Genomic DNA, 57,552 nt, shown 5'->3' with positions numbered 1-57,552 from the left:
CAAAACTAGGGTTTGAAAAAGTTGGAATAAAAAAGGATTGGATTTACTTCAACGGAGCTTTTAAAAATGAAATCTTGTTTCAAAAGATAAATAGCTAATGTATATAAAGAAAATTTTATTGGTTATCGTTATTGCTGGAATGTTGGTGGGTGGTGCATTTGCCTTTATGGTTTACAGGGCCTTCTTTGTGCCCAATACGCAATTTAACAATGAAGTAGCCTATGTGTTCATACCTTCAGATTCGGATTTCGATAAAGTTAAAGTGATTATAGAACCGCTTTTGAAGGATTTGAATACGTTTGAATCCGCAGCGGATAAAAAAGGCTATAGCACCAATATAAAAGCAGGAAAATATGCTATAAAAAAGGGGATGAGCAATAATGATATTGTCAATTCGCTGAGAAGTGGCAATATTCCCGTAAAGGTTGCATTTAACAACCAGGAGAACTTAGCGGATTTGGCGGGTAGGATATCGCTTCAGATCGAGGCCGATAGTACAGCTTTATTGAGTGTCTTTGGGGAGCTGGAATTTCTAAAAGCAAATGGGTTTAACGATAAAACGGCGCTGTCCATGTATATTCCTAATAGTTATGAATTTTTCTGGAATACTTCGGCGGAGGGCTTTAGGGAAAGGATGTTGAAGGAATACAAAAGGTTTTGGAACGAAGAACGCATGGCCAAATCGAAATCCTTGGGCCTAAACCCCTCTCAGGTGATTACATTGGCATCCATTGTACATAAAGAGACGGCAAAAGTAGATGAGCGGCCTAGGGTGGCGGGTGTATACCTAAACCGATTGGCTACCAGGATGCTTCTACAGGCCGATCCAACAGTTATTTATGCCATAAAATTACATACGGGGAATTTTGATACCATTATAAAAAGGGTGTTGTATAAGGATTTGGAATTGGATTCGCCCTATAATACCTATAAATATGCAGGTTTGCCTCCAGGACCAATTGCTATGCCCGATATTTCGGCCATAGATGCTGTTTTAAATCCAGAAAAACATGACTATTATTACTTTGTGGCCAATGTGGAAGATTTTGGTTATCACAAGTTTGCGAAGACATTGGCGCAGCATAACCGCAATAAAGAGCAGTACGTCCGGTGGATAAACAGTCAAAAGATAAACCGCTGAACCACTGACCCTTATTTCTGTGTCATTTATCCAATAATCATAACATTTTGTACAAAGTTGCGTTAAAATAGGTCTGTTTTTAAAAATCGGGCATATCTTTGTAAAGTGAAATTTAAGCAAACCCTTTTTGGTTGTTAGTCTTAAGAAAACAAATATATGAGAAAGTGGACAAGTTATTTGTTCCCCGTTATCATGATTTTTATTCTTGTTAGTTATGGGTTTAAGCCAGTTAAAATGGTGCTTCCCGAGGCTTTTAGAGTAAATGGACCTACAGAAGTTTTGTTTCCCAAACACAGAACTGTTTTAAAAACGACTATGGCTGCGCCACCCTTTTTAGGAACATCCTACAACGGGTTTAAAGAGGCTTTAGCCTTTAAGGAATCTCAAGGAAATTATTTTACCACCAATGCCTTAGGTTATCTAGGTAAATACCAATTTGGTATAGGTACCTTGGAGTTGTTAGGTGTTTACAACGCTACATTATTTCTTAACGATCCAATTTTGCAGGAAAGGGTATTTCATACCAATCTTTCTAGAAATAAATGGATTCTGAGAAGGGATATTAAACGTTTTGTTGGAGTGGTCATAAATGGTCAGGAGATTACGGAATCGGGTATATTGGCGGCTGCACATTTGGCAGGAGCAGGGAACGTAAAAAAATATTTGAGGTCTTATGGGGAATTAAATGTAGATGATGACTTTGGGTCATCTGTTTCCTATTATATCAGAAAATTCTCGGGATACGATATTTCCCATGTAACTCCCAAGAAAAATCCTAGAATATAAAGAATTTGTAATTATGAAAATGGAAGGACCCTAACATATTGTTAGGGTTTTTTTATGAGTGAATGATAAAAATAGTTGGTCTCTTATGAAGGTCAACAGAAATTCTTTGCCAATCCATCACTTTTTTGGTTGCGATATACTCTGTGGGCAATGTTATGTCGCAAGCAATGCAAACCAGGGTTTGAGGAGAAAGTGTTTTTATTAATTCGGCCAATAATTTATCGTTTCTGTAAGGGGTTTCAATAAAAATCTGTGATTGATCAAAATCTCTGGATAATTTTTCAAATTTCTTGATGCTCTTTTTTCTTTCTCCGGCTTCAATGGGCAAATAGCCGTTAAAAGCAAAACTTTGACCGTTAAGCCCGCTGGCCATTAAGGCCAATAAAATAGAGGAGGGGCCTACCAGTGGAACTACCTGTATTCCTTTTTGATGGGCAATACTCACGATATCTGCACCGGGATCTGCAATTCCTGGGCAACCTGCTTCCGATATAATGCCTACATTATAACCTTCAAAACAAGGGTCCAAAAAAGTGGGAAGAATTTCTGGTTCCGTAAATTTGTTAAGTACATTGATATGTAGACTTGGCTGCGACTTTTTGGAGCTGATCTTTTTTATAAAGTGTCTAGCCGTTTTTTCATTTTCAACTATGTAATGATCTATTTGTTCAATGGTCCTTTTGATGGATATGGGTAGAACTTCCAAGGGCTCGTTATCGCCCAAGGTTGTAGGGATTAAATATAATTTTCCAATATTGCCCATTGTTTGGTCCATAGGGATTAGATTATTTTTGAATTATGTCCTGTGCAATAAGGGTGCATGCCGCATCAATTAAATGAAATACTTCCTCAAAACCATTTTCACCCCCATAATAGGGGTCTGGAACTTCTTTGTTGGCTACATATGATCTATGAAGTAATAAATTGACTTTAGCAATCTCGTTTTCAGTTTCGGCCAGGGCAATTATGTTTTCGTAATTACTTCTGTCCATAGCGTAAATCAGATCGAATTCGTCAAAATCTTTGGCAGTGAATTGCCTGCATCGTTGCTGGCTAATGTCGATACCATATTTTTTGGCTATGGATATGGATCGATTATCCGGTTTTTTTCCAATATGATAACTGGCGGTACCCGCCGAATCGACCTGGATGGCTTCCTTGCCCAATTTGCTTTTTAAAATACCCTCGGCCAATGGTGACCTACATATATTCCCCAAACAGACCATAAGGACTTTGGTTCTCATGGCAATTGAGGTTTTAAGAAAACTTCTTGGTTAGGTCGTCTATGTATTTTCGGAACTGCTTGTCGGTCTCGGCAAGGTTATCTACGGTCTTACATGCGTGTAACACTGTAGCGTGGTCTCTTTTTCCAATCTGGGACCCTATACTTGCCAAGGAGGCTTTGGTGAATTTTTTTGCAAAGAACATTGCCAATTGTCTGGCCTGTACAATATGTCTTTTTCTTGTCTTTGATTGTAGTGTGGCAACATCCATTTCGAAATAGTCGGAGACTACCTTTTGGATGTAATCAATGGACACTTCCCTTTTGGTGTTTTTTACGAATTTCTCCACCACCAATTGGGCCAATTCCAGAGTGACTTCTTTTTTATTGAAGGAAGATTGGGCAATCAAGGAAATTATGGCTCCTTCCAATTCCCTGATATTGGTTTTTATATGCTTGGCAACATAGTCTATAATGTCGTCTGGCATTTCCACGCCATCCCGATACAATTTGTTTTTTAAAATCGATATCCTTGTTTCGTAATCAGGTGTTTGTAGCTCGGCAGATAAACCCCATTTAAAACGGGAAAGCAAACGCTGTTCTATGTCTTGCATATCAACAGGGGCTTTGTCCGAGGTTAGGATTACCTGTTTGCCGTTTTGATGCAAATGATTGAAAATATGGAAGAACACGTCCTGTGTTCCCGATTTTCCCGATAAAAATTGTACATCGTCAATAATGAGCACATCGATTAACTGATAGAAATGAATAAAATCGTTTCTAGTGTTTTTCTTGACCGATTCAATATATTGCTGGGTAAATTTTTCAGCAGAGATATATAATACTGTCCTTTCTGGATATTTGTCCTTTATTTCCACACCAATGGCATGGGCCAAATGTGTTTTTCCCAAACCTACACCGCCAAACACCAATAATGGATTAAAAGAGGTACCCCCAGGTTTGTTGGCAACGGCCATACCAGCCGATCTTGCTAGTCTGTTGGAGTCGCCTTCCAAGAAATTATCGAAATTATAACTCGGGTTTAATTGGGATTCAATCTTTATATTTCTGATCCCCGGTATTACAAATGGATTTTTTAATTCCGGATTTTTGGATTTTATGGCCACGTCCAATTCCTGTGGCTCTACATGGGATCTATTGGAGCTAGGTATTTTTTCTGTAAAAGGTTCCCGATTACCATAGGTGTTTTCCATTTTAATGATGTACACCAATTTAGCGGTCTCACCCAATTCTTTGGTAAGGGCTACTTTTAACAATTTAACATAGTGCTCTTCCAACCATTCATAAAAAAATTTACTCGGAACTTGAATGCTCAAGGCATTATCGGAAAGCTTAACAGGTTTAATTGGTTCGAACCAAGTTTTGAATGCCTGCGGTTGGATATTGTCTTTAATAAAGCCCAAACAATGGTTCCATACGGACGTTGCAGTAACACTCATTTTTAAAGTTTTCTTTTTTTGGTTAGTGTAAATTAAGGATGATATTCGGCCAGGTCAAGTGGGACTATCAAGTGGGCAAATATGTGAACAAATATTCTAAAAAAAAAATCCAAAGAGGTTGAATTTTCTCTTTTTTTTTCTCATGTTGTACCACATTATTTTCACACTTTTAAATATAAAGGTTTTACACGGAATAACATGGATTTTAATGAATTTTCTTTTAGGGTCAGGTATGGCGAAACAGATCAAATGGGCGTAGTTTATCACGGAAATTACGCGCAATATCTGGAGATGGGACGGGTTGAATGGTTAAGGTCTATGGGCATTTCCTACAAAAAGATGGAGGAAAACGGTATAATGTTGCCTGTAATTTCTTTAAACATATTATTTAAGAAATCGGCAGTATATGACGATCTTTTAACGGTTACAACTTATATCCGGAAACGGCCTATGGTTAGAATAGAATTTGACTATGAGATACGAAATGAAGAGAAAGAATTGTTAATAGAAGCGAACACGGTTTTGGCATTTATGGATATGAAAACCAATAAGCCCATAAAATGTCCAAATTATATTCTCGATAACTTAGACATCTAGTTTTTTAATTTTCACAGGATACATTGCTGTAAAAATATTTTCTGTAAGAAGGGCATCGTTTTGCCTAACGGAAATCTCAATTTTGCAGTCCATTTCCATTTTCTGGCTAACTATTTCCATTTGATGCTGCTTTAAGGTTCGCATAACCTTGTCCATTTCCGAATATTCAAAACAAAGCAAATATCGTTGTTGTAATGTTTTTTTTATTATTTCCGCCGAATCCAGTGCCATTTGTGCCGCTGTCCTATAAGCGGATATCAATCCGCCGACCCCTAGTTTTGTGCCGCCAAAGATACGGGCCACGGCCACTAGGACGTTGGTTACTCCAAAAGACTGTATTTGACCGTATATGGGCATTCCCGCGGAATTATTGGGTTCACCATCGTCATTGGCCCTGTAATTAATATCTTCAACTCCTAACTGCCAGGCGTAGCATACATGGTTGGCGGTATGGTGTTGTTTTCTGAGCTCTTCAATAATGGGTTTTACCTCGTCCTCATGCTGTATTGGATAGGCGTAACCAAAAAACTTGCTTTTGCGTTCTTTGAACAAAATTTCCTCCGAAGGTGCTTTCAAGGTTTTGTAAATGTCTAACTCCATATAGTTCTATTAAAAAAAAGCCACTAGCAAAATGCTAATAATCGCGAGTGTAATTCCCACCCAATTTTTGATGCTGATACGCTCTTTGAACAGAACAACCCCCAAAAGCGTAGAAAACATAACTATGGCTACATTGTTAATGGTGAAAACAGAGGCACTATTTAGGTTCTCGTGCTGCAGTGCGCGCAATAGGTAAAATATCGAAAAATAATTTAGAATGCCTAGGGTAATTCCTCCTAATATAGTTGTTATATTGGGCACCGTGCGTTTTTTTAAGGATTTGATCGTAATAAATATAAGCCCTGTAGTTGCGGCAGAACCAAAAACCACCGCAGAAAATAAGGGAAATTCCTCCTTTGGGACCAAGGTCTCCTCCAAATACTTAATGCTGGTATCTATTATTCCGGAACCAATAAAAACCAAGGTGGGCAGTATAATGATATTTTTCTTGAGGGGGATATCCTTTTCCTTAACAGATGCAAAGTATACGGCGGCCAAGGCCAATAGAATTCCTACTGATTTTAAGGCTCCCAGTTTTTCATTATATACCAACAAACCAAATATGACCGGTATTACCAGGGACATTTTAGTTGCAACCGAAGCCACCGAGACTCCACTTCTTTGTGAGGTGGCCGCCATAAGGTTAAATACAACTATGAACAATATTCCCAAAACCAATGTCCCAAGGAACCATGGTTTCGCTGGGATTTCGAACAATTCAATTTTTTTTTCGTAAAAAAACATTCCTACCGCAGAGGCTACTACATAGTTGATTATGATGGCGTAAAGAGTTTGAATCTTATAGGTGTCATACAATTTAAAAACCACAAAAATTAAGCTGGAAAACAGTATACTTAACGCAAGGTCCAACATGTTATAGTCTCTCCTTTAAATTAACCACATCTTCCTTGCCTACAATTAGATTCCAAGTGTTTATACCCAATTCCTTAGCTGCATCCGTATTTTCCTTGGTGTCATCAATAAAAAGTGTATCCTGGGGGTCCAATCTATTTTGCTCCAGAACAAATTGGAATATTTCGTGGTTCGGTTTTCTCAATTGTATTTCGTGTGATAAATAGAACTGTTCAAACGAACTTTTAAACCGTTCAAAACTTTCATTGCCCATAATCTTGATTACATGTGGAATGTGAAGGGCATTGGTATTGCTCAAAAGAAATAATCTATAGCTGTTCTCCTTTGCCAAGTTTTCCAAAAAGTTGAGGCGATATTCTGGAAAATCCAACAACATGGAATTCCAAATATCGGTAATTGCTTGAGGGCTAAGGTGTAGAAAATCAGGTTGTAGTCTTTCTACAAATTCTTGCGGACTAATTTTGCCAACTTCAAAGTCTTCGTTAATAGTATGGTATTTAGGTAAAAATTCTTGGATGCCGTTATCTTGCAGTGCCCTAAAAACTACCTGTTTATCAAGGTTGATGAAGATGTCCCCAAAATCGAATATGATGTTTTTAATCATGTTTTAAGAGAGTTAATATGTCTGATTCTATTTGCGTTTCACTTTCAAGAAACCCATGGATCCTTGGAGATTCCAAGCCTTCCCTAAATTGACTCTTGCCCTTGAAGATTCTAGCCTCGTCCCATAATTCGGAGTCTATAAAGCTTTGTAGTGTTTTGGCGCCTCCTTCAATGATGACACTTATAATATCATGCTTATGTAGGATGTCGCAAATTTGGGTTACCAAATTATTTTCAAAATCAATAACCTCATATATAATTCCCTTATGTGGATTTTCAGGCTTTTGGGCGGTAATGATGATGGTTTTTACGCTTCCATCCAAAACGTGGTGTTTATTGTCGATTTTCAACTCCCTGTCCAAAACAATTCGAATTGGATTCCTTCCTTTCCAATGACGAACGTTTAACTTTGGATTATCGACCAATACTGTGTTGGTCCCTACCAAAATGGCCTGTTCCTGACTGCGCCATTGGTGGACCAGTTGTTGGGAATAAGGATTGCTGATCCAATAAGGTTCAGGATTGTTATTTCTTTTATCTTGGGCGGGAGCTATGAAGCCATCTGCCGTTTCTGCCCATTTCAAAATAATATATGGTCTTTTTTTGGTATGGGAGGTTAGGAACCGTTTATGGTGTTCCATACATTCTTTTTCCAGGACAACCACAGTGACATTGCAGCCTGCAGCTTTTAATTTTTCAATGCCCTTTCCGGCAACTTTTTCATGTGGATCCAAAAGGCCTATAACAACATTCGGAATTTGATGCTTAATGATTAGGTCTGCACATGGAGGCGTTTTTCCAAAATGGGAACATGGTTCCAGGGTAACATATATGGCAGCTTTCTTTAAAAGCACCTTGTCCTTTACGGAATTTATAGCGTTTACCTCGGCATGGGAACCACCATAGGGACTGGTGTAACCCTCTCCTATAATTTTGCCTTCATGTACAATAACACTGCCCACCATCGGGTTGGGAAAGGTAGTTCCCAGGCCATTTTTGGCGAGCTGTATGCATCTTGAAATATATTTTTCGTGTATCTTCACTTCGTAAAAATAGAACAATATAAGTAGATTATTGGTAATCATATGTTAGTCACTATCATAAGGGAAATTCAGCCCAAAGACAATGAGAATGTTGCCAGGGTAATAAGAAAAGTTTTGGAGGACCTGGGTGTTCCTAAAGTGGGTACCGCCTATGCGGATAAGGCCTTGGATCATATGTTCGAAAACTATGACGTACCAAAGGCCGATTATTTTGTGGTGGAGGATAACGGTAAGATTATTGGTTGCGCCGGAATTGCCCAGTTGGAGAATTACGATGGCAACATCTGTGAATTACAGAAGATGTATTTTCTAGAAGAGGCCAGGGGAAGGGGATTGGGAATTAAAATGATCAATATATGCTTGGACAGAGCTACTGAATATGGCTACGAACACTGTTATTTGGAAACCATGCCCTATATGGAAGACGCCCAAAAATTATATTTAAAGTCCGGGTTTCATTATATCAAAGCGCCAATGGGAAATACCGGTCATTATTCATGTCCGGTTTGGATGCTTAAAAGTTTATAGACACAGTTTAGATCATTATGGATCCTTTTTAGGTACATAATGATTACAATGTTTGCCAAAAATTTAGAATGTTATTAAAAGAAATTAAGAACATTTACCATATAGAGCTGGATCCCCTTTTTCCAAAAGAAGAGGTGGATAGTTTTTTTTACTTGGTAATAGATCATTATTTGGGTTTGGAAAGATTTGTTTTGGCCTTGCAACCTAATCTTGTGGTGTCCAAGGAAAATGAGGATCCTTTGTTTTATGCATTGAGCCAATTAAAACAAGAACGTCCTATTCAACACATTTTAGGGAAGGCCCATTTTTGCGAACTGGAGTTTCGTGTAGATGAAAACGTTTTGATACCTAGGCCCGAAACGGAGGAATTGGTTTATTGGATTATAAATGAGGTTCAAAAAGGGGGGGCTCGGGAAGAAGTGAAAATACTGGATATTGGGACAGGAAGTGGTTGTATTGCCATCTCCCTGGCCAAAAACTTGCCCAATGCCAAAGTATATGCCCTGGATATTTCAAAAAAAGCATTGCAGATGGCCGGGCAGAACGCCATGGATAATGAAGTGGATATAGTCTTTCTGGAAGCGGATATTTTATCTATTATGGGTTTTAAAGATAAATTTGATGTAATAGTGTCCAACCCTCCCTATGTCAGGGAATTGGAAAAATTGGAAATGAAAAATAATGTCGTGGAGCACGAACCCGGTTTGGCTCTTTTTGTTTCAGATGAGGATCCATTGATTTTCTACAAAAAAATAACAAGCTTTGCTTTAGGCCATCTAAAGAAAAGCGGGATCCTGTTTTTTGAGATAAATCAATATCTTGGCGAAGAAATGAAACAACTTCTGAGAGCGGAAAATTTTAGCGAAATTGAGCTCAGAAAAGATATGTTTGGAAATGACAGAATGTTAAAAGGACAGCTCGACCCTAAACAAATAAGTTGAAATAGCAGACATAGCCATGGTCTCTTAAAGCCCAAGGAATTAAAAAAGTTATAGATCACTAATATTTTCCCAAGTGGAAAGTTCGATAAATATGGAAAGCATAGTTGTATTTTGTGGAAGCAGTGAGGGCAATGATCCAGAAATAGTGGAATGCGCCTATGAGTTGGGGGCAATTTTTGCAAAAGAGGGTATAACATTGGTCTATGGTGCCGCGAAAATTGGTATTATGGGAAGATTGGCCCAAGGAGCCCTGGACCATAAGGGCAGGGTTATAGGTGTTATCCCCGATTTTTTAAAATTAAAGGAAGTATTTCATAACGGACTTACCAAACTTATAATTACCGAAAATATGCATCAACGGAAATTAAGGATGCATGACCTCTCCGACGGAATCATTACACTTCCAGGGGGGTATGGTACTATGGAGGAGTTGTTCGAGATGATTACCTGGGCTCAACTTGGGCTGCACCAAAAACCAATTGGCCTTTTAAATATTAATGGGTTTTATGATGAATTGCTAGCTATGTTACGTACCATGGTAACTAAAGGATTTTTAAAGCAGGAATATTACGATATATTGTTGGTAGATAACTCTATTGACGGACTATTACATAAAATGAAAAATTACCAACCCTTGCCATTGCCAATATGGATTAAAAAGGATCAACTATAAATGGAAATCAAACAAAAAATTGAAAACCTTAGAACAGAGCTTCGGGAACATAATTATAATTATTATGTATTGGACAATGCAACGATCTCCGACTTTGAGTTTGATATGAAATTAAAGGAGCTGCAGGCTCTTGAGGCAAAGCATCCAGAATTTTATGATGCCAGTTCCCCGACCTTAAGGGTGGGAGGGACAATTACCAAAAATTTTGAAACGGTGGTACACGAGCATCGCATGTATTCTTTGGACAATTCATATTCCAAAGAAGACCTGGAAGATTGGGAAAAACGAATTCAAAAAATATTGGGCGATGCCCCGGTTGAATTTACCTGTGAACTCAAATATGATGGGGCTTCCATAAGTTTAACCTATGAAAATGGACAATTGGTAAAGGGGGTGACCCGTGGTGATGGATTTCAGGGGGATGATGTTACCAGTAATATAAAGACAATTAGATCGGTGCCCTTGCAATTAAAAGGGGATTATCCCCCTAAATTTGATATTCGCGGGGAAATTGTTTTGCCTTTTGAAGGCTTTGCCAAAATGAACCAAGAAAGGATAGAGAATGGGGAGGATCCTTATATGAATCCTAGAAACACCGCATCGGGCAGTTTAAAATTGCAGGACAGTGCCCTGGTCGCCGAACGGCCATTGGATTGCCTGTTGTACAGTATTGTTGGGGTAAATTTAAAATTGGAATCCCAATCCCAAATGTTGGAGAAAGCTAGGGATTGGGGGTTCAAAGTTCCAAAAGCTGCCAAACTATGTAAAAACACGGATGAGGTTTTGGAGTTTATAGATCACTGGGACAAACACAGGCACGAATTGCCCTATGAGACGGACGGGGTGGTCATTAAAGTGAATAGTATTCAACATCAGGAGGAGCTGGGGTACACGGCCAAATCCCCTCGCTGGGCCATGGCCTACAAATTCAAGGCAGAGCAGGTCTCTACCGTGTTAAATGAAATTACTTATCAAGTAGGGCGTACAGGGGCCATAACCCCCGTTGCAAATTTAGAACCAGTACTTTTGGCGGGTACTACTGTAAAAAGGGCATCCTTACACAATGCTGACCAAATAGAAAAGCTCGATATTCGGGAAGGGGATACCGTCTTTGTGGAAAAAGGAGGGGAAATAATCCCGAAAATAGTGGGGGTGGATTTTACTAAAAGACCTATATCTTCTGAGCCTACCCAATATATAGATCATTGTCCGGAATGTAATACCCTATTGGAACGTACTGAGGGTGATGCCAAACATTATTGCCCCAACGAGTATGGATGTCCTCCCCAGATTACGGGACGTATTCAACATTATATTTCGCGTAAGGCGATGGATATAGAGGGTCTTGGAGGGGAAACCGTTGAACTTCTCTTTAAGGAGGGTCTTATTGAAAGTTACGCGGATCTTTATTTACTTACCAAAGAGCAACTGATACCCTTGGAACGAATGGCTGAAAAGTCGGCCGAAAATCTTGTAAAAGGGGTTGCCGAATCGGTCAAAATTCCATTCGAAAGGGTACTATTTGCCTTAGGAATCAGATTTGTTGGAGAAACCGTAGCCAAGAAGCTGGCAAGAGCCTATAAAAATATAGATGGCCTTATGATGGCTACCGTAGAGGAATTAATGACGGTCGATGAAATTGGCCAACGTATTGCAGAAAGTGTGGTATCATTTTTTCGGAACGGAATCAATCTTGAAATTATTTCCAGATTAAGAGGGTACGGGGTACAATTTGAAGTCTCGGCCGATAAACTGGAGAATCAGACCGACTTGCTAAAGGGGCAGACCTTCGTGGTATCCGGGGTGTTTGAAAACTTGAGTAGGGATGAACTTAAAAAATTGATAGAGGACAACGGCGGAAAGGTTGGCTCTAGTATTTCTTCAAAAACTTCTTATCTTGTGGCAGGGGACAAAATGGGCCCCAGTAAAAGGACCAAGGCCGAAAGTCTGGGCGTCCCCATTATTTCGGAGACGGATTTCTTGAATATGCTATAGTTGTCACATCCACGGGAATAGAAAAAGAATAGAGCTGGAAGTAAAAAAAAATAAGGGCGTATGAGGGAAAAAGATATTTGTACTAAATTATAATTATGTATACCATACTACTTCTTCTACTCTGTATTGTATTCATAATTGTGGCCTCGACCCGATTTAAGCTTCACCCATTTTTGGCGTTGCTTGCCGCTAGTCTGTTATTCGGTATTTTTTCTGGACTCCCATTGGATGAGCTCATAAAAACTATTAATGATGGCTTTGGAAGCACCATCGGGGGCATTGGCATTATCATTATCGCAGGTTTAATTATAGGGACTTTTCTGGAAAAATCGGGCGGTGCCTATACCTTGGCGAACCTTGTCCTAAAGATTATTGGTCCCAAGCGCGTTCATATGGCCATGGGTTTTATTGGTTATTTTGTATCCATACCAGTATTTGCAGATAGCGGTTTTATTATCGTCTCCCCATTAAATAGGGCACTTACCAAAAAGGCAAAATTGTCCTTGGCGGGAACAACAGTGGCCTTGTCACTGGGCTTGATGGCTTCCCACACCATGGTACCCCCAACTCCGGGACCCATCGCTGCTGCTGGAATCTTAGGCGCCGATTTGGGTCAGGTTATCCTCTTCGGTCTAATGACCAGTATACCGGCCTTATTGGTCTGTATTTTGTTTGCTAAAAAAATAGGTTCAAGAATTTTCATTGATCCAGCACCAAAACTAACGGAGGAGCAGATCAATTCCCAGCTGGAAAACGCTCCATCGGTCTTTAAATCCTTTATTCCTATAGTCGTTCCCATCATTCTTATTGTGTTGAGGTCTTTTGCCGAATACCCCACTCTGCCTTTTGGGGAAGGAACATTTAAGTACGCTATAGGATTTGTGGGCAACCCAGTTGTAGCCCTATTGATAGGAATGGTATTGTCTTTTACCCTGCCCAAAAAATTGGATAGGGAAATGTTGAGCACCTCGGGTTGGATAGGGGAGGCACTTACTTCAGCAGCCATAATTATATTAATAACCGGGGCTGGTGGGGCCTTTGGAAAAGTTCTACAGACTTCGGACATTAGTTCCTTGCTGGAGAACAATATTTCCAACGGAAATTTAGGGATATGGCTTCCGTTCCTTATTGCTGCCGGCATCAAAACTGCCCAGGGCTCCTCTACGGTAGCCATAATTACAACAGCGTCCATTATTGCCCCTTTAATGCCGGCAATGGGTTTTGATACCGAGGTTTCAAAAGCTTTGGCTGTCATTGCTATTGGCGCTGGTGCATCCCTAGTGTCCCATGCCAACGATAGTTTTTTTTGGGTGGTTACCCAACTTAGCGATATGAAAGTAAATCAAGGATATAGGACACACAGTTTAGGGACTGCTATTTTGGGCTTTTCCGCAATGATCGTTTTAACCATAATCAGTTTAATAATCTAATTTTTAAAGAATGAAAGTTTATAAGACCAACCAAGGAGTTTTGATTGAAAATGACCATAAATTTTATCTTATCGATAAGGAATGGGATTCATTTATTAGCGATGATGCCATTTACGACAATACATTAAGTTTAATTTCCAAGCTTGATCCTATTGAAAATAGTGCAACCATATTGAACGGCAGTTTAATGCCCCCTGTGGGACGTCAAGAAATATGGGCATCCGGGGTAACCTATTACAAAAGTAGGGAGGCCCGCATTGAAGAATCCAAAGATGCCGGGGGAGGCGATTTTTACGACCGTGTCTATAATGCGGAAAGGCCGGAATTGTTTTTTAAAAGTACAGCTAGTAGGGCAGTAGGGCATAAGCAGGATGTTAGGATCAGAAAGGATTCCAAATGGAATGTTCCTGAGCCGGAATTGACCCTGGTGATAACCCCAAATGCCAAAATAATAGGCTATACCATTGGTAATGACATGAGTTCCAGGGATATTGAAGGGGAAAACCCATTATATCTTCCCCAGGCCAAGAGTTATGACGGGGCAGCTGCTGTGGGCCCGTGTATATGGTTGAGCAAGGAGCCTATTTCTATGGATGCCAAGATCAATATACAAATTGTTCGTAAAGGAAATACAGTGTTCGAGGGAGAGACCGAGGTAGGACAAATGAAGCGAAAACTTACCGATCTTGTTCACTATCTGTATCGTGAAATGTCCTTTCCTTTTGGAAGCCTTTTGATGACGGGAACAGGAGTGGTGCCTCCGGATTCTTTTACCTTGGATCATGGGGATGTTGTTAATATTACTATTGATTCAATAGGGACCCTGTCGAATACCGTAGCCTAATTGTACATATAAATTTAGAGTGATGTCCGTTCCAAAAAGTATTGAAGAGTTTAATGCAACCTTGTCGCAGCAATCGGCACCATCTTCTTGGCCTGAAGCTTTACGGGCTATGTGGTTTGATGCCAAGGGGGATTGGGAATCTTCCCATGATATTGCACAGGACCTGCATAATACCAATGGTAGCTGGATCCATGCCTATCTGCATCGAAAAGAAGGGGATAAGTTCAATGCCGGATATTGGTATAGGATGGCCGGAAAAAAATTCCCTGTTATAAATTTGGAGGAGGAACAACTACAATTGGTGGAGTATTTTTTAGACCAATAGAAGTAATGTTGCTTGTTTGGCGTTAAGGCCTGGTAGTGAATACAAAAGAAAAGCGGTCATGATAAATTTTCATGACCGCTTTTTATGTATTTAAAGTTCTATATCCTTACGCTTCTTCGCCAGAACGAGAAAAATAATAGGGGTTATGATCAATAATCGGAATATTCAGTAGGGTAGAAGAAACGCGTGACGTTTTTGGAAACGTTGTTCTGGTAATTGGGGTTCGATTTTATTTTGTTCCAAACCGGTGAATCTGAAAAGGATTTCCAATGGGCATCCCTACTGGCCTGATTTTCAAATGTGGTCAAGTACATAAGGTTCGGCATTGTTGCACCTGAAAGTACTTCACCATAGAATACGGCATTAAAGCCTAAACTATCGAAAAGACTTATTTCCCCACCTTTGTTGAACATGTCTACCTTGTTGATGTATTTGGCCTCTGTTGCCGACTCATAACTTCTTAATTCATAAACACGGTCCTTTCGGGGACCGCTTAATGGCGAAGGCTTCATCTTGGGCATATCCACAAAGGCTTTTAGAATAACTGATTCGACCCTGCTAAATGGAGGGTTTTTATAAGAGGCATCCAAAAAATCCTTGGCTGCCGCCATATAAACTTTATCCTTTTGAAGTTTGGTCTCCATGGTTTCTAAATCGCCAAGACCTTTCATTGGGATCAATAATTTTATGCTTCTAGGATTTAAGGAATCGATTGTTCTTGGTTTAAAGACACCCACGTTCTTGATATTGAGTTTTTTGAGAGCAGGCAGCAAGGCCTTGCTGAGGTATTGGTCTGTGGTATTTTCCTGTTCCTCGGTATCCAAGAGGTAGGTTTTTAGTTGGTAATATTCCCTCTGGTTGGCTTGGCCATAGGTGTTTATTGTTAATAGTAATAAAAGAACTGAAATATATGCAGCTTTGTACATTGGAATTGGTTTAAGATAAATATTAGATTTTTTTAATGCCTGTTAAGTTAGGGTTTTTGAAAACAACGTCATAGCTTTTTTAAAAAACAAACACTGTTGGCAATACCTTTATATTGTCCGTAATTGGGAATAGTAGCGTAACCATTTTTTTTTATAAAGGGCAATCGCCTCAGGCTGTCTAAGTCCTGTTTCCAAAATACAGGAACTGTAATTTTGTTCTGCGGCCCATATTTCAAGCTCTTTTAATATTTTTGAGGCAATTCCTTTACCGCGTTCCTGCGAGGCAACATACATTCTTTTTATTTCCATGGTATTGTCATTATAGGCCTTAATGGCGCCACAACCTATGGGTGCGTTATTCGAATAGGCCAAAACAACAAAGGACAGGTTTTCTATGCCATTGTATTGCGCATAGAAGCCGTGGTCATCTCCATCCCTCAACTTTAGATCGGCATCTAGAAGTTTGACCAGCGCTATAAAATCCAAATTTTTTGAATTGCTTCTTTTTAGGGTCGTCATGATAACTATATCTTGGTTTAGTGGAAGCAGAATTTACCATTGAACAGGCTAGGATATATGTTTCTTAAGTTTAATGATTACTGATTTGGAAGTAGGGGTATTGCTTTTATCGGCAGTGCTGTTTAAAGGCACTAGGATATTGGCCTCCGGAAAATAGGTGGCACAACATTTTTCAGGGATATTGTAAGGCAATACAATGAACTTTTGCGCTATCCTTTCCGTATCGTTGTGAAAATTATAAAGGTCCACCAGATCCCTTTCCTTTAGTTGGTATCTTTCAATATCCTTGGGGTGCATCAATATAACCCTTCGTTCATTGAATATGCCCCTGTAGCGATCATTCAGGCCGTAAATAGTGGTGTTGAACTGATCATGGCTCCTTATGGTCATCATTAAAAGCTCACCTTCGTCCAAGACGATGGCCTCACTATTGGATACACTGAAATTGGCCTTGCCACTTGTGGTATTATAGGAATTGTCCCTTGCCCCGTTGGGCAAATAAAAGCCGGAAGGCTGTCTTATCCTTTGGTTGTAGTTCTCAAATCCAGGAATACATTCTTCTATGCTGTCCCGGATATGGTCATAATGTTGCAAATATTTTTTCCAATCCACTTTGGAATTTTTTAGGGTGGCCAATGCCAATTGGCAAACAATAGCTGGTTCGCTTAACATCTGGGACGATATGGGTTTAAGACTCCCTTTAGAACTATGAACTACCCCCATGGAATTTTCAACACTTATAAACTGTAATTCGCCCTTGACAAGGTCTTTGTCCGTTCTTCCTAAACACGGTAGGATTAGGGCTTCTTTGCCGTGGATAAGATGACTGCGGTTTAGTTTGGTGGAAACCTGAACGGTCAGGTCACATTTTTGAAGCGCTTCGGCCGTAAACAGGGTATCTGGAGTGGCGGAAAGGAAATTACCGCCCATGGCAAAAAATACACTGGCCTTGCCGCCATGCATGGCTGTAATACTTTCCACCGTGTCAAATCCATGTTTGCGTGGTGGGTTGAAGTGGAATACTTTCTCCAGCTGGTCCAAAAATGATGCTGAGGGCTTTTCATAAATTCCCATGGTTCGGTCTCCCTGTACATTGCTGTGACCACGAACAGGACAGGTACCGGCCCCAGGTTTTCCTATACTTCCCTTTAATAATAAAAGGTTTACGACCTCCTTTATGGTGTTTACCGAATTCTTATGCTGGGTAAGGCCCATGGCCCAGCAAGCAATAATCTTATCGTTATTGCGCAGGATAGTGGCCACACTCTGCAGCGTTTGAAGGGGAATTCCACATTCTGCTATTAAATTATTTAGATCAAGTGTTCTAATGTGCGTTAAGTAATCTTCAAAACCTTGGGTTTTATCTTTTATAAAATCCAAATCGAAAACAGTTCCCGGATCTTTGTCCTCATCAACCAGCATAAGTTTTATCAATGCTTGAAGGAGCGCCATATCACCATTTATTTTTACCTGAAGGTATAGGTCCGTTAATTTCGATTTTATTCCCAAGGCTCCTTTTATTTCCTGGGGATTGTTGAAATTTAATAATCCGGTTTCAATGATCGGGTTTATTGAGATAATGGTAGCTCCATTTTCTTTGGCCTTTTTAAGGGCGCTCAGCATTCTAGGGTGATTGGTGCCCGGATTTTGACCTAGGATCAGAATTACCTCGGTCTTGTAAAAATCTTCCAGTTTTACAGAACCCTTGCCTATGCCCAAGGTATCTGTAAGGGCAACGCCACTGCTTTCATGGCACATATTGCTGCAGTCCGGCATATTGTTGGTGCCGTATTCCCTGACAAAAAGTTGGTAAAGGAAGGCTGCCTCGTTGCTTGTCCTTCCTGAGGTGTAAAATATAGCCTCGTCAGGACTTTTTAACCCATTTAGATGATCTGCTATTTTGGAGAAAGCCCCTTCCCAGCTTATTTCTTGATAATAATCGGAGCCTTCGGGCAAGTACATGGGCTGTGCCAACCTCCCTTTTTTTCCTATTTCGTAATCTGAAAGCATGGAAAGTTGGGAAACACTGTTTTCTAGGAAAAAGTCGGTATCCAGTTTTTTGGTAGTGGCCTCCTCAGCTATGGCCTTGGCACCATTTTCGCAATATTCGGCTATAGTGCTTCGCTCATCATCCGGATCTGGCCAGGCACAACCAGGACAATCAATTCCACCTTTTTGGTTGAGGTTTGCAAGTGCTTTTAATCCTCGACCGAGTCCCATTTCCCCAAATACATGTTTTGCAGAGGAGATAACCGCAGGAATACCAGCAGCCACTTTTTTGGGGCTTGTAGTTTTTAGACCGGTTAATTTTGCCGGTGAGGTAGGACTAGGATTTGATTTTTCAGGGTTGTTTGCCATTATTTTTTGGTTGTTGCCGCAGGGTTGGGGTAATTGTCGGATTGGTCCTCCACGCGCTCATCCAAACAAACAAAATCCTTTTCCAATAATAAACTAAGTACTTGGCCGTCGTTTAAAATCATTTTGTTTTCATAGCCTACCCGCTCGTTATCCGGCCATTTAATACTTTCATTCTTAGGTAGACATAAGGTAATGGTATCTCCTTGAAACTCCGCTTGGAGGCCGGTAATGTTTTCCTTGGCAGCAACGGCGTAGGTAAAATCCTTGCCATTAAAAGCGGTCTGTTCCTTGTAATAGCCTTCTTTCTTCAATGACGCAACTTCTGAACGGGTAAGTCTATAACGAACCGAATTTCCTTGTATCCTAATTTTCATTCAAACTATATTTTAATCCTTATTCTATATTCTATAAAGTTAGGTATTCGGCTATCGGTCTCAAAGTTTAGATTCCTAAATTTTAATACGTTTGGAGCCGGTGTAGATGTTATATCGGGTTTCGTTTAGAAAACCTATTAAGGTAATATCGTGCTCCAAGGCCATTTCTACGGCCAAGCTGGACGGGGCTCCCACGGCCATAATAAAGTGAATCCCTGCCATTGCTGCTTTTTGGATCAATTCGAAGCTGGCGCGACCGCTCAGAAACAATAAATGTTGGTCCAAGGGCATTAGGTCCTGAGCAAGTAAATGGCCAATAATTTTGTCCAAAGCGTTATGCCTCCCAACATCTTCGCGCATTGCAATTAGTTCGCCTTGAAAATTAAATAGCGCCGCTGCGTGTATCCCTCCAGTATTGTTAAAAATGTTCTGCTCTTGCTTAAGAATGCCGGGAAAGGATTTAATAAGATTTTTTTCGATCTGAAAATCCGCTAGGGAAGGGGGTAGGCGACAGATTGTTTTTATGGCTTCAATACTGGCTTTGCCGCAAACACCGCAACTACTGCTGGTGTAGAAATGCCGCTCCAGTTTACCAAGATCTATGTTTTCGGAATTAATTAGATGGACATTTATGCTATTTTCATCAAGAGTGACCCTTTTTATTTGATTGGAAGTGTGGATAATGCCCTCGGTGAACAGAAATCCAAGGGCTAGGTCCTGATCATGACCCGGGGTTCTCATAGTAATGGAGATGTTTTTATTGTTGAGGGGGAATTCCACTGTTAGAACGCTGATACTAATTTGCAGGGGTTCTTCAACCGCTAAGGCGTCCGTGTGTTCTACAAAATCATCTCCCAGTATTTTTATAATCTTTTTTGTAACTATAGATTTTCCTTTTTCTTGAATCATATTATGCGGTTATACCGTGATAGTCACTCCCTCTGCAATGTTTTGCTTGCCATCGTCGAAGTAAAAGTCGATTCGGCCTAGATTAATGCCGAAGCAGCCTACCTGGTTTACTAATATTTGTTCGTTTTTTCTATTGTTCACTATGGTGGGCCTGTCCAAAAATGTATGTGTATGGCCTCCTATAATCAAATCAATGTTCTCTGTTTTGGCCGCTAATTTTAGGTCATCGGGTTTTTGAGGGTTTTGATATTGATATCCTAAGTGGGAAAGACAAATAATTAAATCACATTTTTCCTCCTCCTTTAAGGTACGGCTTATGTCTTGGGCAATTTCTATGGGGTCTAGATAAACGGTCTCTTGGTACAACTTTTTGGTGACCAGCCCGGCCAGCTCTATTCCCAATCCAAAGACTCCGATCTTTATGTCATCTACAATATAAGTTTTATATGGCTTCACATGACCATCCATAAGGGTATTGGTAAAGTCATAATTGGCCGATAAAAAATCGAAAGAGGCATAGGGCAGTTGGGCATAAAGGCCATTTAGGCCGTTGTCAAAATCGTGATTTCCAATGGTAGCGGCATCATATTTTAACATGCTCATTAGTTTAAATTCCAATTCTCCCCCATAAAAATTGAAGTAGGGTGTCCCCTGAAAAATGTCGCCAGCATCAAATAATAGGGTATTCGGGTTTTCTTTTCGGATTTGATCAACCAAAGTTGCCCTTCTTGCCAAGCCGCCCAAATTGGGATAGACCGAATGGTTGGTAGGAAAGGGGTCTATATGGCTATGCACATCGTTCGTGTGCAAGATAGTAATGTGTTTTTTTGCAGAATTTCGGCAAGAATTCATCGATAGCCCTCCCATACCTATAAAAGTGGCGGAGGCTGCTGTTCCCGATATAAATTTTCTACGTTCCATAATTATTTGATTTGCATAAACCGGTCATCCGTAGCCGCAGTAAGAGTATCTATTTTTTTAAAATAATCGATCAAGGTATTTCTTATCAGATAATCTGAATCCGTCAAAGAAATATATTCTTTTAAAAAATCCATTTTATCACCACCGGTAATCAAATAATCTGAAGTGGCAACATAATAAGTCTTGTTTTCGTCAAAGGGTTTACCTTGAATGTTTACCGCCTGCAAACTTTTATTTTTATCCACGATTATCTGAATCCCTGCAATTGGGTGGGCAACGGTGGACTTTATTAGGAATGATACCATGGCCCTAATGGCCTTGCCATCCAATTCGGCAATAACCACCGAGTTTTCAAAGGGCATTACCTCGTAGGCCGTGCGTTCGGTAATGTTCCCTTTTGAAATTACGGATCGTATACTGCCAAAGTTAAGAAGTACAAAATCTATTTGTTTCCCGGTTCTGGCAGCAAAAACGGGGTTTACTTCCTGCATTACAATGTCTGCCATTAAATTGCCGGCGGGAGTATTCAGCGTACCATCTGTTTTGGATATAGCAGTTGGGGCATAGGCCAAAACACTGTCCAATACCTGGTTGATCCTATTGCGATATGGGGCGATGAGGTTTTCTACTGAATCTTTTGGACTGGAAGTGTAATTGATCTGAATCCTTTGTCCTTCAATGTTTCTTAGTTTAGGAACGGATTCCTTGCAACTAAGCGCGAGCATAATTGTTGCAATTATAACAAAATGTTTGTTTTTTAAATCCATATACTTCTTACCTTCGTATAATTATTGAGGTGATATTATTTACATTTACAATCTTGAAAATGTAAAAATACATGTTTTTAAAAACGCTTAAGGAAAAAATTAAATTTAGGGCCGGTAAAAAGTTTATACAACGGGGCTTGAACAGCCCTACTGAAACTATTAATCGGGCTAAAGGCATAAGTTCTGTTGGTTGTATTGTTGATTTGGACGAGTTTGAAAATGCCAATGCATTTTATGAGTTTGTGGATGAATTTTCCCTTAGGCCCAATTCTGTGAAAATAATTGGGTACAAGAAATATTATGACAAAAATTCCCCTTATTCAACCCCAGTTTTTTCCGATAAAGATTTGGGGTGGAAAGCGAATATTGAAAATAGCTATGCCTTGGAGTTTTTAAACAGGGAATACGACCTTTTGGTTAATTATTATACGGATGAAAAATTATTATTACAGTTAATGACGATAAAGACCAAAGCCAGGCTAAAGGTAGGTTTTGGTAGTGTGGATAAAAATTTAAATGATTTGATATTGAATACTCCCATCAAGGATTTCCAAACTTTTAAAAAGGAGTTGAGGAAATATTTAAGGGTTTTAAATGAGATTAAATAATGGAACAGTTAGTTGGAACAGGTGTTGCCCTGGTGACTCCTTTTAAGGAGGATTTTTCTATAGATACGATAGCTTTGGCAAAAATCGTAAACTATTGTGTGGATGGTGGAGTGGATTATTTGGTTGTTTTAGGAACTACTGGGGAGTCTGTTGTATTGACCAAAAAGGAAAAACAACTGGTTATAGATACCATTGTAGATGCCAACGCAGGAAGGCTACCATTGGTTTTGGGTGTGGGTAGTAACAACACTGCGGCCGTTGTTGAAGAACTGCAGGAAACTGATCTAAAGGATTTTGTAGCTGTTTTATCGGTTTCGCCATATTACAATAGACCTACGCAAGAGGGGATTTATCAGCATTTTAAAGCTATTTCCTTGGCCTCGCCCAAGCCCATTATCTTGTACAATGTACCTGGTAGAACTGGAAGTAATATGTTGCCCGAAACGGTATTGAGATTGGCTAATGACTTTAACAATATAATTGGTATTAAGGAGGCTTGTGGTGATATGGTTCAGATTATGCGTACCATTAAGGATAAACCTGCTGATTTTATGGTAATTTCTGGAGATGATTTTACCGCACTTTCCACAGTATTGGCTGGTGGTTCTGGGGTAATATCTGTTTTGGGACAGGGACTTCCTTCAGAATTTTCCCAAATGATGCGTTTTGGATTGGCTGGCAGAGTTAAGGAGGCCTTTGCATTGCACTATGCCTTGCAGGACGGTATGGATTTAATTTTCAAAGAAGGTAATCCCGCGGGTATCAAGGCATTGTTGGAAGCTGTTGGCCTGGGAACTGCAGTTGTAAGGTTGCCATTGGTAGAAGCCACTGCAACTTTAAAAAAGACCATTAAGAGTTTTTTGAACACCTTGCTGAAGACGGTCGTTTAGTAAAACACGACTATCTGGAATAGGATTTTTTACCAACAAAGTTAAAACTTGCATAAAAATGTTGTAGTTGGTAAAGAGGCGGGCTATTTTAGCGCGATAAAAATGTTTTTTATATCCGTTTAGAATCCTTAATTTTGCAAAATGTTTTTAAAAATGAAGCGTCTATTTTCCTTTTTATTAGTGGTCACCATCCTTAGCTCTTGTAGTGAGTACCAAAAGGTACTTAAAAATGAAGATGTTAAGGCCAAATACGATTTGGCGGAAAAATTTTATGATGCCGGTGATTTTAAAAGGGCGAACCGCTTGTTGGAACAGATTGCTCCAAAGTATATAGGCAAGCCTCAGGGAGAACGTGTTATGTACTTTCTTGCGGATTCTTATTTCCAGACCAAGGACTACAATATGGCAGGTTACCAGTTCGAAAGGTTCCTGAAATCTTATCCTAAAAGTGATAAGGCTGTAGAAGCAGGGTTTTACGGTGCTAAAAGTTATTATATGCTTTCCCCAAAATATTCTTTAGATCAAACAGATACCGACAAGGCCCTGATAAAATTGCAAAACTTCATCAATACCTACCAGGAATCCGAATTTCTAGTGGAGGCCAATATCATGGCAAGGGAATTGACGACCAAGAAAGAACGCAAATCCTATGAGATAGCAAAACAATTCAATACTATTGGGGAATTTGATTATACCTTTTTAACTCCCGCGGTTACCGCTTTTGACAACTTTATTTCAGACAACCCGGGTTCCGTTTATCGCGAAGATGCCCTATATTACAAGTTTGATGCGTCAACCAATTTAGCCCTGAACAGCTTCGATTATCTTAAAAAAAGTCGATTGAATGATGCCAAGGCGGCTTATGTGACTTTTAAAAAATATTTTCCGGAGTCCAAGTATCTTAAGGATGCCAATAAGACCTTGGAAAAAGTTGAAAAAGAATTAGAAATTTATTCCAAATAAAATACGATTTGATATGAATATGAACGATTTAAAAAACTCGAAGGCTCCTGTTTCCACGGTGACGATCAATAAAAATGATTTTGATGCCAAAACTGGAAATATCTATGAGGCAATTTCAATAACTGCTAAAAGAGCTGTTCAGATTAATTCTGAAATTAAAAAAGAGCTTTTGGAGAAGTTGGAAGAGTTTGCCACCTACAGTGATAGTTTGGAGGAAGTTTTTGAAAACAAGGAGCAGATCGAGGTTTCTAAATTCTACGAAAAACTGCCCAAGCCACATGCATTGGCGGTAAAGGAGTGGTTGGATGATAAGATTTATCACAGGAATACAGAGAAAGACGCTTAAAGGATGTTGGGCGGCAAGAATATACTTTTAGGCATTACTGGGGGTATAGCTGCTTATAAAACCACCTTTTTGGTTCGTTTACTTATTAAAGCTGGCGCTAACGTTAAAGTTGTTTTAACGGAAAGCGCCAGCTCTTTTGTTACCCCCTTAACCTTGGCTACCCTGTCCAAGAATGCCGTACTATCTTCATTTGTAGATGAGGAAAACGGAACTGTTTCCTGGAACAATCATGTGGAATTGGGACTTTGGGCAGATATAGTTCTAATTGCCCCGGCTACGGCCAATACCCTGTCCAAAATGGCCAACGGTACCTGTGATAATTTATTGATGGCCACTTATCTCTCGGCAAAATGCCCTGTTTACTTTGCTCCGGCGATGGACTTGGATATGTATAAACATCCATCCACTTCAGCTACCTTTAAAAAGTTATTGTCTTTTGGGAATGTAATGATTCCGGCTACATCAGGGGAGTTGGCCAGTGGATTGGTAGGGGAGGGCCGTATGGCCGAACCCGAGGATATTGTGGATTTTATCAATGATCATCTTGGCAAGGGGCTACCGCTATGTGGCAAGAAAGTATTGATAACGGCTGGCCCCACTTATGAGGCCATTGATCCGGTTAGGTTTATCGGAAATCACTCATCGGGTCTAATGGGCTACGAGTTGGCCAAAAATGCGGCTAATCTGGGGGCCAAGGTATTCTTGGTATCCGGGCCTTCCCATTTAAGCGTGCAACATACCCAGATAGATCTTGTTAAAGTAACTTCGGCCGATGAAATGTATAATGCAACTGTAGCTTTGTACCCAGAAATGGATATCGTTATTTGCGCTGCGGCGGTAGCTGATTACAGACCTAAATTAGTGGCCGAACAAAAAATAAAGAAAACTTCGGAGGAGTTTACCATTACTCTGGTAAAGAACAAGGATATCCTGTTTTCCTTGGGAGAAATGAAGAAGGAGCAGTTTCTGGTTGGTTTTGCGCTGGAGACCGAAAACGAGGTGGAAAACGCGATAGGAAAATTAAAACGGAAAAATTTGGACGCCATTGTCTTAAATTCCATGAACGATAGTGGTGCAGGTTTTGGAAAATTGACCAATAAAATATCGTTTATAGATAAGAATTTGGATATTAAAACGTTTGAGTTAAAAACCAAGGCAGAGGTGGCTTTGGATATTTTAAATGAAATCAAGAACAGGATCCATGCGTAATCTATTTTTAACTATAATTTGTTTTATAACTTCCATAGGCTTGGGAGCTCAGGAATTAAATTGCGTGGTTACCTTAAATTCGGATCAGGTAGGGCAGACCAATCAGCAAATTTTCAAGACCCTAGAGCGTTCCTTAAATGATTTTGTGAATAAGAACAGGTGGTCCAATCGGGTCTACAAGGAAAATGAAAGGGTGAATGCCCAAATGTTCATTACTATTACGGAGTATGAATCCAGTAGATTTAAAGGGAATATTCAGATTCAATCGTCAAGGCCTGTTTTTAACACCTCCTATGACAGCCCTATTTTCAATTACAAGGACAATCAGCTCAGTTTTGATTATATAGAGTTTCAGCCGTTGATCTTAAATGAAAACAATATTACTTCCAATTTGGTAGGGGTAATATCTTACTATACCTATATTATTCTTGGTTTGGATGCTGACACTTTTTCATTGGAAGGGGGCAGCGAATTTTATAAAAAAGCGCAACAAGTTGTTACTTTGGCCCAAAGTGCTGGTTATTCAGGATGGACCCAGACATCTGGGCAAAGAAGTAGGTTTGAGTTGGTGGACAACCTTCTGTCCAATTCATACCGGGAGTACAGAATAGCAATGTACAATTACCACAGAAAGGGTTTGGATGTTCTGGCCGATAATAATAGCACAGGGAAGCAGGTAGTTGCTGGTACCATGCGTTTACTGGAGACCTTGGGAGGTAGACATCCCAACGCTTTTTTAATTCAAACTTTTTTTGATGCAAAGTCGGAGGAAATACAAAACGTATTTTCCGACGGTCCCAAAGTGGATATTGTACAGCTTAAACAAACCTTGAACAAAATAGCCCCACTTTATTCTTCCACTTGGAGCGAAATAAAATTTTGATCCGACTCCCTGTTACAATGTTATTTGGTCCCACATCGGGATTTTGTGGATAGAAATTTTTTACCACACATTTTTTTCCAAAGCAATATAAATTATCTTTACGGCAATCTTAGATAATAAACTTTGCTGACAAATCTTTCCATAAAGAATTACGCATTAATAGACCATTTAAACGTTAAGTTTACCAATGGTTTTACGGTAATAACAGGTGAAACGGGTGCCGGTAAATCCATTTTGTTGGGTGGATTGTCCTTGGTATTGGGTAAAAGGGCCGACCTTTCCTCCTTAAGGGAAAAGGAGGATAAATGCATCGTAGAGGCGGAATTTGAAATATCCAAATACGGTTTGGAATCATTTTTCGGGGAAAATGACCTGGATTATGAGGCGAAGACCATCATTAGAAGGGAGATTTTGCCCAGCGGTAAATCCCGGGCTTTTATCAATGACTCCCCGGTTACCTTGGATATTTTATCCCAATTGGGAGATCAATTGATAGATGTGCACTCACAGCATCAAACTTTACGACTTGCGGATAATGATTTTCAATTAAAGGTTATAGATGCCCTGGCAGATAATGGACCAGTGTTGACGGCCTATTCATCAAAATTGCTGTTATATCAATCTACACAAAAGGAATTACAAAAACTTGTAGATTTTCAGAATAGTGCTACCAAAGAACACGAGTATAATAGTTTTCTGTTGCAGGAATTACTTTCAGCTCCTTTAAAAGAGGGCATATTGGAAGAATTGGAGGAGCAGTACGAACAGCTTAACAATGTGGAAATTATTCTGGAGCAATTGTCCCATGGGCAGCAGCTATTAAATGATGAGCAGATTGGGCTGGTAAACCTGCTTACGGAGCTGAAACAGGTATCCAATAAGTTGGCCAGTTTTGGGCACCATTATTCGGATATAAATGAACGAATAAAATCAGTGTTTATTGAGTTGGATGATATCTCCAACGAACTCAATATTCTAAATGATAAGGTAGATGCGGATCCACAATTGTTGGAGCAGGTAAATGCCAAACTTCAATTGCTTTATGATCTTCTAAAGAAACATAAGGTCCAGACTATTCCAGAATTGGTGGAAATAAGGAATGCCTTGGATGAAAAGGTAAGTGCAACCGAGAATGTTGTTGCCGATATAGATCGTAAAAAGAAGGAGTTGCATCAATTGGAAACTGCTTTGAACACTGAAGCTTCCAATATAAGTAAGAGAAGAAAGTTGGTTATTCCAAAGTTGAAACAGCAATTGGAGGAAACTTTGATCGACTTAGGGATGGCAAGTGCAACCTTTAAAATTGAAATTTCGCCCTCCAAAGAATTTAAACTCACAGGAAAGGACGATCTCAGCTTTTTGTTTTCTGCGAACAAGGGGTCTGCCTATGGTGACCTTAAGAAGGTGGCCTCTGGCGGTGAACTCTCAAGGATCATGTTGACCATTAAGGCTATTTTGGCAAGGTACGAACAGCTGCCTACCATGATGTTCGATGAGATAGATACTGGAGTATCTGGGGAGATTTCCAATAAAATGGGAGATATTATGAAGGGTATGAGCAATACTATGCAGATATTTTCTATCACCCACTTACCACAGGTGGCGGCCAAAGGTGTACATCATTTTAAGGTGTACAAGGAGGAAGAATTGATGGGGACCAATACTAAAATGAAAAGGCTTTCTTCGGAAGAAAGAGTGGTAGAACTGGCAGAAATGTTGGGAGGAAAAACCTTGTCCGATTCAGCTTTGGCACATGCCAGGCAGTTACTGGATTAACTTTTGGCTGAATGGATATGGAAATCTCGACTGCCATTTGGTGATGTTTGTAGACATTTTAATATGCAACAATATTAATCCTTTTGTGCCTATATCCTATAAAATATGATGTTCCGATAATAGGATGGCCAACTTTTCTAGCTTGTTCTTTCTGCGGTCTACCCACTAATTTTTAATATCTTTGACGATCTAAAATTCACAAAGAAAATAGACTATGTCGTTTAATTTACTAAAAGGAAAGAAGGGAATTATTTTTGGAGCATTGGATGCCAATTCCATAGCTTGGAAAACTGCAGAAACCATACATGCAGAAGGAGGAACCTTTGTCCTTACCAATGCACCCATAGCTATGCGCATGGGACAGATAGACGAACTTGCAAAAAAGACAGGTTCCAAGATTGTTCCTGCAGATGCCACAAGCGTAGAAGACTTGGATAATTTGGTAACGCAAGCCATGGAGATCCTAGGAGGGAAAATAGATTTTGTATTGCACGCTATTGGGATGTCCGTCAACGTGCGTAAAGGCCGGGACTATACGGATGAGAAATATGATTTTACCACCAAAGGCTGGGATGTATCCGCCCTATCTTTTCACAAAGTAATGCAGAGCCTGTACAAGGCAGATGCCATGAACGAATGGGGCAGCATCGTAGCTTTGACGTATATGGCCGCTCAGCGAACCTTTCCGGATTATAATGATATGGCCGACAATAAGGCGTATCTTGAATCGGTTGCCCGTAGTTTTGGATACTTTTTTGGCAAGGAGAAGAAGGTAAGGGTGAATACCATATCCCAATCTCCCACAGCTACAACTGCGGGACAAGGAGTTAAAGGGTTTAACAGTTTTATCTCCTATGCCGATAAGATGTCTCCTTTGGGAAATGCAACGGCTCAGGATTGTGCGGACTATACCGTTACCCTTTTTTCGGATTTGACCAAAAAGGTTACCATGCAGAATTTGTTTCATGACGGTGGTTTTTCCAACACAGGTGTTAGTCAGGAAATAATTGATAGTTTTTCCGATTAACCCTTTAGGTATAGCGGTAGCACACCTTTGAACTAACCTTATATTAGTGCAAATACCGCGGTTGCGTATTATTTAATTAGCTCAATGCAGTTGCAGCAAGGCTTAAGGTTAGGCGTATACGTTTGTTTCACGTCTTTAATTTATACCAAATCTCAATGGATTTATTCTTTTCTTTTATAGTACCGGTTTACAACAGACCCAATGAGATCAATGAATTGCTGGAAAGCCTTTCATTACAGGACTACGATAAATCTTTTGAGGTGGTTGTCGTGGAAGACGGTTCGTCCGAAAGTTCGGAGGAAATTGTGGAAAAGTATAAGGACAATTTGTCCATAACGTATTTAAAGAAGACAAACTCCGGTCCCGGTGATTCCCGAAATTATGGAATGAATCGTGCCCGCGGTAATTACTTTATTGTGCTGGATTCCGATTGTATAATTCCTAGCCAATATTTGTCGGTGGTGGAAAAATCTTTGACGCACAATTATGTGGATTGTTATGGGGGACCTGATGCAGCACATTCTTCTTTCACCAATGTACAGAAGGCTATTAATTATGCCATGACCTCTGTGTTCACCACTGGAGGAATACGGGGGAATAAGAGGGCTGTGGGCAAATTTCAACCAAGGAGCTTTAATATGGGAATATCTAAAACAGCGTTTGAAAAAACCCTTGGATATGGGAATATACATCCTGGAGAAGATCCGGACCTTACCTTTAGAATATGGGAAGCGGGATTTGAAACAAAATTGATAGAGGAGGCCTTTGTATATCATAAGCGGCGAATAGATTGGAATAAATTTTATACCCAGGTCAAGAAATTTGGAATGGTAAGGCCCATTTTAAATCATTGGCATCCGGACAGTGTCAAAATTACTTATTGGTTCCCTACCTTGTTCTGTTTCGGATTTGCTGGGGCTCTTGCCTTATTGGTTTTAGGGGTTTTATGGCCAATATCTATTTATGCCTTATATTTTGGTTTACTATTTGTGCATTCATTGGTGGTCAATAAAAATTTTAAGGTGGCCGCGCTATCATTGATAGCCGTGGTCATCCAATTTGTAGGATACGGTTTTGGGTTTTTAAAAAATTCGATTCTAATAGCGTTAAGTAATAAGAAACCGGAGGAGTTATTTCCTAAGCTTTTCTTTAAAACTCTGTAATAAGTTGATAGATAAAATTAAAAAAGGGCTCAATAAAAGAAAGGTTAAACTGTTTCTGGTCTTTCTATTATGTTCCAGTCTCGCTTGGTTTATTAGCAATTTGGGAGAACAATATACCAATAATGCCACCTTTGATATTTATTACGGCAGCACTCCGGACAGCTTATTGCTAAACGGTGTTTCCAAAAGGAACATTAAGGTTAGGCTTAGGGCCAGTGGGTTTCAATTTTTGATGTTCAGTTTTAAAAATAAAACTGTAGAGGTGGACCTATCCCAATTGGAAAAAAAAGGTCCCAAATATTTTGTTTCCCCAACAACCTATAGAAGTCAAATAGAAAATCAACTTTCTAAATTTATAAGGGTTGAGGATATGGACAGGGATACGTTGTTTTTTAATTTTCAAAAGCTTTACAAAAAAAAGGTACCAGTACTTCCTAAAGTGACAATTGATCTGGAACAAAATTACCTAATGGATAATAACTATACCTTGTTGCCAGATTCCATCACCGTAATGGGGCCTAAAACAGATATTGATACTTTGACTGGAATTACTACCCAAACCCTGGTGCTGCCACATACGACCAATGATATTTCTAAGAAATTAAAATTGATTCTGCCGCCTAATTTAAAAAACACCAAATACTCAGATCATAGCGTAACCCTATCGGCCAAAATATTTAAATTTTCCGAAAAGGTTTTTAAGGTGCCAGTAGAGGTGGTCAATGTGCCTGAAGGAGTGGGGATTAGAACTTTTCCTGAAATAGTTTCGGTTTTGTGCAGGGGACGTTTAAGTGCTATTAAGGAATTGGCGGTGTCAGATTTTGTGGTTACTGCCGACTATTCCAGCCTAAAGGACAAAAATGAAAATGTTTTGGACCTGAAATTGACCAAAAAGCCCGATAGCGTCAATGTGGTGCAGCTAAGGGAGAATAAAGTAGAATTTATACTCAAGAGACAATGATGATCGTTGGCTTAACAGGCGGTATTGGTAGTGGAAAATCCACTGTAGGATCCATGTTCCAAAAATTGGGGGTGCCCATATATAATTCCGATTTTGAGGCCAAGAATTTAATGGTCAGTTCAAAAAAGATTAAAAGGGATATTGAGACATTATTGGGCAAGGATAGTTATTTGGAAGGGGAGCCCAATAAGAAGTATATCGCCAAAATTGTGTTCAACGATAAGAAATTATTGCAGGGCCTCAATAATATAGTCCATCCTGCTGTGAGACGTCATTTTAAAAGTTGGTGCAAACGCCAGAATGCACCTTATGTAATCCAGGAAGCTGCCATTATATTCGAAAATGGGACCAACGAATTTTATGACAAAATAATCTTAGTGACCTCACCAAGGGATATCAGAATACAAAGGGTTGTTGATAGGGACGGAACCACGGCCGAAGCGGTAATGGAACGAATTGATAATCAATGGCCAGATAGTGAAAAAGAGAAGCTTTCAGACTTCATAATTGAAAATATTGGACTGGAGGCAACGGAAAGGGAAGTTTCCAGAATTCACCATAAATTACTTAAAATAAGGGCTTAAGCGCGAAATTTTAACATTTTTGTTAAGGTTAGGTTAAACGTGCAATTCGCTAAATGTTAAATTTCTAATTTTGTTTATAAATGAATAAGAGGTTATTTGGTCTTTTGGTAGTCTTAATGAGCCTTTCCCTAATAGGAATCATCTTTGTTCAGAGTTATTGGATAAATAAGTCGGTAGCGGACAAGGAAGAACAATTTTCAAACACAATCAACCAAATATTGAGTAGGGTTGTAGAGAATATTGAAAAGCGGGAGGTACAGGATTATCTTAATGAGTTTTACAAACTGAAGGATAGTATTGGAAAGCCAAAGGCTACCCATCTTAAGAATTTTTTCTTTTTTGATCGTGATATTAATTCCAATGAAATACGGTTTTATACCCATGGTATTTTGGAGGAGGATTACAATATGGCATCTACGTTCTTTGATATAGGCTTGGACACCACGACCTTTAGAAATATTACTAGCACCAGAACAACCGAAATTTACAAAGAAGATTTTGGTCTGGACGGCAGGCAATATTCCTTGACACCCGTCCAAAAGCTCGAGAAAATCGGAGGACTCTCCTCTATAGATAAGGCGGCATTGGATGATGTTTTTAGGGAACAGGCCAAATCCAGGTCTATCCATAAACGCGTTTCCAAACAGGAAATAGAATTGTTTCTTGGGCGGGAACTAAAAAATAGGGGCATAGATATAGACTACGAATACGGGGTTTATAGCAAAGGATTGCCTACCAAGGTGAAATCCAAAAAATTCAAGTTCTCGGAGACCACACTTTATAAGGCACCTTTGTTTAAGGATAGTGAAGGGAATACCAATTTTTCCCTCTTGCTAACCTTTCCCAAAAAGAAAAGGTTCCTTATACAGTCCATTCTCGGGATGGCAATTTTGTCGCTGACGTTTACCTTGGTTATCGTAGTGGCCTATTCCAGTGCCATCTACCAGTTGATAAAACAAAAGCAGATTTCAGAGATTAAATCGGACTTTATCAATAATATGACGCATGAGTTTAAAACTCCAATTGCTACTATAAATTTGGCGGTTGAAGCAATAAAGAATCCTAAGATTATAGATGATAAGGAGAAGGTACTGCGCTATTTGCAAATGATAAGGGACGAAAATAAGAGAATGCATGCGCAGGTGGAAAATGTATTGAGGATATCCAAGTTGGAAAAAAATCAGTTGGATATTAGTAAGGATAGGGCGGATATACACGACATAATAGAGGATGCCATTACCCATGTAGAACTTATAGTTGCGGATAGGGGAGGATATATTAAGCCACATTTAAAGGCGGAACGCTCAGAGGTATTGGCCAATGAGATGCATTTTACCAATGTTATAGTGAATATATTGGATAATGCGGTGAAATATTCACCAGAAGTGCCCAAGATTGATGTTTTTACCGAAGTGGTCGGGAATTATATCATAATAAAAGTGCAAGATCAGGGAGCAGGAATGAGCAAGGCAGTACTAAAAAAGGTTTTTGAAAAGTTCTATAGGGAACATACAGGAGATATACACAATGTTAAGGGGCACGGTTTAGGGCTTGCTTACGTAAAAAAAATAGTTGATGATCATCAAGGCGAGGTTTATGCGGAAAGTGAAAAAGGAAAAGGAAGCACTTTTTATATAAAACTACCTTTAATTTAAAACAATAATGGAAACAGTAGATAAGAAAATATTACTCGTAGAGGACGATCCCAATTTTGGAATTGTACTTAAAGATTACTTGGCAATGAACGATTTTGACGTTACATTGGCAAAAAACGGAATGGAAGGTTTTGAAAAATTTAAGAAGGACAATTTTGATGTCTGTATCTTGGATGTAATGATGCCTTATAAGGATGGCTTTACACTTGCCAAGGAAATCCGTGAAAAGAACGAAAATGTACCCATCGTTTTTCTTACGGCCAAGACCATGAAAGAAGATGTTCTTAAAGGATATAAAGCTGGTGCAGATGATTATTTGAACAAGCCTTTTGATTCGGAAGTGCTATTGATGAAACTTAAAGCTATAATTCAAAGAAAGTCTTCCAGTTCCCTAGCAGACAGTAAACAATTTGAATTTACTATTGGAGGTTTTCAATTGAATTCCAAGCTTAGGTTCTTGAAATACAAGGAAGAAGAAGCCATTAAACTATCTCCTAAGGAAAATGAGTTGCTTAGGTTATTGGCCTTGCACGAGAACGATTTAATGCCCAGGGAATTGGCCTTGACCAAAATCTGGAGGGATGATAATTACTTTACTTCCCGAAGTATGGACGTGTATATTGCCAAACTGCGTAAATATCTCAAGAAAGATGAAAACGTGGAGATATTGAATATCCATGGAGAAGGGTTTAGATTGGTGGTTAAAACTGAGTAATCATCACTCAACTAAAATTTTTGAAGCACCAGGTTTTTTCTTGGTGCTTTTTATTTGTAATAATTTCAATTAAAAGCCGCAGCTCATGGAAATGCGATAATAGAACAAACCCCGCCAGAAATTGGCGGGGTTTCTGTTTTTATAATATTGCCCTTGGGTCTGCTTCACTAAGGGTGACGATGTACTCTAGCACTTAATATCATTTAGTTTCGTACTCCTTAAGTATTTGATCCACAATTTCTTGCGGACTAGGTTCTATAGATATTTTTATAGCATTGGTAGGAGGTTCAAAAGTGTCCATTTGGGACTTTAATAACTCGGCAGGCATAAAATGGCCTTTCCGCTTTTGTAGGCGTTCCAATAGCAATTCGAAAGAACTTTCCAGGGAAATCCATACCACTTTTTCTTCAATTTTATTTTCAAGTAATTTTCTGTAGGATTCCTTCAAGGCGGAGCAGACAATGACAGCTCCAGTTTCTTGGTTGTTCACCGCTAATTTATTTAGGGTAACCAGCCACCCATATCGGTCCTCGTCGGTCAAGGGGATTTTTTTGGACATTTTTTTTATGTTGGCTTCCGAATGAAAATCGTCCCCGTCAAAAAATGGTAGGTTGAGTTTTTCCGCCAACAACTTTGCTATGGTAGATTTACCTGTGCCGGAAACCCCAATTACAAAAAGAATATTTTTGTTGCTTAAAGTCATTATCCATTTCGTTTTTGTTCTATCTTCTCCAGAATTTCGTTCAACTCATATTTATAATCAATCCAGAGAATATCCTCTTTTTTTCGTAACCATGTCAATTGCCTTTTTGCAAACCTTCTGGTGTTTTTCTTTATTTCTGCTATAGCAGTATCCAGATCAATATCGCCCTTAAAATAACTAAATAATTCCCTATAACCTACAGTTTGCAATGCATTCAGGGTCTGTTGTTCCTTTAAGGACGCTACCTCCTCCAATAAGCCCTGCTCCAGCATTATATCCACTCTTTGGTTTATGCGGTCGTAGATAATCTCCCTTTCTGCATTTAAGGCTATGGTAATGGTGTTAAAATTCCGTTCGGTTTTTTTTTGTTTTAGGAAAGAGGTGTAGGGGAGTCCCGAGCCAATACACACTTCCAGAGCTCTTATAAGCCTATGTGGGTTATTTAGGTCTACCTGGCCGTAATATTCGCTGTCCAAATATTTAAGCCTTTCCTGAAGGCTTAAAATGCCTTCGTTTATCAAAGTTTCGTTCAGTGATTCCCGGATTTTAGGGTCTATTGAGGGAAAATTATCCAGTCCGTCTTTAATGGCGTCAATGTATAGACCACTTCCACCTACCATGACAACAGTGTCGTTATCTTCGAAAAGTATTTCTAGCTTTTTTACAGCTTCCCTTTCAAAATCCCCTACGGTGTATTCTTCAAAAATGCTTTTGTGCTGAATAAAATGATGTGGAACACTTGCCAATTCTTCCTGGGCTGGCACAGCGGTCCCAATGGACATTTCTTTGTAAAACTGACGGGAATCGGCAGAAATGATCTCTGTTTTGTAGTGTTTGGCAATGGCTATGGCCAAGGTCGTCTTTCCTATCGCAGTTGGTCCAACAATGGAAATAAGATTTTTTTTGTTCATTAATCATCACTTAATTTATGCCCACATTCCCTACAGTAATGGGCATCAATACGCATGATTTCCGTACCACAATCCGGACAGGTCTTCCCTGGGGCTATATTTTTTTTATTGGTCGCCCCAGCTACATATTCAGCCGAAACGATCCCAGTGGGCACTGCAATTACCCCATAACCAATAATCATGATTACTGTGGCAATAAACTGCCCCAAGGGGGTTTGCGGGGAGATATCCCCATAGCCAACTGTAGTAAGGGTAACAATGGTCCAATAAACACTATGTGGTATACTGGTAAAGCCATGGGTAGGGCCTTCTACGATGTACATCACCGTTCCCAATAAAATAGATATTATGAGGATAAAGAAAACAAAAACAAATATTTTGGTTCTGCTGGCATGAATGGACCTGACCAGATTGTTGGACTCCCCTACGAAACGTACCAATTTCAATATTCGGAATACCCTTAACAGTCTTAAAATTCTAAAAGCTGTTAGATATTGGGAACCGACAAATAATAGTGAAAGGTATTTTGGAATTGTGGATAAAAAATCGACTATTCCAAAAAAGCTAAATATATATTTTTTAGGTCGGTTGATGGAAATTATCCTCAGAATGTATTCGATAGAAAATAAAATTGTCACTACCCATTCTGAATAGTTTAGAAATTTATGGTATTTTTCGTCGAATGAAGGGATGCTTTCCAACATTACAATGATTACACTATAGACGATTACAGCAAGCAGTATGATATCAAAAAGCCTTCCTGCTTGGGTATGGGTCCCGTAGATTACTTCATGGATCTTTTGTTTCCAACTTTTTTTAATTTTCAAAGTCTACTGATTTAGTTCTATAATTTTCAACACCTTTTTTTTTCTGAGATAGGATGAGATAATGTGGGTGGTGTTCTCATTTCCTTCCATAGGTGTTATTATGGATTCCAAGATATGAATATTATTGATTTGATGGTTTAAATTAAAATAGCCTAGGCCTTTAAAAACACCATCTTTGATCTCAATTCCACAACGTTCGCCAATTTCCCTTCCCTTGTCCATGATCAAGACGCTCTTTTTTGAAAAACTGTACTTGTCAATAGCTTGTATTACCCTTGCATTATAGGCTTCCACCGGTTCTTGGTTTATGCATCCGCCTAGGCAACTATTATTCTCAAAATGGGAGCAGTGCATCTTAGCCTGTGATAGTCCATTTATTTTATTGCACAATTGAAACTCCTCCCTGAGGCTATGCAGAAAATTCTCCGCGCCCTGAAGGCTGTTAAAGGTAGCTACTGCCTTTTTTTTAGGATTTATAATCTCTGCCGCCAATGCAATATAACCATTCTGGTTATTGGATTGATAAATACCATGCGAAAACAGCCTTTTCTTATAGTGGTTATTGTACTTGGGTCTGTTCCTCAATAATTCGGCATTCTCTTTTAATAAGGCTGCCAATTCATTTCCCGTTTTTTCATAAGAAACCCTTTTGGTTTCTTTCTGGATCCTTCTGGCCTTTGGACTATTATTGGTAAAATACTGATTTACCCTTTTTTTGATGTTGCTACTTTTGCCCAGCAATATAATATCACCATCTTTATTGTGCATGTAGTAGACCCCTGTTTCCGAAGGTAGTTCATCCACCATATCCAATTGTCTGGGCGATAGTTCCCCTTGTGTCTCTGTTCTTAGAACGCTTTTAAAAATGGTTTTGTCCAGATCTTTTGAAAGTAAAAGCTTAAATAGCTGTAAGGTAGCAAGGGCATCTCCATTGGCTCTATGGCGGTCACTAACGGGTATTCCAAGAGACCTCACCAATTTGCCCAGACTGTAAGATTCGGCATCGGGCAATAATTGCTTGGCCAGTTCAACGGTACAGAGGGTCTTGCGTTCAAAATTAAAGCCCAATCTCCTGAATTCGGTTCTCAAAATCCGATAGTCGAACTGGGCATTATGGGCAACTATTACCGCATCTTCCGTAATCTCCACAATGCGCTTGGCTACTTCATAGAATTTTGGAGCAGTACGAAGCATGTTGTTGTTAATACCGGTAAGATTAACCACAAATGGTTGGATTTCTTTTTCTGGGTTTACCAAACTAATGAACTGGTCCACTACTTTATGCCCGTCAAATTTGTGGATAGCAATTTCCGTAACCCCCTCTTCATTGTATTTTCCTCCTGTAGTTTCAATATCTAATATGACGTACATGTAATATTTCTAATTCAGATTACTAAACAAAGATACGTATTCTCCCATCAAAGAAACAGTAAGGTTGTGCGCTAATTTCTAGATCCAAAAATGCTGCTTCCCACTCGTATCAAGGTACTGCCTTCCTCTATCGCGATCTTATAATCACCACTCATGCCCATAGATAGTTGCGAGAGATGAGGAAGCACCGATTTGGTTTTTTCAAACAAGTTTTTAAGCTGTTTAAATTCCTTCCTGATTTGCAGGGTGTTATCCGTAAATGTGGCCATTCCCATTAGTCCAATTATCTTTATGTTAGCAAGTTGTTCAATTTCATTTGAAGTGATCAATTCGTTGAGGTCCTTCTCGTCAAAACCAAACTTGGTGTCCTCCTCGGCAATGTGGATTTGCAGAAGACAGGGGATAATCCTGTTATGTTTCTTGGCTTGTTTGTTTATTTCCTGCAATAGTTTTAGGCTGTCCACTCCATGGATCAGGGCCACATATTCTGCCATATACTTAACCTTGTTGCGTTGTATATGGCCTATCATATGCCACTCAATATCCTTGGGAAGCACTTGCTGCTTCTCTGTCATTTCCTGGATTTTATTTTCGCCAAAAACCCTTTGTCCGGCAGCGTAGGCTTCTTCGATATCGGCTATCGGCTTGGTCTTGGAAACCGCAACGAGTTGAACATGGGAAGGAAGCGAATCCTTGATTGTTTTTAAATTATCTTTAATGGACATTCAATTATTTTTTGGTATTAATCTACACTAGGCTTTATGCACACTCAAATTTATGATTGAAGTAAACCAGTGCAATGGACTACTAATTAAATTGTTTGGAAACCTTCTCGGACTTTCGGGATTCGGAATAATCATAAAAACCTTCCCCCGATTTAATACCTAATTTTCCTGCGGTTACCATATTTACCAATAATGGACAGGGTGCATATTTTGGGTTTTTGAAGCCGTCGTACATTACATTTAAAATGGATAAACAAACATCCAGGCCAATAAAATCTGCAAGCTGCAGCGGACCCATTGGGTGGGCCATCCCTAATTTCATAACCGTGTCGATCTCGCTGACCCCTGCAACTTTATGGTACAAGGTCTCAATAGCTTCATTGATCATGGGCATCAAAATTCGGTTGGCAACAAAACCAGGATAGTCATTGACTTCCGTTGGTGTTTTTCCTAGTGCCATGGAAAGATCCATAATGGTTTTTGTAACCTCATTAGAGGTGCTATAGCCCCTTATTATCTCTACCAGTTGCATAATAGGTACAGGATTCATAAAGTGCATTCCAATAACCTTGTCAGCTCTTTTGGTGGCTGCGGCAATCTGGGTAATGGATATAGAGGAGGTATTGGTCGCCAGAATGGTAGTGGGTTCGCAAATAGCATCCAATTCCCGAAAGATTTTTAATTTAAGGGCCGTGTTTTCCGTTGCAGCCTCTATAACCAGGTCAACCTTCTTAACCCCATCTGCAAGAATGGTGTAGGTAGCTATGTTTCCCAAAGTAGATTTCTTAACATCTTCAGTGATAAGCTCTTTGGCTACCATTCTGTCAAGATTTTTTTCTATGGTTAAGAGACCCTTGTCCAGGGCTTCTGGTGAAATATCTATAAGGTTGGTTTTATATCCATTTTGGGCAATTACATGGGCAATGCCATTACCCATTGTTCCGGCTCCTATGACTGCTATGTTTTTCATTTGTAGCGTATTACTTGGAATTTTATTCTAATATATCATGCCTTTGTTTATCATGTAAACATATAAAATCTGGCATCTATTTCTTTTGGAAAGAAGCAATGACTTCCAAAGCAACCTTCAATGCCCGGGTACCTTGGTCCAAGGAGACCACGGGGACGGTGTTGTTGTTTATGGCATCTGCAAAGGTCTCCAGCTCATCCAGTATAGCATTGTTTGTGGCTATGTCGGGATTTTCAAAATAGATTTGTTTTTTTATTCCTTCGGCATTTTGAAGGATCATATCAAAGTCCCCTGGTTTTTCCGGGGCGTCCTTCATTTTTACTACTTCCACTTTTTTCTCCAGAAAATCTACAGCGATATAGGCATCTTTTTGGAAAAAGCGCGACTTGCGCATGTTTTTCAGGGAAATTCTACTTGCCGTTAGGTTGGCCACGCAGCCGTTCTCAAACTCTATTCTGGCATTGGCAATATCCGGTGAGTTGCTAATAACCGAAACTCCACTGGCATTTATTTGTTTAACCTCCGACTTTACAACACTTAGGATGGCATCAATATCATGGATCATCAAATCCAAAACAACAGGTACATCGGTCCCCCTTGGATTAAATTCTGCCAGCCTATGGGTCTCAATGAACATGGGATTGTTAATATTTTCCTTTACCGCCATAAATGCGGGATTAAATCTTTCCACATGGCCAACTTGTCCCTTTACCTGGTGCTTTTTTTCTAATTGCAACAATTCTTCGGCTTCCTGAAGGGTATTGGTAATGGGTTTTTCAATGAACACATGTTTACCTTTTTCCATCGCTTTTTTTGCACATTCGAAATGGGAAAGGGTGGGGGTAACTATGTCTACCACATCCACGGCATCTATAAGTTTGTTTATGTTATCGAAAAAAGTATAGCCGAATTCGGCGGCTACCTTTTTACCGTTGATGACATCGGGATCGTAAAAACCGACCAAATTATATTTTTGGGACTCATTCAGTAATCTAAGGTGAATTTTCCCTAAATGTCCTGCTCCTAGGACGCCAACATTAAGCATATGTATTTATTTTCCTCAAAAATAAGGATAGTTTGTAAGTTTAAGGGCCTAAAAAATAAAAGTTAAGTATTATATCCCATCTTTTTTTGTCAACAATACAATGTCGGAAAATAGGATAAATATAATAGGGTATATAATTGAACTAGGGTTTTTAATCATTAAAGAAATCTAAGCTAAATTTACCTTCAGATGAAAGAATAGGTTAGATTGCAGCATGTAAATTTTCTGATTTCTTCATTTTAAGTTTTCATTTTTTAACTTTACCTACCAAAACCATACAATTGAAAGATACATTAAAACATAGGGGAATGCGCAACAAATTGGCAGACATTCTTACGGAGAAGGGAATTTTGGACAGTTCCGTTCTAGATGCTATCCGCGCCGTTCCAAGACACTTATTTCTGGATAGTAGTTTTGAGGATCACGCATATCAGGACAAGGCTTTTCCAATTGGTGCGGACCAAACCATTTCCCAGCCTTACACAGTGGCCTTTCAATCCGAGCTTTTACAGGTACAGCCCAATCATAAAATTTTGGAAATAGGAACAGGAAGTGGGTATCAAACCGCGGTATTGTTAAAATTAAAGGCAAAGGTTTATACTATTGAGCGCCAGTTGGAGCTTTTTAAAAAGACCAATCTCTTTTTTAAAAAGATGGGGTATAGGCCTAAAAAAGTAATATTTGGAGATGGGTATAAAGGATTGCCGGAGGAGGCGCCTTTTGATAGTATAATAGTGACCGCTGGGGCACCATTTGTTCCAAATCCTTTATTGGCCCAACTTAAGGTAGGGGGTAGGTTGGTAATACCGGTTGGGACAGACGAGCAAGTCATGACACTGTTTGTGCGTAAATCTGCCAAAGAATTTGAGAAAAAGGAATTGGGATCCTTTAGATTTGTGCCCCTATTGGAGGATAAAAATTAAAGAAAGTCCTAATTGTTAAAGCTTTTCTTGATCCTATCCAGGTTTTTCTTATTGTCACGATCCTTGATAGTCTCACGTTTGTCAAATAGTTTTTTACCCTTTGCCAATGCGATATTCATTTTGGCCAAGCCCCTGTCGTTCAAAAAGAGATTTAAGGGAATAATTGTTAAGCCCGAATTTTTAACCTCTTTTTCCAGTTTTTTCAGTTCGCCACGGTTTAGCAAAAGTTTTCGCTCTGCTTTTGGTTTGTGGTTGTAATGCGTCCCATGGGAATATTCGTCTACCTGCATGTTAATAACAAACAATTCCCCAAGATCATTAAATTCACAAAAGCTCTCCGAGATGGAAGCCTTGCTTTCCCGGATAGATTTAATTTCGGTACCGGACAGTACAATACCGGCCGTATAGGTATCCAGTAACTCGTAATCGAATCGGGCCCTCTTGTTCTTTATGTTTATTTTTTTCTGCATATGTTTGACAAAAATAGAAACAATTATCCGATTGGCAATTAGGGCATAAGTTTAGATCCAATTAATTTTTTTGAATATAAATATGTTTTTTTTGTAATGTATTTGGAAACATTGCGATTAATGTGAAAAGTTATTGAATGAAAGTAGTATACATTTTAACTCTTGTTTTTCTGATAGTTTCATGTAAGGAGAAGGCGCGAACCACCCTTTCTGCCCAAGAAATAGTTGATAAGTCCATTTCTGTCAGTGGAGGGGAACAATATAGAGCCAATGATATATTCTATAAATTCAGGGATTATCAATATGCCTCTGAATGGAAAGACGGAGATAGAATTTTAAAGCGGATTAGATTGACCGACTCCACCAAGGTAGTAGATGTAAGAGGTAACCGAGGGTTTAGCCGATTCGTTAACGATAGCCTTGTAACCTTGAAGGATTCCATTGCCAATTTGTACGCAAATTCTGTGAACTCCGTACATTACTTTGCATACTTGCCATATGGGTTGAACGATCGCGCTGTAAATAAGGAGTTATTGGGGCACGTTACCGTAAGGGACAAGGAGTATTATAAGGTAAAAGTGACTTTTGATCAGGAAGACGGAGGAAAGGATTATGAAGACATTTATCTGTATTGGTTTAATAAGGAGACCTTTAAATGCGACTACCTAGCGTATAAGTTTTATGTGGACGGGGGAGGAATCCGCTTTAGGGTAGCATATAACGAACGCTTCCTTGGAGGTATCCGTTTTGTTGATTATGAAAATTATGGGGCCTCTGTAGGGGATAGCGAATTCTATGATGTGGATGTTCTTTATGAAAAAAACAAATTGAAATTATTGTCAAAAATAGAGTTGGAAGATATTTCTGTAGAGCCTTCCAATTAGTCCATTTTTAACCTAATGTCGGTGGCTTTTCCATTTATGATCCGTACAATAAAGAGGCTACTATTGTCATAATCGTCCATATGTTCATATTTTTCTTCTCCCAACATGAGATTGACAAACTCTGGAGTGGTATTGCTGTGGCCCACAATAAGAACGTTTTTACCTAGATTTAGTCTTTTAAATTCTTCGATAATGATTGCCTTGGGATCGTAATATTGGGGGGTAATTTCTTTTTTTACCGATGTAGGAGCTGCGGTCATAGCAGTTCTTTCAAAATCGGTGATATAAATAGCATCAAGGGCAACAGGGTCAAAAACTTCGGCCCAACGTATGGCTCGACCCAACCCGTCTTGATTTAATTCCGGATCTATGTTTTCAGGATCGCTTCGATCTTTTTCTGCATGTCTTATAAAATAATAAGTGGAAATAGAATCTTCTGCATACTCCAAGGGTAACTTCGGATCTTCCTTACAGGATATAGCACCAATGGTTAATGAAAGAATCAATAGCAGATTTATATGTTTCATGGTCAATTCTATTTTTGGTATTTGCTTCTTCTGGTAAAGTAACTAAAATTACAGTAAAAAAGTATGTAGTACCCTTAGTTTTTTGTTCTTTTGTATATGGATAAAAAGTACGCTATTTATGCTATTTTATTTGCGATATTGTTTTCGCATGCCCAAGAAGTTGCGCTTCCAACCGACTTAAGGCAGCATAATTTAACCGAATTCAATGCCAGTTTGTTTAATCCGGTTTTTTCACTGGATAGGAACAATCCAGAGTCTATTGCCTGGTGGTCCAGATATCAATGGCAGACCATAGATGGCGATCCTACTTCCATTTTCTTAAATTATTCCAGAAAAATAAACAATCAGTCGGCTATAGGTGTCGGTTTTGTACAGAACAATACAGGGGTGTTTTTAAACACCGGTGGAGTTCTCAACTACGCATATGCCTTCGATTTTGGCAATAATATGAAACTGTCGGTTGGTTTGAACGTTTTTGGTTATAATAGTGAAATTGCAGACGATAGGTATAATCCAAATCCTGAAATTTCATTACCCCAATTGGAATTGTCCAAAAATGCATTTATTATGCAATTTGCACCGGGAGTTCGATTTTCTGTCGATGGATTCAGTGTTGGTTTTACTGCAGAAAACCTGTTTGATTATAATTTCTCCACAAATAATAGTGCTACTGCATCAGATGAAAAGATATACTTGGGGATGATCGATTATCGATTGCCCGTAACCCTTTTCAGTGGGGTGGATAATGCATACCTACTTCCAATGTTGTATGTAAAATCTGTGCCCTATGGGGATACCCAAGTAGGGTTGAATGCATTATTATCGTCCAATAAATTTTGGTTACAAGGTGGTTATAATAGTTTCTACGGTATATCGGGTGGTCTGGGCGGAAGATTTTTTAAGCATTTATCATTTGGAGCCCTTATAGAATATGGCTTGGATGCTGGGATACAGGATCAGGATCCCACATTTGAAATAATTGCGGCCTATACACTAAGTAGTCCTGATGCACGCAAAAAGGTCGTTGGTTTCGAGGTGGATGAGTTGCCTGTGGAACTTGAAAAACCGGAGGAAGTTATTCCATTGGAAGATGGGGATCGTATTGCGGAGGAAGAGAAAATGCAAAAAGAGCTCAGCAAAGCAGAGGCTTTGGCCGAGAAAAATGCCCTTAAAAAAGAGAAAAAACAAAAGCGTGTAAGAGGCAAGAAAAAGAAAGCGCTTGCGGAAGAATTAAGAGTGGCACAGGAATTGGCTGAAGCAAAAAGGTTGAAAGAAGAACAGGAGGCCGCGGCCCTGGCCAAGGCTGTCCAGATGAAGGAGCAAAAAAGATTGGATTCCATAAAAGCTATAGAACTGGCTTTAGCTAAGAAAATTCAGGAAGATCTGGATATGATTGCAGCCAGAAAGAAGGCTGGTAAAGCTGTAACACAGGGCCATTACGAGGAAGCGGATAAATTGGAAGGCCAGAAAGCAGGATTTTATCTAATAGGCAATGTTTATGGTACTTCCAAGTACCGTGATATTTTTGTGGAAACTCTTAAGAAGAGAGGTATAGACGCTAAGTTCTTCTACTTGGAAAGGACCAAGTGGGACTATGTTTATTTGGAAAGGTTTGATACTTTGAGTGAAGCAGAAGCGGCAAGGGATAATAAATTTAATGGTAAATATGCCGAAAGAACCTGGATATTTAGGATAATAGGGGAGTAGTGCTGGATTACTTTTTTATTTCACGGACAATTAATTGGTCCAAGTAGGTCACCGTATTAAGCAAGTACTTTCTATCGCCTGTTATAGTGGCCATGGCCACTGCTCCTTGTATCATTGTAAATAGTTGTTTTGAAAACTGAAGTGGTGTTACGGGCAGTCTTAGTTCATTGTTGTTAAGTCCATTTTCCAGACACAAGGCAATTTTCCCCTCTATAGTTTTTATGGCTTCCCTGGTTGCGGCCAGCAGTTGGGAATTATTGTGATTGGCATCTATCCCAATGTTTAAAATTGGGCAACCGCCCAATTCCTCTATAAAAGTATCGTAGTGACGATAGAAATTGGTAAGCACAAAAAGTTTTTGTAGGGAAGTCCCGCTAGAATTTAACTTATCGTCTATTTCAGACAATAGTTTTTTGCTGTTATATTCAAAAGCCGCTAGTGCCAAGGAATCCTTGTTTTCGAAATTGCCGTATATGGCTCCTTTTGTCAAGCCTGTAGCTTCTGTAAGATCGCTCATGCTAGTTCCAACATATCCAAGCTTATTGAAAATTGGCGCAACGGTTTCAATGATATAGGCGGTTGTTCTCTCGGCTTTTGTAGACATGTCCTTACAGTTTTATGCTAATATAAAAAATCTTATACTGCATGGTATATATTGTTAATAAAAAAGGGCATCCAATTTATAATCGGATGCCCTTCTATTAAAACCGGTCAATTTATTTCGCTAGTTCACTCTCATTTCTGAATACCAGCTGATCGTCAAACGAGTCAATTAGAATAATTCCACCGGGGTTAATTTTACCACTTAACAATTCTTTGGAAATATTGTTCAATACTTCTTTCTGAATTACCCTTTTTATGGGTCTTGCACCATATTGTGGGTCGTAACCTTTGTTGGCCAGGTAAACTATTGCCTCTTCGGTTGCGTCTATTGTAATTTGTCGTTTGGCAACCAATTTTTTCAACTGATCCAGTTGTAGTACCACTATCTTTTTAATGTCCGCTTTGCTTAAAGGGGTAAACATGATAATGTCATCTATACGGTTTAGGAACTCTGGCCTTATGGTTTTTCGCAATAGCCCTAGTACTTCCACCCTTGCAGCTTCTGAGGCGCTATGGATGTCTTTGTTGTTCTCAAACTTTTCTTGGATAATATGGCTTCCCATATTACTTGTCATTATGATAATGGTATTTTTAAAATCTGCTACACGACCTTTGTTGTCTGTTAACCTACCTTCATCCAATACTTGTAAAAGGACATTAAAGGTGTCCGGATGCGCTTTTTCAATCTCATCCAATAATACCACCGAATAGGGTCTTCTTCGTACTGCCTCGGTCAATTGGCCACCTTCGTCATAACCAATGTATCCTGGAGGTGCACCTACCAATCTACTTACCGAATGACGCTCTTGGTATTCGCTCATATCAATTCTGGTCATGGCATTTTCGTCATCAAATAGATAGGCTGCCAGGGTTTTTGCCAATTCTGTTTTACCTACCCCTGTAGTTCCAAGGAACAGGAATGAGCCAATGGGTCTTTTGCTGTCCTGCAATCCGGCCCTGCTTCTTCGTATGGCATCGGAAACAGCCTGTATTGCTTCTTCCTGTCCTACCACTCTTTTGTGTAGCACATCTTCCAATTTTAACAGCTTTTCCCTTTCACTTTGAAGCATTTTGGTAACGGGGATACCCGTCCATTTGGCTACCACTTCGGCTATATCTTCACTGGTGACCTCTTCCTTGATCAGGGTTTCCCCAAGTTGTTGTTCTTCCAGTTCGCTTTCTAGTTTTTCCAATCGTTCTTGGGCTTCCTTGATCTTGCCATACCTTATTTCGGCCACTTTTCCATAATCCCCATTGCGCTCGGCCCTTTCGGCTTCCAGCTTAAAGTTTTCAATATCGTTCTTTGTTTTTTGGATATCGTCCACAACAGTTTTTTCGCTCTCCCATTTGGCAAAGATTTCATTTCTGTCCTCCTTCAAATTGGCAAGGTCCACATTCAAGGCCTGGAGTTTTGAGGTGTCGTTCTCTCGCTTAATGGCTTCTATTTCTATCTCCAGCTGCATTATTTTACGATCTAATACATCGAGCTCCTCAGGTTTGGAATTTATTTCCATTCTTAGTTTGGAAGCGGCTTCATCCATTAGATCGATTGCCTTGTCTGGCAAAAATCTATTGGTAATGTAGCGTTGCGATAATTCAACGGCTGCAATTACGGCCTCATCCTTGATTCGAACCTTGTGGTGCGCCTCGTATTTTTCTTTTATTCCCCTAAGAATGGATATTGCGCTTTCGGTATCGGGTTCATCAACAATTATTTTCTGAAACCTTCGTTCCAAGGCCTTGTCCTTTTCAAAATATTTTTGATATTCATCCAGGGTGGTTGCACCTATGGCTCGCAGTTCCCCGCGGGCCAGAGCTGGTTTAAGTATATTGGCAGCATCCATGGCGCCCTGTCCTCCTCCGGCACCAACAAGGGTGTGGATTTCATCAATAAATAGAACAATGTTCCCGTCCGAAGAGGTTACTTCCTTGATAACTGCTTTTAAGCGCTCCTCAAATTCTCCTTTGTATTTGGCGCCTGCAATAAGGGCGCCCATATCCAATGAATAGATTATTTTATCCTTAAGGTTCTCTGGAATGTCGCCCTGTACAATTCTATGCGCCAAACCTTCTGCAATAGCGGTTTTACCTACACCAGGTTCCCCTACCAGCATTGGGTTGTTTTTTGTTCTACGTGACAAGATCTGTAAAACCCTTCTAATTTCCTCATCCCTTCCTATCACAGGGTCCAATTTACCGCTGTCTGCCAGTTCATTGAGATTTCTGGCATACTTGTTCAATGAGTTATAGGTGTCCTCTGCACTCTGGGAGGTAACTTTGCCACCCTTTCTCAATTCATTTATGGCTGCCTTAAAATCTTTTTCGGTAACCCCTTGATCCTTTAGTATTTGTGCTATTTTGCTCTTTGATTTGAAAATTGCCAATAACAAATGTTCAATGGAAACATATTCGTCTTCCATTTTTTTGGCAATAATACTAGCCTCGGTCAATGTTTTGTTGGCTTCCCTGGAAAGCATAATTTCTCCGCCCGATACTTTCGGGAAACTTTCCAGTTCCTTTTCCAAAATTTGGTTCAACAAGGTGGTATTTACATTCAATTTCTTAAGGATAAACGGAAGTACATTTTCTTCAACCTCGGAAATTGCCTTAAAAATATGTTCGTTCTCTATTTGTTGATGGCCCAGACCTTGCGCCATTTGTTGCGCATGCTGTATGGCTTCCTGCGACTTTATAGTGAAGTTATTAAAATTCATATAGTTGTTTTTTTTAGGTTATTGCTTACTTTTGAAGTCTTAAAAGCAACAACCTTACCACGGTTTTGAATAGGACAAAATGTCGTTTATTTTTTAATTTTAAGCGACAATTCGGCAGCTTGTAAGGTTAGCAACGTTTTTTGGACTTAATACTAAAATTACGAAATGGGAATTCTAAAAGGGCTTTTTGGAAAGGGAAATAATAGCGAAACGGAAAAAAAAGAAGCTAAGGTTGTGCCGTGGTCCCCATTGGCGTCCGTAGAGCAGCTGGAGGTAATTAAGGAAAGGTCCAAAATAAGGCCTCAGGTAATATTTAAGCATTCCACCACCTGCGGTATAAGTAGAATGGTTATGAATCGGTTTAATGAAGGATATGATATGCCCAAAAACAGTTTGGATCTTCATTACTTGGATCTGCACCAATATCGCTCTGTTTCCAATGAAACCAGTAATGTGTTTGGCGTTGTTCATGAGTCGCCACAGTTGCTCGTAATTAAAAATGGAACGGTAGTAGCGCATGAATCCCATGGGGCAATTACACAACTGGATTTAAATAAATACATTTAGCCTAAAGGAATATCCTTTAGGCTAAATGTATTTATTTTGGGCTCCAAGAAACCCCCTAAGACCTATTGGGGCATTAATTAAATCGATGTCTGGTAACTATGCCTTTTAATTTGGCTTTTAAATCTTCCCCTGCGTCATAAACCATTTGTTCATTACTAGGGAAGGGAACGGCAGAAAGTTGCAATAATGGAACCATGTCTTCCTCAAGGGCACTTGTATCACCATTGTGTTTGGCATAAACGTGGTTAAATATGAATTGGCTGGCCAAGGGGTAGGAATTGATCTGCTGTTGGCTGTTTAAATCCAAAAAGCTTACATTTCCAACTACTTCAACCGATTTCAGCTGGGTGAACTGATAAAAATTACATTTAACGGTTTTAAATTTATCGATCTTTATTTTGTTGCCTAAGCTGTCTTTTAGAACTTCCCCATTTGAGTTTGTGGCGTATTTATAACCGTCCTTGATCTGCTTTTCTTTGGAGATCTGCTTTTCGGTAACCTGTTCCGGACTAATATTGATGTTCCTGAACGCTACCTGCATTTCGTAATCATACTTAATATTTTCCAAAGCGTTGGTGTGGTAAACGGTCCAGAGGTCGTTTAATCCATAAGTATTAAAGTTTAATAATTCCTGCTCTAGACGATTGGGTACTATTTGTTCGGAATCATTGATCATTACCACTTGAACGTAATCCAGGCCTTTGTTATGGGCCTCATCAAGTTTAAGCGCGGTATCCTTATAATTGGGGTTTATTTCGTTTAAATAGGTAAATTGATCAAAGGCTTTTCTAAAATCTTCCTTATACAGACCTGTATTTAATAGGGCCGTGGCATTGTTGTATAAATAGTCGGACAATTCGCGTTTGGATTTTATTATTTCCTCATCATAATTCTTAAATGCGAATCGGGCATCCCTATTTTCGTCATATAGTTTTAATGGCAATAAGGGTTTTATACGCTCCTGTATGGATTTTAGGTTTTGGTATCCATTAAAAATTATTTCATGGTTGGCCGGATTGTTATCTTTCTTTAGGAAAGCGATCTGCTGAAGCTCACGTTCTGTATTTTTCTTGTAGGCCTCCTCCAACATTTGAATGTAGGGTTGATTGGATTTCTTGGTTTTGTTTTCCGCAATGTTTTTAAGGGCGGTATTTATAGCATTGCCATAATTGCCCATGTTCAGGGCTTCCTGCGTTTTTTTGACACCTCCACAAGAGATTAAAAAAAACAGAATTAACGAGGTGAGTAATATTTGTTTCATAACGTTTGGTTTAAAAATATTATGGACATAGTTCAATAGCTATGCCAAAATAGTCCTATACACGAACGTTAAACTATTAGGTATCGTACAAACGGGGCTGTTTTTTTACGCCTTATTTCTTTTTCTGTTGAAAAACTGGCAATAATTTGGTGGTGACTTCTCCAAAGCCAATACGCACATTATCTTTTTGGCAATACCCGGTTATGGTCACTGTATCGTTATCTTCAATGAATTTTCTAGTGGATCCGTCTTCCAAGGTCAGGGGTTTTTCCCCACGCCAAGTAAGCTCTAACATGGAGCCATAAGTATCAGGGGTTGGGCCGGAAATAGTCCCGCTGCCCATCATATCACCACTATTTACTTTGCAGCCATTTATGGTATGGTGGGCAAGTTGTTGCGCCATAGTCCAATACATGTACTTAAAGTTGGAACGGGTAACGGTAGTTGCTTTGTTGCCTTCGGGCTTTATGGAAACTTCTAAATTTATATCGAAACCTTTTTTTCCTGTTTGTTGTAAATAGGGCAGGGGTGTAGGGGTCTGTGCCGGACTTGCAACCCTGAAAGGCTCAAGGGCATCCAAGGTTACTATCCAAGGCGAAATGGATGATGCAAAATTTTTGGCCAAAAACGGACCTAAGGGCACATATTCCCACTTTTGTATATCCCTGGCGCTCCAATCGTTAAAAAGAACCATTCCAAAAATGTAATTCTCTGCTTCCTCAACCGGAATTGGTTCTCCCAAAACATTGGCATCTGTGGTAATGAAGGCCATTTCCAATTCAAAATCCACTAATTTGGAGGGTCCAAAAATAGGTTGTTCGGCACCGGCGGGTAGGGTCTGTCCCATTGGTCTTCTAACAGAGGTGCCGCTGGGTACTATAGAGGAGCTTCTTCCGTGATATCCTACCGGTATGTGCAACCAATTGGGAAGTAGGGCATTCGCTGGATCCCTGAACATTTTACCTACATTGGTCGCATGTTCCTTACTTGAATAAAAATCTGTATAATCTCCAATTTGAACAGGAAGCTGCATTTCTATTTCGTCCATGGTAAAAAGAACAATATTTTTATGTTCTTCGTTGTTCTTCAAATCGTTGTTATTGATATCGAATATTTCGCTGATCCTGTTTCGGACCAAACGCCAGGTCTTTTTACCATCAGATATAAAATCGTTAAGGGTGTCCTGCAAAAAAATATCATCGGTCAACGGAATATCCTTAAAATATCCCAATTGATGCAATGCCCCTAAATCTATTGCGTAATCACCAATTCTTGAGCCTATAGTTATGATATCATCCCTGGTCAAGAAAACTCCAAAAGGAATATTCTGAATAGGAAAATCAGAATTAATGGGTACAGGTAACCATGTTTTTTTTTCTGGAAGATTAGTTTTTAACGGCATTTTCGAATTGTTAACTTGTGTTTAATAAATATCTTATCAAATATATTATTTTCTAGGAATTAACGGTCGGCAATTTGTATTTTTGCACATTATTTAATAGAATATTACTTTATGCAACGCGACAATCAAATTTTTGAACTAATTGAGGCGGAAAAGGAACGCCAAATAGATGGAATTGAACTAATTGCTTCCGAAAATTTCACCAGTCCCCAGGTAATGGAGGCTGCTGGATCTGTATTGACCAATAAATACGCAGAAGGATATCCTGGTAAGCGCTATTATGGTGGTTGCCAAATAGTAGATGAAATAGAACAATTGGCCATAGATAGGGCCAAACAATTATTTGGAGCCGCGTATGCAAATGTTCAGCCGCACTCTGGGTCTCAAGCCAATGCCTCTGTATACCATGCGTGTTTGCAGCCAGGTGATACCATACTTGGATTTGATCTGTCGCATGGTGGACATTTAACCCATGGTTCCCCTGTAAATTTTTCGGGTAGATTATACAATCCTGTGTTTTATGGGGTTGACGAGGAGACCGGTGTACTAAACTACGATAAAATTCAGGCCATAGCCACCAAAGAACAGCCTAAGCTAATTATAGCAGGGGCTTCCGCCTATTCCAGGGATATGGATTTTAAAAGATTCAGGGAAATTGCAGATAGTGTAGGGGCTATACTTTTGGCCGATATATCACATCCAGCCGGACTTATTGCCAAGGGAATTCTTAACGATCCAATTCCGCATTGTCATATTGTAACCACGACGACCCATAAGACTTTGCGTGGTCCAAGAGGAGGACTTATTTTAATGGGTGAAGATTTTGACAATCCTTTTGGGGTGAAGTTAAAGAACGGTTCTTTAAGAAAAATGTCCGCTTTACTGGACTTGGCAGTTTTTCCAGGTAATCAGGGCGGTCCTTTGGAGCACATCATTGCGGCAAAGGCAATTGCCTTTGGAGAGGCCTTGACCGACGAATTCTTGCATTATATGCTTCAAGTTAAGAAAAATGCTGCGGCAATGGCAGGCGCATTTGTGGATAAAGGTTATAAAATTATTTCTGGCGGCACCGATAATCATATGATGCTGATAGATCTTAGAAATAAGAACATTACTGGAAAAGATGCTGAAAACGCCTTGGTGAAAGCAGATATTACCGCCAATAAGAATATGGTTCCTTTTGATGATAAATCTCCTTTTGTAACCAGTGGTATTCGTTTTGGTACGGCCGCGATTACCACAAGAGGTTTAAAAGAAGACCAAATGAAGGTTATTGTAGATCTTATCGATCAAGTGATAATGAATCCTGAAGATGAGAAAATTATTGATGCGGTTAGGGAGAAAGTAAATGCCTTAATGCATTCAAGAGCGTTGTTCAACGCTTAATATATTTCTTAAATACTGTCCATAAGGTGTATAATCAAGTCTTGTTTATCTAGACTTTTATACTTTGTGGACAGTTTTTTATGACAAATCCTACTATTCGCTAAGGATTTGAATGTCACCAAATATTATGGTTTTGGAATTTAGGTCGTAAATGGCGGCTTCTTCGGTTTGGTCATAATACATTCCCCAAAATCCGAAATAATCATTCGTATTATTATTGTCGGAAACAATATTCCTTAATTTTGCATCACTTTCCAAGGTATCCTCTTCAAATACAGGGATAAATACTTCAAAGGGAGTCTCGTTTAATCCTTTTGTATAATATAGATTGTGGTTAATAAGTTCCGATAAAATGTTTTCTGCCTGGTCAGCGATACTTTGCTCATAAATTTTACTGATTAGAATAGTTGTATCGTTTAACGAAATGGTTAATTCGCTTATGTCCAAGGCTACGCCGTTCAATTTTTTTAGTTCGGAATATGCCAGCAAAAATTGAAAAGTCTTTTGTGGATAGGATTTATAAGTACGTCCTTGCTGGGGTGTTACCTTGTTTAAGTAGAACAAGGCTTCATCCAGACTTAGGTTGCACCTTATATCTATGATCAAATTGGCTGATTCTTCTTTTAATCCATAATTACCAATACTAACCTCTGCAAAAAAATGCTTTTCCAAATCTTTTTTAAAAGCCTCTAAACCAATAATATGGTTGGTGCTTTGTGTCCCAATTTTGGGATTATTGAAAAATTCGTTTCCTGATTTAGACATCCTAATAGTAATTAATTAAAAAAGTTATGTCAAAATTAGGCTAATGCTTTGTCCTTAATTCGATAAAAACCTTAGAAAAATTAAGGTTTCCATTCAAATAGGGTGTATTCGTCGAAAAAGTAGACGTTAAACGGTAAAGAGGTGTACGGAACGTCTCAAATGGGAGGTAATAAAGGTGTCTGACAATATTTTATGGGAATTCTGGATATTCGAGTCGAAAAGTGTTGTAAAAGTGGGAGAAATAGCAAGGATTGGATTAAAGAAATCCTCTGTTTCTGGCTTCATGGACCAGTGCTAAATCGTTCTGTTTTTCTACTCCAAAAATTACCTTAAGCTGTCTTTTTCTATTTTCAATCCCTGCCAGGGACAGGTTTATAAAATCGACCATATCCTTTGTTCTTGTGCCAATTGATACGTGATATAGTATTTTTTTGTCATTATCGTCCAACAACAGATCATTGGAGACTTTTTTTCTAATGGCCACTAATGCTTTTTGACTATAGTAAGGGGGAGAGTTGATTACACCTCTTACCATGGCGATAAGGGATTTTTCATCCACTTCCGATTTTACCATATAGCCATCGGGGTTCACATTTTTTAGAATACTGTTTATTCTGTAATTATCACTAAATGAGGACATGAATACAATTTTGGTATCTGGAATAATCTTTCTAGCGAAAATTCCCAAGTCCTCACCGGAATATGGTTCTTCCAAATGGGTCTCCGTCAATTGAACATCCAACAACAATAGGTCGTATTTAAAAGATCTGGCAGAATCCTCTATTTTTTGCTTTCCGGTTTCAAAAGTATTGGCCGTTTCTACCTTTATTTGAAATTCTTCAAATTCGGCAGCTTCCAAAAGATATTTATACCCAGTAGTGATCATTTCATGATCATCTACCGTTAAGACTCTTAAAGTTCTCATTCTATTATCAATTATAATAATCTAATAGGCAGGTATGGGTTCTGCCTGTTCTTCCATAATACAGGGAATAGTAACGATTACCTTTGTTCCCTGTCCAATTTTACTTTGGATGTCATAAGTTCCTTTCAACTTCTCCAATCTGGAATTAATGTTTTTAAGTCCTATACCTCTTTTTCCTTTCTTTTGGTCAAAACCAACGCCGTTGTCCAATACTATAATCCTTACATGATCATCTTCGGATTCGAACAATAGGTCCACTTTAGTGGCCTTGGCATGCTTTATACAATTCTGCAAACTTTCTTGCACAATTCTATAAATGTTAATTTTAATATCTCCCTTTAACTGGTCCCAATCTATTTTATCGTCATACTCAAAATGACATTTCATTTTTGAGGAATCTTGAATTGTTTTGACCAATTCTTCAATGGATACAATAAAGTTATGAATTTTTTCTTGCGATGCTCTGCTCAATTCATGGGAAATTGTACGGATTTCCTCCTCTAAACCTTGTAATTTTTTAAGCAGGTCACTGCGTTTAAGAACGGAATCGGAATCGGTTTTATTGTTAAGTCCGGAAAGAATTAAACGTATTCCCAACATTTGTCCTAAAATACCGTCATGCAATTCTTCGGATATTCGTTTCTTCTCCAGTTGTTTACCTTCCTCTACTTTCTTGTTTTGGGCCAGCAGTAAATTAAAGATTTCTTGATTGGCTTTCTGTTGTGCCTGTTCAAATCTCAATTTTTGATTTTTACGGCGTTGATCTATAGTAATCAGTACAAATGCGGCAAGAACAAATAGGGCAATGGCTATCCCGATCCATAATTGGCGCTGTCGGGTCAGTAATTCATTTTGTTCTATGAACTCATCGGTCTCGAACCTTATCCTTGTAAACTTGTTTCTAGTTGAGCGTTCTTCCCTGATCAAACTATCGTTTAACTTTATGTATTCTCGGGTATAGTTGGTTGAGTTTTCGGGGTCCACTTTTGCCATAAGTTCCAAGGATTCCAGCAGTCTTCTATTATTGCTGGTCTGTTCGGAAATCCGTTTGGCCGTTTGGGCATAGGTTAAAGCCTTGGCAGTATCCTTTATATTCAAGTAATATTCTGCGATCTCATAATTGGTAAGTGCTAATCCTCTGTTATCTCCTACACTATCTTTTATTTTTAGAGCTTTTTTAAAAGAGCTTAAAACTCCAACTGTATCTCCAAGCTTATTCTTAGTTTGAGCATAATTGGCAAGGGCCTGTGTATATAAATGAATGTCCTTAAAGTAGATACTATCCTCTTTTATAATTTTCTCAAAGCTTTCAAGCGCTTTTTTGTTTTCACCTTTCGCTTGAAAAACCATGCCAATATTATTAAAAATTGTATTTTTCAACCGATTGGAATTATCTATTTTGGATTTATCCAAATAAAAAATTGCTTTATCGTAATATTCCAAAGCTTTGTCATATTCATTTAGGGCATTTGTTACCGATCCCAGATTATTATAGCATAAAAACAGGTTGTAATATTTGTCCAGGGGCTTAAATAATTCGATGGCTTCAATGGTTGTGACTTCACTTGCGGTGTAATCCTTTATATCAGATTGTACCTTGGCCAAACTATATAGAACTCGAGCGGTAGAATAGTCATCCTTTAATGATCTAAATATTTTTTCGGCCTGAGAATAATGATAGTAGGCACTGTCCTCAACAGAATTATCCTCTAAGAAATAAGCCAAATCCCAATGATTATTCGCTAGGGCGTTAGAATCTCTAATTTTTGCGGATAACGATAGGGCGATGTTGTTGGAGCGTCTAAATTGCAAAGAATCCCCTATCAATGAATAGTAGTAAGATATTCTGGAAAAGTGTTTAGATTTAAGGGAATCGTTTTTTTCTTGTAAAGCCAAATCATAGGCCTTGGAAAGGTTTTTGCCATACTCCTCATCGGAACTGCTATTTTCCTCGGACAACCAGTAAGTAATACTGTCGTTCGCTGGAGTGGTCCGTGAATTTTTTTTGCCAATGGAAGTATCCTTACAGCCGCTATTCATTAACTGTAGGAATATTAGAAAACAAGATAAAAATCTATAGTTGATATTTTTCTCCATAAAGGTGGAAAGATAAAAAAAAAGCCCTAAACAAATTTGCTTAGGGCTTTAAATTTTATAAATGTAATTTAAACCTTTTGGTTCCTGAAATTTTTCATGTTACTTATACAATGACGTTGGTAACGTTTTGGAAATCAAGCGTTGCCTTTGGAGG

Annotated in this window: 59 protein-coding genes (1 of these 59 running past the window's edge); 29 read left to right on the top strand and 30 right to left on the bottom strand. The window is 39.1% G+C overall.

Annotated elements, in window-relative coordinates; genetic code table 11:
- From LV92_RS20935 to LV92_RS20925, 3 genes are all read left to right on the top strand, one after another.
- Window positions 1–98, top strand: partial view of a GNAT family N-acetyltransferase gene (locus LV92_RS20935; RefSeq protein WP_111625548.1) — the final stretch only. It extends 427 nt beyond the left edge of the window; only the last 98 of its 525 coding nucleotides appear in the window; the start codon falls outside the window, past its left edge; its stop codon occupies window positions 96–98.
- Window positions 98–1,141, top strand: a complete 1,044-nt coding sequence (gene mltG, locus LV92_RS20930) for an endolytic transglycosylase MltG (protein ID WP_111625547.1) — start codon at window positions 98–100, stop codon at window positions 1,139–1,141. The genes LV92_RS20935 and mltG overlap by 1 nt, the downstream gene beginning before the upstream one ends.
- A gap of 156 nt (window positions 1,142–1,297) precedes the next feature.
- A complete protein-coding gene (locus LV92_RS20925) occupies window positions 1,298–1,927 on the top strand; it encodes a hypothetical protein (RefSeq protein WP_111625546.1) in 630 nt (209 codons plus the stop codon).
- A gap of 52 nt (window positions 1,928–1,979) precedes the next feature.
- Here the strand turns inward: LV92_RS20925 and LV92_RS20920 are convergent, their stop codons facing one another.
- Genes LV92_RS20920 through dnaA form a run of 3 tightly spaced genes read right to left on the bottom strand, consistent with a single transcriptional unit; the run spans window position 1,980 to window position 4,609 of the window.
- Window positions 1,980–2,702 (bottom strand): SAM-dependent methyltransferase, encoded by a 723-nt coding sequence (locus LV92_RS20920; protein ID WP_245946452.1) that lies wholly within the window; start codon window positions 2,700–2,702, stop codon window positions 1,980–1,982.
- Between the two features lie 10 nt (window positions 2,703–2,712).
- The gene (locus tag LV92_RS20915; RefSeq protein ID WP_111625545.1) at window positions 2,713–3,171 is read right to left on the bottom strand and encodes a low molecular weight protein-tyrosine-phosphatase; all 459 of its coding nucleotides are present in this window, start codon (window positions 3,169–3,171) and stop codon (window positions 2,713–2,715) included.
- 13 nt (window positions 3,172–3,184) lie between these two features.
- Window positions 3,185–4,609: a chromosomal replication initiator protein DnaA gene (gene dnaA / locus LV92_RS20910; protein WP_111625544.1), complete on the bottom strand. Its 1,425-nt coding sequence runs from the start codon at window positions 4,607–4,609 to the stop codon at window positions 3,185–3,187.
- A 198-nt stretch (window positions 4,610–4,807) separates the two neighbouring features.
- Here dnaA and LV92_RS20905 point away from each other — a divergent pair, with 198 nt between their 5' ends.
- A complete protein-coding gene (locus LV92_RS20905) occupies window positions 4,808–5,206 on the top strand; it encodes an acyl-CoA thioesterase (RefSeq protein ID WP_111625543.1) in 399 nt (132 codons plus the stop codon).
- Here LV92_RS20905 and LV92_RS20900 read toward each other — a convergent pair.
- From LV92_RS20900 to ribD, 4 genes are read right to left on the bottom strand one after another with little or no spacing between them, the layout of a single operon-like run.
- On the bottom strand, window positions 5,195–5,806 hold the full coding sequence (locus LV92_RS20900; protein ID WP_111625542.1) for an IMPACT family protein: 612 nt from the start codon (window positions 5,804–5,806) through the stop codon (window positions 5,195–5,197). The genes LV92_RS20905 and LV92_RS20900 overlap by 12 nt on opposite strands.
- A 9-nt stretch (window positions 5,807–5,815) precedes the next feature.
- Window positions 5,816–6,679 (bottom strand): DMT family transporter, encoded by an 864-nt coding sequence (locus LV92_RS20895; RefSeq protein WP_111625541.1) that lies wholly within the window; start codon window positions 6,677–6,679, stop codon window positions 5,816–5,818.
- Window position 6,680: 1 nt separating this feature from the next.
- Window positions 6,681–7,283 carry an HAD family hydrolase gene (locus LV92_RS20890; RefSeq protein WP_111625540.1) on the bottom strand — a complete coding sequence of 201 codons (603 nt, stop codon included), beginning with the start codon at window positions 7,281–7,283 and terminating at the stop codon, window positions 6,681–6,683.
- Window positions 7,276–8,325, bottom strand: a complete 1,050-nt coding sequence (gene ribD, locus LV92_RS20885; protein WP_111625559.1) for a bifunctional diaminohydroxyphosphoribosylaminopyrimidine deaminase/5-amino-6-(5-phosphoribosylamino)uracil reductase RibD — start codon at window positions 8,323–8,325, stop codon at window positions 7,276–7,278. The genes LV92_RS20890 and ribD overlap by 8 nt, the downstream gene beginning before the upstream one ends.
- 42 nt (window positions 8,326–8,367) lie before the next feature.
- Here ribD and LV92_RS20880 point away from each other — a divergent pair, with 42 nt between their 5' ends.
- From LV92_RS20880 to LV92_RS20850, 7 genes are all read left to right on the top strand, one after another.
- Window positions 8,368–8,853 carry a GNAT family N-acetyltransferase gene (locus tag LV92_RS20880; protein WP_111625539.1) on the top strand — a complete coding sequence of 162 codons (486 nt, stop codon included), beginning with the start codon at window positions 8,368–8,370 and terminating at the stop codon, window positions 8,851–8,853.
- Between the two features lie 68 nt (window positions 8,854–8,921).
- Window positions 8,922–9,794, top strand: a complete 873-nt coding sequence (gene prmC, locus LV92_RS20875) for a peptide chain release factor N(5)-glutamine methyltransferase (protein ID WP_111625538.1) — start codon at window positions 8,922–8,924, stop codon at window positions 9,792–9,794.
- Window positions 9,795–9,885: 91 nt separating this feature from the next.
- Entirely contained in the window at window positions 9,886–10,467 is a 582-nt protein-coding gene (locus LV92_RS20870; RefSeq protein WP_111625537.1) for an LOG family protein, read from the top strand.
- Window positions 10,468–12,462, top strand: coding sequence for an NAD-dependent DNA ligase LigA (ligA, locus tag LV92_RS20865; protein ID WP_111625536.1), 1,995 nt, complete (start codon window positions 10,468–10,470; stop codon window positions 12,460–12,462).
- Window positions 12,463–12,557: 95 nt separating this feature from the next.
- Window positions 12,558–13,892, top strand: coding sequence for a GntP family permease (locus tag LV92_RS20860; RefSeq protein ID WP_111625535.1), 1,335 nt, complete (start codon window positions 12,558–12,560; stop codon window positions 13,890–13,892).
- A gap of 10 nt (window positions 13,893–13,902) precedes the next feature.
- On the top strand, window positions 13,903–14,736 hold the full coding sequence (locus LV92_RS20855) for a fumarylacetoacetate hydrolase family protein (protein WP_111625534.1): 834 nt from the start codon (window positions 13,903–13,905) through the stop codon (window positions 14,734–14,736).
- Window positions 14,737–14,758: 22 nt separating this feature from the next.
- Window positions 14,759–15,061: a hypothetical protein gene (locus LV92_RS20850; RefSeq protein WP_111625533.1), complete on the top strand. Its 303-nt coding sequence runs from the start codon at window positions 14,759–14,761 to the stop codon at window positions 15,059–15,061.
- A gap of 149 nt (window positions 15,062–15,210) precedes the next feature.
- Here LV92_RS20850 and LV92_RS20845 read toward each other — a convergent pair whose 3' ends face one another.
- From LV92_RS20845 to LV92_RS20815, 7 genes are all read right to left on the bottom strand, one after another.
- On the bottom strand, window positions 15,211–15,987 hold the full coding sequence (locus LV92_RS20845; RefSeq protein WP_111625532.1) for an NIPSNAP family protein: 777 nt from the start codon (window positions 15,985–15,987) through the stop codon (window positions 15,211–15,213).
- 108 nt (window positions 15,988–16,095) lie between these two features.
- Entirely contained in the window at window positions 16,096–16,506 is a 411-nt protein-coding gene (locus LV92_RS20840; protein WP_394336289.1) for a GNAT family N-acetyltransferase, read from the bottom strand.
- A 48-nt stretch (window positions 16,507–16,554) separates the two neighbouring features.
- Window positions 16,555–18,864, bottom strand: a complete 2,310-nt coding sequence (locus LV92_RS20835; protein ID WP_111625531.1) for an FdhF/YdeP family oxidoreductase — start codon at window positions 18,862–18,864, stop codon at window positions 16,555–16,557.
- Window positions 18,864–19,238, bottom strand: a complete 375-nt coding sequence (locus tag LV92_RS20830; RefSeq protein WP_111625530.1) for a DUF7009 family protein — start codon at window positions 19,236–19,238, stop codon at window positions 18,864–18,866. Before LV92_RS20830 ends, LV92_RS20835 begins: the two co-directional genes overlap by 1 nt.
- 75 nt (window positions 19,239–19,313) lie before the next feature.
- Window positions 19,314–20,147: a formate dehydrogenase accessory sulfurtransferase FdhD gene (fdhD, locus tag LV92_RS20825; protein ID WP_111625529.1), complete on the bottom strand. Its 834-nt coding sequence runs from the start codon at window positions 20,145–20,147 to the stop codon at window positions 19,314–19,316.
- Between the two features lie 9 nt (window positions 20,148–20,156).
- The gene (locus tag LV92_RS20820; protein ID WP_111625528.1) at window positions 20,157–21,068 is read right to left on the bottom strand and encodes a bifunctional metallophosphatase/5'-nucleotidase; all 912 of its coding nucleotides are present in this window, start codon (window positions 21,066–21,068) and stop codon (window positions 20,157–20,159) included.
- 2 nt (window positions 21,069–21,070) lie between these two features.
- A complete protein-coding gene (locus LV92_RS20815; RefSeq protein WP_245946451.1) occupies window positions 21,071–21,793 on the bottom strand; it encodes a 5'-nucleotidase C-terminal domain-containing protein in 723 nt (240 codons plus the stop codon).
- Between the two features lie 113 nt (window positions 21,794–21,906).
- Between LV92_RS20815 and LV92_RS20810 the strand changes: the two genes are divergently transcribed.
- The 13 genes from LV92_RS20810 (at window position 21,907) to LV92_RS20750 (ending at window position 34,615) form a co-directional block, all read left to right on the top strand.
- Entirely contained in the window at window positions 21,907–22,443 is a 537-nt protein-coding gene (locus LV92_RS20810; RefSeq protein WP_111625526.1) for a DUF6913 domain-containing protein, read from the top strand.
- Window positions 22,443–23,333, top strand: a complete 891-nt coding sequence (gene dapA / locus LV92_RS20805; RefSeq protein WP_111625525.1) for a 4-hydroxy-tetrahydrodipicolinate synthase — start codon at window positions 22,443–22,445, stop codon at window positions 23,331–23,333. Before LV92_RS20810 ends, dapA begins: the two co-directional genes overlap by 1 nt.
- 153 nt (window positions 23,334–23,486) lie before the next feature.
- Window positions 23,487–24,296 carry an outer membrane protein assembly factor BamD gene (locus LV92_RS20800; RefSeq protein ID WP_394336288.1) on the top strand — a complete coding sequence of 270 codons (810 nt, stop codon included), beginning with the start codon at window positions 23,487–23,489 and terminating at the stop codon, window positions 24,294–24,296.
- A gap of 13 nt (window positions 24,297–24,309) precedes the next feature.
- On the top strand, window positions 24,310–24,642 hold the full coding sequence (locus LV92_RS20795) for a DNA-directed RNA polymerase subunit omega (protein ID WP_072864859.1): 333 nt from the start codon (window positions 24,310–24,312) through the stop codon (window positions 24,640–24,642).
- A 3-nt stretch (window positions 24,643–24,645) separates the two neighbouring features.
- On the top strand, window positions 24,646–25,851 hold the full coding sequence (coaBC, locus tag LV92_RS20790) for a bifunctional phosphopantothenoylcysteine decarboxylase/phosphopantothenate--cysteine ligase CoaBC (protein WP_111625523.1): 1,206 nt from the start codon (window positions 24,646–24,648) through the stop codon (window positions 25,849–25,851).
- Window positions 25,844–26,734 carry a type IX secretion system protein PorD gene (gene porD / locus LV92_RS20785; RefSeq protein WP_111625522.1) on the top strand — a complete coding sequence of 297 codons (891 nt, stop codon included), beginning with the start codon at window positions 25,844–25,846 and terminating at the stop codon, window positions 26,732–26,734. The genes coaBC and porD overlap by 8 nt, the downstream gene beginning before the upstream one ends.
- 123 nt (window positions 26,735–26,857) lie before the next feature.
- The gene (gene recN / locus LV92_RS20780; protein WP_111625521.1) at window positions 26,858–28,510 is read left to right on the top strand and encodes a DNA repair protein RecN; all 1,653 of its coding nucleotides are present in this window, start codon (window positions 26,858–26,860) and stop codon (window positions 28,508–28,510) included.
- A 214-nt stretch (window positions 28,511–28,724) separates the two neighbouring features.
- Window positions 28,725–29,537, top strand: a complete 813-nt coding sequence (locus LV92_RS20775; RefSeq protein ID WP_111625520.1) for an enoyl-ACP reductase FabI — start codon at window positions 28,725–28,727, stop codon at window positions 29,535–29,537.
- Window positions 29,538–29,692: 155 nt separating this feature from the next.
- A complete protein-coding gene (locus LV92_RS20770; RefSeq protein WP_111625519.1) occupies window positions 29,693–30,700 on the top strand; it encodes a glycosyltransferase in 1,008 nt (335 codons plus the stop codon).
- Between the two features lie 4 nt (window positions 30,701–30,704).
- Entirely contained in the window at window positions 30,705–31,661 is a 957-nt protein-coding gene (locus LV92_RS20765; RefSeq protein ID WP_111625518.1) for a CdaR family protein, read from the top strand.
- On the top strand, window positions 31,658–32,245 hold the full coding sequence (coaE, locus tag LV92_RS20760; RefSeq protein ID WP_111625517.1) for a dephospho-CoA kinase: 588 nt from the start codon (window positions 31,658–31,660) through the stop codon (window positions 32,243–32,245). Before LV92_RS20765 ends, coaE begins: the two co-directional genes overlap by 4 nt.
- A gap of 80 nt (window positions 32,246–32,325) precedes the next feature.
- Window positions 32,326–33,900: a sensor histidine kinase gene (locus LV92_RS20755; protein WP_111625516.1), complete on the top strand. Its 1,575-nt coding sequence runs from the start codon at window positions 32,326–32,328 to the stop codon at window positions 33,898–33,900.
- A gap of 7 nt (window positions 33,901–33,907) precedes the next feature.
- The gene (locus LV92_RS20750) at window positions 33,908–34,615 is read left to right on the top strand and encodes a response regulator transcription factor (RefSeq protein WP_111625515.1); all 708 of its coding nucleotides are present in this window, start codon (window positions 33,908–33,910) and stop codon (window positions 34,613–34,615) included.
- Between the two features lie 199 nt (window positions 34,616–34,814).
- Here LV92_RS20750 and LV92_RS20745 read toward each other — a convergent pair whose 3' ends face one another.
- From LV92_RS20745 to LV92_RS20715, 7 genes are all read right to left on the bottom strand, one after another.
- Window positions 34,815–35,318 (bottom strand): gluconokinase, encoded by a 504-nt coding sequence (locus LV92_RS20745; protein WP_111625514.1) that lies wholly within the window; start codon window positions 35,316–35,318, stop codon window positions 34,815–34,817.
- Window positions 35,318–36,229, bottom strand: coding sequence for a tRNA (adenosine(37)-N6)-dimethylallyltransferase MiaA (gene miaA, locus LV92_RS20740; protein ID WP_111625513.1), 912 nt, complete (start codon window positions 36,227–36,229; stop codon window positions 35,318–35,320). The genes LV92_RS20745 and miaA overlap by 1 nt, the downstream gene beginning before the upstream one ends.
- Entirely contained in the window at window positions 36,229–37,056 is an 828-nt protein-coding gene (locus tag LV92_RS20735) for an ion transporter (protein WP_111625512.1), read from the bottom strand. Before LV92_RS20735 ends, miaA begins: the two co-directional genes overlap by 1 nt.
- A gap of 3 nt (window positions 37,057–37,059) precedes the next feature.
- Window positions 37,060–38,427, bottom strand: coding sequence for an exonuclease domain-containing protein (locus LV92_RS20730; protein WP_111625511.1), 1,368 nt, complete (start codon window positions 38,425–38,427; stop codon window positions 37,060–37,062).
- Window positions 38,428–38,498: 71 nt separating this feature from the next.
- Window positions 38,499–39,152 carry a YggS family pyridoxal phosphate-dependent enzyme gene (locus LV92_RS20725; RefSeq protein ID WP_111625510.1) on the bottom strand — a complete coding sequence of 218 codons (654 nt, stop codon included), beginning with the start codon at window positions 39,150–39,152 and terminating at the stop codon, window positions 38,499–38,501.
- Between the two features lie 82 nt (window positions 39,153–39,234).
- Window positions 39,235–40,122 (bottom strand): 3-hydroxybutyryl-CoA dehydrogenase, encoded by an 888-nt coding sequence (locus tag LV92_RS20720; protein WP_111625509.1) that lies wholly within the window; start codon window positions 40,120–40,122, stop codon window positions 39,235–39,237.
- Window positions 40,123–40,198: 76 nt separating this feature from the next.
- On the bottom strand, window positions 40,199–41,167 hold the full coding sequence (locus LV92_RS20715) for a Gfo/Idh/MocA family protein (protein WP_111625508.1): 969 nt from the start codon (window positions 41,165–41,167) through the stop codon (window positions 40,199–40,201).
- A 281-nt stretch (window positions 41,168–41,448) separates the two neighbouring features.
- Between LV92_RS20715 and LV92_RS20710 the strand changes: the two genes are divergently transcribed.
- Window positions 41,449–42,090, top strand: a complete 642-nt coding sequence (locus LV92_RS20710; RefSeq protein WP_111625507.1) for a protein-L-isoaspartate(D-aspartate) O-methyltransferase — start codon at window positions 41,449–41,451, stop codon at window positions 42,088–42,090.
- An 8-nt stretch (window positions 42,091–42,098) separates the two neighbouring features.
- Here the strand turns inward: LV92_RS20710 and smpB are convergent, their stop codons facing one another.
- Window positions 42,099–42,560: an SsrA-binding protein SmpB gene (gene smpB, locus LV92_RS20705; RefSeq protein ID WP_111625506.1), complete on the bottom strand. Its 462-nt coding sequence runs from the start codon at window positions 42,558–42,560 to the stop codon at window positions 42,099–42,101.
- A gap of 137 nt (window positions 42,561–42,697) precedes the next feature.
- Here smpB and LV92_RS20700 point away from each other — a divergent pair, with 137 nt between their 5' ends.
- Window positions 42,698–43,444: a DUF6503 family protein gene (locus tag LV92_RS20700; RefSeq protein ID WP_111625505.1), complete on the top strand. Its 747-nt coding sequence runs from the start codon at window positions 42,698–42,700 to the stop codon at window positions 43,442–43,444.
- Here LV92_RS20700 and LV92_RS20695 read toward each other — a convergent pair.
- Window positions 43,441–43,971, bottom strand: coding sequence for a SixA phosphatase family protein (locus tag LV92_RS20695; RefSeq protein ID WP_111625504.1), 531 nt, complete (start codon window positions 43,969–43,971; stop codon window positions 43,441–43,443). The genes LV92_RS20700 and LV92_RS20695 overlap by 4 nt on opposite strands.
- Window positions 43,972–44,067: 96 nt before the next feature.
- On the opposite strand from LV92_RS20695, the gene LV92_RS20690 reads away from it, so the two are divergent.
- Entirely contained in the window at window positions 44,068–45,678 is a 1,611-nt protein-coding gene (locus LV92_RS20690) for a PorP/SprF family type IX secretion system membrane protein (protein WP_111625503.1), read from the top strand.
- A 7-nt stretch (window positions 45,679–45,685) separates the two neighbouring features.
- Here LV92_RS20690 and LV92_RS20685 read toward each other — a convergent pair whose 3' ends face one another.
- A complete protein-coding gene (locus tag LV92_RS20685; RefSeq protein WP_111625502.1) occupies window positions 45,686–46,282 on the bottom strand; it encodes a TetR/AcrR family transcriptional regulator in 597 nt (198 codons plus the stop codon).
- 112 nt (window positions 46,283–46,394) lie between these two features.
- A complete protein-coding gene (gene clpB / locus LV92_RS20680) occupies window positions 46,395–48,995 on the bottom strand; it encodes an ATP-dependent chaperone ClpB (RefSeq protein WP_111625501.1) in 2,601 nt (866 codons plus the stop codon).
- 165 nt (window positions 48,996–49,160) lie between these two features.
- Here clpB and ytxJ point away from each other — a divergent pair, with 165 nt between their 5' ends.
- Window positions 49,161–49,562, top strand: coding sequence for a bacillithiol system redox-active protein YtxJ (gene ytxJ, locus LV92_RS20675; protein WP_111625500.1), 402 nt, complete (start codon window positions 49,161–49,163; stop codon window positions 49,560–49,562).
- 73 nt (window positions 49,563–49,635) lie between these two features.
- Here the strand turns inward: ytxJ and LV92_RS20670 are convergent, their stop codons facing one another.
- Both LV92_RS20670 and fahA read right to left on the bottom strand, forming a co-directional pair.
- A complete protein-coding gene (locus LV92_RS20670) occupies window positions 49,636–50,823 on the bottom strand; it encodes a hypothetical protein (RefSeq protein WP_111625499.1) in 1,188 nt (395 codons plus the stop codon).
- 112 nt (window positions 50,824–50,935) lie between these two features.
- Window positions 50,936–52,225, bottom strand: coding sequence for a fumarylacetoacetase (fahA, locus tag LV92_RS20665; protein ID WP_111625498.1), 1,290 nt, complete (start codon window positions 52,223–52,225; stop codon window positions 50,936–50,938).
- Window positions 52,226–52,336: 111 nt separating this feature from the next.
- On the opposite strand from fahA, the gene glyA reads away from it, so the two are divergent.
- A complete protein-coding gene (glyA, locus tag LV92_RS20660) occupies window positions 52,337–53,611 on the top strand; it encodes a serine hydroxymethyltransferase (protein ID WP_111625497.1) in 1,275 nt (424 codons plus the stop codon).
- Window positions 53,612–53,704: 93 nt separating this feature from the next.
- Here glyA and LV92_RS20655 read toward each other — a convergent pair whose 3' ends face one another.
- The 3 genes from LV92_RS20655 to LV92_RS20645 form a co-directional block, all read right to left on the bottom strand.
- Window positions 53,705–54,376 carry a hypothetical protein gene (locus LV92_RS20655; RefSeq protein WP_111625496.1) on the bottom strand — a complete coding sequence of 224 codons (672 nt, stop codon included), beginning with the start codon at window positions 54,374–54,376 and terminating at the stop codon, window positions 53,705–53,707.
- Between the two features lie 256 nt (window positions 54,377–54,632).
- Complete coding sequence (locus tag LV92_RS20650) at window positions 54,633–55,301, bottom strand: response regulator (RefSeq protein ID WP_111625495.1); 669 nt, start codon at window positions 55,299–55,301, stop codon at window positions 54,633–54,635.
- Between the two features lie 21 nt (window positions 55,302–55,322).
- Entirely contained in the window at window positions 55,323–57,341 is a 2,019-nt protein-coding gene (locus LV92_RS20645; protein WP_170126371.1) for a tetratricopeptide repeat-containing sensor histidine kinase, read from the bottom strand.
- Window positions 57,342–57,552 lie beyond the last annotated feature (211 nt).

This window comes from Arenibacter echinorum (assembly GCF_003259375.1).
Classification (GTDB): Bacteria; Bacteroidota; Bacteroidia; order Flavobacteriales; family Flavobacteriaceae; genus Arenibacter; species Arenibacter echinorum.
The sequence above is the reverse complement of the archived record's forward strand: the minus strand, read 5'-3'. Positions and strand labels throughout refer to the sequence as shown.

Bases quoted from the DNA above. Each gene is read 5' to 3' on its own strand.
- dnaA (WP_111625544.1), bottom strand. From the start codon at position 4,609: ATGAGTGTTACTGCAACGTCCGTATGGAACCATTGTTTGGGCTTTATT.
- LV92_RS20815 (WP_245946451.1), bottom strand. From the start codon at position 21,793: ATGCTCGCGCTTAGTTGCAAGGAATCCGTTCCTAAACTAAGAAACATT.
- LV92_RS20750 (WP_111625515.1), top strand. From the start codon at position 33,908: ATGGAAACAGTAGATAAGAAAATATTACTCGTAGAGGACGATCCCAAT.
- LV92_RS20755 (WP_111625516.1), top strand. From the start codon at position 32,326: ATGAATAAGAGGTTATTTGGTCTTTTGGTAGTCTTAATGAGCCTTTCC.
- LV92_RS20845 (WP_111625532.1), bottom strand. From the start codon at position 15,987: ATGTACAAAGCTGCATATATTTCAGTTCTTTTATTACTATTAACAATA.
- LV92_RS20915 (WP_111625545.1), bottom strand. From the start codon at position 3,171: ATGAGAACCAAAGTCCTTATGGTCTGTTTGGGGAATATATGTAGGTCA.
- smpB (WP_111625506.1), bottom strand. From the start codon at position 42,560: ATGCAGAAAAAAATAAACATAAAGAACAAGAGGGCCCGATTCGATTAC.
- LV92_RS20925 (WP_111625546.1), top strand. From the start codon at position 1,298: ATGAGAAAGTGGACAAGTTATTTGTTCCCCGTTATCATGATTTTTATT.
- LV92_RS20670 (WP_111625499.1), bottom strand. From the start codon at position 50,823: ATGAAACAAATATTACTCACCTCGTTAATTCTGTTTTTTTTAATCTCT.
- LV92_RS20880 (WP_111625539.1), top strand. From the start codon at position 8,368: ATGTTAGTCACTATCATAAGGGAAATTCAGCCCAAAGACAATGAGAAT.
- LV92_RS20820 (WP_111625528.1), bottom strand. From the start codon at position 21,068: ATGGAACGTAGAAAATTTATATCGGGAACAGCAGCCTCCGCCACTTTT.
- LV92_RS20835 (WP_111625531.1), bottom strand. From the start codon at position 18,864: ATGGCAAACAACCCTGAAAAATCAAATCCTAGTCCTACCTCACCGGCA.
- LV92_RS20905 (WP_111625543.1), top strand. From the start codon at position 4,808: ATGGATTTTAATGAATTTTCTTTTAGGGTCAGGTATGGCGAAACAGAT.
- miaA (WP_111625513.1), bottom strand. From the start codon at position 36,229: ATGAACAAAAAAAATCTTATTTCCATTGTTGGACCAACTGCGATAGGA.
- LV92_RS20895 (WP_111625541.1), bottom strand. From the start codon at position 6,679: ATGTTGGACCTTGCGTTAAGTATACTGTTTTCCAGCTTAATTTTTGTG.
- porD (WP_111625522.1), top strand. From the start codon at position 25,844: ATGCGTAATCTATTTTTAACTATAATTTGTTTTATAACTTCCATAGGC.
- LV92_RS20775 (WP_111625520.1), top strand. From the start codon at position 28,725: ATGTCGTTTAATTTACTAAAAGGAAAGAAGGGAATTATTTTTGGAGCA.
- fahA (WP_111625498.1), bottom strand. From the start codon at position 52,225: ATGCCGTTAAAAACTAATCTTCCAGAAAAAAAAACATGGTTACCTGTA.
- ligA (WP_111625536.1), top strand. From the start codon at position 10,468: ATGGAAATCAAACAAAAAATTGAAAACCTTAGAACAGAGCTTCGGGAA.
- LV92_RS20715 (WP_111625508.1), bottom strand. From the start codon at position 41,167: ATGCTTAATGTTGGCGTCCTAGGAGCAGGACATTTAGGGAAAATTCAC.
- LV92_RS20685 (WP_111625502.1), bottom strand. From the start codon at position 46,282: ATGTCTACAAAAGCCGAGAGAACAACCGCCTATATCATTGAAACCGTT.
- LV92_RS20730 (WP_111625511.1), bottom strand. From the start codon at position 38,427: ATGTACGTCATATTAGATATTGAAACTACAGGAGGAAAATACAATGAA.
- LV92_RS20855 (WP_111625534.1), top strand. From the start codon at position 13,903: ATGAAAGTTTATAAGACCAACCAAGGAGTTTTGATTGAAAATGACCAT.
- LV92_RS20695 (WP_111625504.1), bottom strand. From the start codon at position 43,971: ATGAAACATATAAATCTGCTATTGATTCTTTCATTAACCATTGGTGCT.
- clpB (WP_111625501.1), bottom strand. From the start codon at position 48,995: ATGAATTTTAATAACTTCACTATAAAGTCGCAGGAAGCCATACAGCAT.
- glyA (WP_111625497.1), top strand. From the start codon at position 52,337: ATGCAACGCGACAATCAAATTTTTGAACTAATTGAGGCGGAAAAGGAA.
- LV92_RS20690 (WP_111625503.1), top strand. From the start codon at position 44,068: ATGGATAAAAAGTACGCTATTTATGCTATTTTATTTGCGATATTGTTT.
- coaBC (WP_111625523.1), top strand. From the start codon at position 24,646: ATGTTGGGCGGCAAGAATATACTTTTAGGCATTACTGGGGGTATAGCT.
- ytxJ (WP_111625500.1), top strand. From the start codon at position 49,161: ATGGGAATTCTAAAAGGGCTTTTTGGAAAGGGAAATAATAGCGAAACG.
- LV92_RS20840 (WP_394336289.1), bottom strand. From the start codon at position 16,506: ATGACGACCCTAAAAAGAAGCAATTCAAAAAATTTGGATTTTATAGCG.
- LV92_RS20920 (WP_245946452.1), bottom strand. From the start codon at position 2,702: ATGGACCAAACAATGGGCAATATTGGAAAATTATATTTAATCCCTACA.
- LV92_RS20645 (WP_170126371.1), bottom strand. From the start codon at position 57,341: ATGAATAGCGGCTGTAAGGATACTTCCATTGGCAAAAAAAATTCACGG.
- LV92_RS20770 (WP_111625519.1), top strand. From the start codon at position 29,693: ATGGATTTATTCTTTTCTTTTATAGTACCGGTTTACAACAGACCCAAT.
- LV92_RS20650 (WP_111625495.1), bottom strand. From the start codon at position 55,301: ATGAGAACTTTAAGAGTCTTAACGGTAGATGATCATGAAATGATCACT.
- dapA (WP_111625525.1), top strand. From the start codon at position 22,443: ATGGAACAGTTAGTTGGAACAGGTGTTGCCCTGGTGACTCCTTTTAAG.
- LV92_RS20860 (WP_111625535.1), top strand. From the start codon at position 12,558: ATGTATACCATACTACTTCTTCTACTCTGTATTGTATTCATAATTGTG.
- LV92_RS20800 (WP_394336288.1), top strand. From the start codon at position 23,487: ATGAAGCGTCTATTTTCCTTTTTATTAGTGGTCACCATCCTTAGCTCT.
- LV92_RS20830 (WP_111625530.1), bottom strand. From the start codon at position 19,238: ATGAAAATTAGGATACAAGGAAATTCGGTTCGTTATAGACTTACCCGT.
- LV92_RS20655 (WP_111625496.1), bottom strand. From the start codon at position 54,376: ATGTCTAAATCAGGAAACGAATTTTTCAATAATCCCAAAATTGGGACA.
- LV92_RS20890 (WP_111625540.1), bottom strand. From the start codon at position 7,283: ATGATTAAAAACATCATATTCGATTTTGGGGACATCTTCATCAACCTT.
- LV92_RS20725 (WP_111625510.1), bottom strand. From the start codon at position 39,152: ATGTCCATTAAAGATAATTTAAAAACAATCAAGGATTCGCTTCCTTCC.
- LV92_RS20870 (WP_111625537.1), top strand. From the start codon at position 9,886: ATGGAAAGCATAGTTGTATTTTGTGGAAGCAGTGAGGGCAATGATCCA.
- LV92_RS20900 (WP_111625542.1), bottom strand. From the start codon at position 5,806: ATGGAGTTAGACATTTACAAAACCTTGAAAGCACCTTCGGAGGAAATT.
- mltG (WP_111625547.1), top strand. From the start codon at position 98: ATGTATATAAAGAAAATTTTATTGGTTATCGTTATTGCTGGAATGTTG.
- coaE (WP_111625517.1), top strand. From the start codon at position 31,658: ATGATGATCGTTGGCTTAACAGGCGGTATTGGTAGTGGAAAATCCACT.
- LV92_RS20720 (WP_111625509.1), bottom strand. From the start codon at position 40,122: ATGAAAAACATAGCAGTCATAGGAGCCGGAACAATGGGTAATGGCATT.
- fdhD (WP_111625529.1), bottom strand. From the start codon at position 20,147: ATGATTCAAGAAAAAGGAAAATCTATAGTTACAAAAAAGATTATAAAA.
- LV92_RS20810 (WP_111625526.1), top strand. From the start codon at position 21,907: ATGTTTTTAAAAACGCTTAAGGAAAAAATTAAATTTAGGGCCGGTAAA.
- LV92_RS20745 (WP_111625514.1), bottom strand. From the start codon at position 35,318: ATGACTTTAAGCAACAAAAATATTCTTTTTGTAATTGGGGTTTCCGGC.
- LV92_RS20795 (WP_072864859.1), top strand. From the start codon at position 24,310: ATGAATATGAACGATTTAAAAAACTCGAAGGCTCCTGTTTCCACGGTG.
- prmC (WP_111625538.1), top strand. From the start codon at position 8,922: ATGTTATTAAAAGAAATTAAGAACATTTACCATATAGAGCTGGATCCC.
- LV92_RS20850 (WP_111625533.1), top strand. From the start codon at position 14,759: ATGTCCGTTCCAAAAAGTATTGAAGAGTTTAATGCAACCTTGTCGCAG.
- LV92_RS20700 (WP_111625505.1), top strand. From the start codon at position 42,698: ATGAAAGTAGTATACATTTTAACTCTTGTTTTTCTGATAGTTTCATGT.